Consider the following 57334-nt stretch of genomic DNA (forward strand, 5'->3'; position numbering starts at 1 on the left):
CGTCACACCGGCGTCACGCTGACACAGCACGGCGAGATAGCCATGTACCGACACGAGCTATCACGTTCCGTCACCACCGAAAGTGGGCCAGAGCCCAGTCAGTGGTGTATCTCGATCTTGTTTGATCAGCGGGTGGTCAGGGTCAGACGGCCTTCGAAGGTGATGGTCGGTGCGGGGGAGCGTCGCGGCGGGCCGCCTCCGAGAGGGTCGCCGAAATTACGTTCAGCGGCCTGACCTGCAAGTCTTCTCTACGGGCGGCTGCTCAGGGATGTTCGGTTCGCGTACGTCGCCTGGCAGGTGCGCCGAAAGGCACTGGCCCCGGACGGCCAGGTCAATAGTTGAACGGGAACAATCTGATTCGCCACGCGGCGAACAGCGCCATGATCAAAGCTACGGTGAATAGTCCGGCCGGCATATACCGTCCGGCAAATATGGAAATGCAGAGCCCAGTCAGGGGTGTGCCAATTCCCACCATGTACATGGCGGTCCCGAAGGCTATGACGAGTGGCATATTGCCTAGATCTGTGTCGCCGAGACCCAAGCCGAAGGTGACGGTGAATATGAATAAGAATGGCGTGCCCAACACCCACAAGGTGGCAAGCCCCCGCAACATTCCTTCTATTGATCGTCGATCGTTACCGGACATGAGCGGGAACATCCTTTCTGATGCTGACGCAGAGAATGAAGCGTGGCTGCCGCCTGTGGAGCTCATGGAAGCCGTCCTCACCCCCGTCCTGGGAGTGCGCGTCCCCGGACGAGTTGTATGTCAAGCGGTAACCTTCGGGAAGAACTACAGCAGGTAAGGCCCGACAGGCTCAGGGTGAGAACGGCAACCCTGCCTCACCCTGAGCATTGTGGGATGTCGGTACGCGAGGATTGGTCGGCGTGGCCCCCCCTTTGGAGCGGGCCACCGCGTACCTCATCCCCGGGGCGCGGGCTTGTCGTCGGTCCAGCCGATGGCCTCGTATGAGGTGGAGTGGCGGAGCTGCACCGTGCGGCCGTCCGCGAGCGTGCCCGGAGACGTCGTCTCCAGCGCCAGCGGCAGCCCGGTACGGGGATCGACCACGAACCGGACCTCCGTCGTCTGGCCGGGACTCGCCTCCACCTCGTAGCTGAGCGCTTGCCCGCGACGGCCCAGCGGGTCGGCCACCTCGCCGTCGGCCCGCATGCCCGGCAGGGTCGCGAGCAGCCGGTACGCCCCCGCCCGCACGTCGGGGGAGACGGCCAGGCCGCGCAGGATCTGCATGCAGGCTTCGCGCAGCCGCGGTTCGAGGTCGGCCGATCCGGACTCCGCCTCGATGCGCTTTTCCAGATAGGCGCGCAGTTCCTCGGGCTCGCTGGGGATCTTGCCGAGTTCCGCCCAGGTCATCGGCTTGAACATCAGTGTGCCCCCCGAGCCCTGCCACGTGCCCGTCAGCCGGGCGGCCTGCGGCTCGGCCGGGGCGGTCGTCACCTTCTCGTTCGAGGTGGCGTTCAGGCCGGCGGTGTCTGCCGAGTACTGCCAGCTCGACGGCGAGCCCGCCGTCCGCCAGGCGGCCTCGTCCTCCGGGGTCGCGGGGGTGGTGCCGAGGTCGCGGGTGATCCGCCAGCCCTGGTCGTCCGTTCGCCGTGCCAGCCACCGCTCCTCCGACTGTCTGCGCTGGAGCACGTAGGCGCGTCCGGGTTCGATCATCATCGACGTGGTGAGCTGTCTGATCCGCCAGTAGTCGCCCTCTGCGGGCGCGGTGGCGATCGCGTCGGCGGCGGCGAGCAGGATCTGGCGGGCGGCGGGGCGCGGGATCGCGCTCTGAGAGGTTCCGGGGCGCGGCGCGTCTGGAAGGACGGCCACGGCGGTCGCTACGAACACGGCCCCCACGGCCAGTGCCCCTCCTGCCAGAGCGACCGCCAGCCGGCCACGCCGGGGCCGCCGGCGGGCGGAGCGACGCCCGGAAACGGGCGTGGTCACATGCCGCGCGTCGTCGTGGCGAGAGGCCGCCTGGGCAGGCTCGGCGTGCCGTCTGTCAGTGTGATGAGGCTCGACAAGTGGCGCGGCCTTGAGGTGAGGCTGCGTGGGCTGTCTACCGTTGTGGCGGCCCGCTGCTCGGTGCGGATCACTGTGTCGTGTTCCGGTTTGAGGCGTGGCGGAGTACAGCTCGTCGAGCAGCATGGCACGGCCCGTGGCGACTATGTCCGGCGTCGGGTCGGGGCCGCTGAGCAGGTCGCGCACGACGTCGTCCACGTCCCACTGCTCGGGAGAACGGTCGTTCAGCTCATTCATCGGCCTGTCCTTCGAACGTGGGATTGACCTCGCCCAGGGCTGCACGCAGCTTCTTGCGCGCCCGGCTGAGCCGGGAGCCGACGGTACCGAAGGGGATGCCCAAGGACTGGGCGATCTCCTCGTGGCTGAGACCGGCCAGTGCGACCAGGAGCAGGACATCGCGGTCGCCGTCCGAGAGCCGCCCCAGCTCAGCGGCGAGCAGCCCCCGCAGGCCCGCCGCTGTGACCCAGGCCGTCACCCGGTCCTCGTGTCCTGGGTCGGCCGTCGTCTCCGACGTCGCGGAGGCCCGCTGAAGCATTTCCAACCTTCGGATCTCGCCTCTGCGGTGGTGCCCGATGAGGTTGGTGACGATCCCGAAGAGCCAGGACCGCACCGTGCCCCGGCCGGGATCGAAGGTCTCTCGCTTGCGGAACGCCACGAGAAACGTCTCAGCCGCCACGTCGTCGGCGACCTGCGTGCCGATGCGTCCGGCCACGTAGCGGTAGATGTCGCCGAAATGGCGGTCGTACAGCTCGGCGAACGAGTCGGGGTACTGCCACGACCGTTCGATGAGTTCGGCGTCATCGAACAACGCCGGCATGTCGGGAGGAGCGGCCATCCGCGTGATGTCCCTTCTTTCGGTACACCAATACTCCGTAAAAGTGCCGATTCGCTTTCACGATGAGAGGGGGCGCGAGTCGATCACCCAGCTGCGCCTCGGTGGCCACCTGACCGAGGACCTGCGCCGTCCCTGGCAGCATCGGCAACGGCTCCCGGCTCGCATCCGCCCAGTAGCGGCGTGTCTGCCGCACATCGGTGTACTGGGGCGAGCGGCCCGCGATGGAGAGGCTCCGTGGGCAAGGCGTGAAAGGAATTCCCGGAGCGGGAGATATGTGGTGATCCACTTTTTGTCGATCTGGAGTATCCATGCCCATGAGAACGAGAGCCGGAGCGGCTGGGGCGTTACTGCTCGCCACCGCTCTGCTCACCCCCCAACCGGCCGTCGCCGCGTCTCCATCTGCCGGAACACAGTCGCTTGCCGCAGTCTCGCGGACCGTCACGCTGATCAGCGGTGACCGTGTCACAGTCACCGGGGAGCCCGGCGCGGTGATCGAGGCCGGTGATGGGAGGAAGGGGGTCACCTTCATCACCGACGAGAGCGGCGGGCGGTTGCGCGTCGTCCCGAGCGATGCGGTGCCGCTGCTGAAGGCCGGGCGGCTGGACTCGCGGCTGTTCGATGTGACCACCTTGCTGGAGTACGGCTACGACGATCGGCGCAAGGACCTGCCACTCGTCGTCACCGGGGCCGCTCAGCCCCGGACGCTGAGTGGAGCCTCGGACGGCACGGCGCTCGCCGCGGTCGGCGGGTTCGCGGTGCGGGAGGAGCGGGCGAACGCCTCCCGTTTCTGGAAGGACCTCACCGGAGGGCCGGGGAAGGCCGCGGCCGGGGGAGCGGGGCTCCTGTGGGGCGCCGGTGGGAAGGCCAAGGTGTGGCTGGACGGGCTACGAAAGGTGTCGCTTGACACCAGCGTCCCGCAGATCGGCGCGCCCGCGGCCTGGGCCAGGGGCTTCACCGGGGAAGGGGTCAAGGTCGCGGTACTGGACACCGGGATCGACGCTGCCCATCCCGACCTGGCGGGCAAGGTGAGCGGCAGGAAGGACTTCACAGATGTGCCCGACGAGCGGGACCTTGCCGGGCACGGCACCCACGTTGCCTCCATCATCGCCGGGAGCGGCGCGGCATCCGGCGGGCGCTATCGCGGCGTGGCCGCGGGCGTCACGTTGCTGGACGGCAGGGTGTGCGACGAGGCAGGCTTCTGCAACGACTCGGCGATCCTGGCCGGCATGCAGTGGGCGGCGGAGCAGGGTGCCCGGGTCGTGAACATGAGTTTCGGCGATACGGACACGCCGGAGGAGGACCCGCTGGAGCAGGCGGTCGAGGCCCTCAGCGACCAGTACGGCACCCTCTTCGTGGTAGCCGCGGGCAACGAGGGGATGGAGCGCGGGGTCAGCAGCCCGGGCACGGCGAACGCCGCCCTGGCCGTGGGCGCAGTCGACAAGTCGGATGAGCTGGCCGCTTTCTCCAACATGGGGCCCGTACCGGGCGACGGTGGGCTCAAACCGGATATCACCGCTCCCGGCGTGGACATCACGGCCGCGCGGGGGAAGGACATCCCCGGGACCGGCTCCTACATCGCCTTATCCGGCACCTCGATGGCGACGCCGCACGTGACGGGAACCGCGGCGCTGCTGGCGGGGCAGCACCCAGAGTGGAAGGGCGACCTGCTGAAGGCCGCGCTGATGGCCTCGGCCGAGCCGCACCCGAAGGTCGGCGTCTTCGCCCAGGGAGCGGGCCGGGTGAACGCGGACCGCGCGACGGCGCAGGCGGTGACAGCGCAGCCGCCCGGGCTGGGGTTCGCCAGGCAGGCGTGGCCGCACGACGACGACCAGCCGGCCGCCAAGAAGCTGGTCTACCGTAACTCTCTCCCGACGCCGATCACGCTCACCTTGCAGGCCAGGGCGAGTGCGGCTTTCACGGTGAGCCCGAGCACGCTCACCGTGCCTGCCGGCGGGCAGGCCGAGGCGACGGTCATCGCCGACACCCGTGCTGCCGATGTGCCCGACGGGCTGCTGGGTGGCTACGTCGTGGCGACGGGGCCCGGCGGTGTGAGCGTGAGCACGCCGGTCGGTGTAGAGAAGGAAGCCGAGAGTTACGACCTGACCGTGCGCCACACCAACCGGGCCGGCACTGCCACCGGCGACTTCACGATGTCGATCAGGCGGTTGGACGCCAAGGAGTCGCCGATCGTGGTGTTCGGCGGGCAGAGCAGCTTGGTCATGCGGCTGCCCAAGGGCAAGTATCAGGTCGACACAGTCGTCCTGGATGACGCGGGCGTCACCCTGCTCGTCCAGCCCGAGCTGGTGCTGGACCGGGCGCAGCAGGTCGACGCCGACGCCCGGCTCGGCAGACCGCTTGAGGTGGAGCCACCGAGCGCCGACGCGATGCCGACGTACGCCCAGGTCGTCTACCAATGGCAGGAAGCCGGTGGCCGGGCGGCCAGAGGGTGGGTCGGCAAGGGGTTTGACCGGCATTTCACCGCCCAGCTCGGGCCCGCCCGCCACTACGACGGGCTGCTGACCGAGGTGGCGGGAGAATGGATGGCTGGTACGGACGTCTATCGGGCGGCCTGGTTCCAGCCAGGGCGAGTGGTGACCGGCTTCAAACGGTCGGTGGACCCCAAGAACCTGGCGACCATACGCATGGATTACGCCGCTCACCTGCCCGACGCGGAGCTCAGGGCGTACGGCCGGGCCTGGCCGCGCGACGACAGGATCCCCTCCTACCTTTCTGGGGCCGAGTTCACTGCCCCCTCGGTGCGGAGGGTACACGTCAACACTGAGGGAGGCATCCGCTGGCAGCACCGGCTGCGGGAGATCGGCACCGACGGGCGGGTCAACGAGTTCCAATCCGGGTTCACGCGCTACCGAGCGGGCCAGGTCACCACCGAGTTGTGGAACCGGGGCGTGTTCGGTCCTTCCCTGCCGTCCGGGGACCAGCTCGGCGACAGCGTCAGTCGCACCGGCGACGTCATCTCGACTGACCTGGGGATGTTCGGCGATGGGCGGGGCTCGCTCGGCTACTCCTCGCGGGCCACCGGACACACCACCCTCTACCGCGACGGCGTGCTCGTCGGCGAGGCGCCGTCCCTGACCGCGCACTTCTCCGTGCCCGCAGGGCGGGCGGCGTACCGGCTCGTCGCCGAGGCGGAGCGGGGAGCTCCGGCAACGCTGTCCACGCGCGTGTCCGTGGCCTGGACGTTCCACTCCGACACCACAGACGTCCTCGCCCGGCTGCCGGTGTCCGTAGTGAGCTTCACTCCTGAGCTCGACGCGCGGAACACCGCACCGGCCGGCCGGATCTTCACCGTGCCGGTCAGCGTGCGTTCGCTGCCTGGCAGCGCGGCGGGCCGCGCGCGGGACCTGACCGTGGAGGCCTCCTACGATGACGGGGCCACCTGGGCGAAGGCGGAGGTCCGGAACTCGAGGATCGTTCTGCGCCATCCGAACCGTGACGGGTTCGTGTCGCTGCGGGCGACGTCGATCGACACTTCCGGCAACGCCGTCGAGCAGACCGTGATCCGCGCGTACCGGATGGTCTCCGCGACAAGCTGACAGTTCGCCTGGCACTTATGGGGAGCTTGCCGGCGTCCTCGGGGTCGGCGCGGATGGCTTTCAACGTCGACCTTGTCTCGTAGCCGGGTGATGAGACTGGTGAGGTCGCTCATTCAACTGTCGTCAGTTCGGCCGGTCGGCCGGTTGGCGATGACCGTGCGTGGTCGCCGGGAGCGTAGCGGCCAGCTCGCGACAGTTGAACCTCACCAGCACCAAAGCCCGGATCGGCGCCGCCAGCCCCGCCCAGATCCAGGCCGGGCCGCTGTCGGGCTCCGTTCTGCTACTCCTGGATCTGTCCGGTCCTGATCCACCTGCATGGCGGCGGCCACACCGGAGCCGAAAGAACAGCCAAGCGCTGCCGCTGCTGTACCGCCTGCCGGCCAGGGCTGGGATCGACGCCTTCGCCGCCCAGATCTTCAACGCGGGCGCCATGAGGCACCCACGTTGACAGCGCGCTGCAGCCTTCGACCCTCTCCGCTCTCTGTTCCGTCGCTGTTCCGTCAAAGGGTGAAAAGAGCCGCACACGGCTGAGTGAAGATGCCGGCAGAAAGCCCAGGTCAAGAGCTTGATTGCGAGGTTTCGGCAGGTGACGCATCTGGTACGCGAAGAACACCCAGATCTACGAGGGCACCAACCAGATCCAGCGCCTGCGTCGAGGGGACCGAAACTCGCCTGCGCACGGCAAGTGCGCCGTGGCAAGATCCGTTCGCATGTACGGCTCCTACTACTGGACGCACCCGCGCTTCTCCGACGAGCGGCTGATGTCCGCCTGCGAGGCCCTTCAAGCGGACGTCGCGGAAACCTGGTCGGGGCCGATCAGCCCGTTCCTCACTCTCCTGCGGAGCGGCGACCAGGTCGCGGTCGGGATCGCGCTGGACGTGTACCAGCGATCCAGCGCGCTCAGCCGATTCGGGGGAGCCCCGTTGTACGGGGCGCATCAAGCCGAGGTGCTGAAGGCTGCCCGTGAACTCCTTCGGCAGCCACCCTCGTCCGCCGACATGAGCCCCGAGACCGGCGCGGGCGCGAACCACGCCAGCGCCCTCAACGCGATGATGAACGTCGCCGAGCAACAGGACTGCGACCTGATCGCGGACGCTCTGGAGCAGACGACGAACCCCGCGGTCGTCGAGGCGGCGGCCGACGCCGCGGGCGCCGCCTTCTTCCACACCGAAGGCCCTCCTCACGTGCGCCTTCTTGCGTTGGTCGCCGCTTACATCGACGACGCCGACCGTCCGCTCCAGCTGCGCGTCCGGATGCTCTCGGCTCTCGAGGGCTGCCAGGCCCCTGAGGCCACGGCACACCTTCTGCGGGCTCTCCACCGGCCCGAGGTGGAGATCCAGGTACAGGCCGCCGTCGGTCTGGCCGACGGCGGCCGTCTGGACGCCCACCGCGAACTCCTGGAACGCGTTGCGGCTTCCTGGCCGGACGACGCCCCCTACCTGGCCGAGGAGGTACGGCGGATCCTGGCGGGTGAGGACGACTGACCTGGGCAAGGCTCCTCAAAGCCTGTGGTCTCCGAGCGTCTGACCGGGGTGAGGTGAGTCAGAGTCGGGCTGCGGTCCAGCAGTCCGGCGCGCCGGGCTTCCCACATCCCACCATGGCGTCGAGGACCTTGCCGAGGTCGGACGTCCTGGCGTTGCCGGGGTCGTTGGACTCCTGGTTCGGATCCGCCACCGTGTCGTAGTACTCGGGCTCCGCCTCGCCCTCGTACTCCACGTACAGCTCTCCGGCAGTGCGCACCGCCGCGTAGCTGGGCGGCTGTGAGTTCCCCGCCTCGAGCGGCTCGGCATCGGGGTCCGGCTCGCCCGGTGCGGCCGGGTTGGGCTTGACGTGCTCGATCAGCGCCGTCTTCCGCCAGTCCTTCACCTTGTGGCCCTGGATGAGCGGCAGCAGGCTGCGCCCGTCGCGGCCGTCACGGGTGGCCGCGCCGACCCCGGCCATGTCGAGGAAGGTCGCGAACAGGTCGACGTTCTGGGCGATGGCGCCGGTCACCAGGTCGCCGTGCCGACCCGCCGCAGGCCGTTTGACCAGCAGTGGCACCCGGACGTCGTGGTCGTAGGCGGTGGACTTGCCGCGTACGAGGCGGTGCTGGCCGAGATGGAAGCCGTTGTCGCTGGTGAACACCACGTACGTGTTGCGCTTCTCGGCGTCCGTCAGCGTGGAAAGGACACGCGCCACCATGTCGTCCACCGACTGCACCATGCGGATCCGGTCGCGGAAATCCTTGCGCAGCTCCTTGACCAGCGCGGGGGCGAGCGGAGCGCGGCGTACCCACGAGGGCTTGTCGGCGGTGTCCTCGTTGAACGCCGGCAACGTGCTCACGTCGATGTCGTTGCAATCGGGCCCGCCGCAGTCGCCGTGCGGGAACTCCCCGGCCGGGAACTGGGTCTTGGGCCGGTCGCGGCGCGCGGGTGGGAAGCGCGGCTCCTTGTCGCCCGGCTTGGCGCCGATCCTGGAGTGCGGCGCGAACGGCGAGACCTGGAGGAAGAACGGTCGGTCCGGGGCGCGCTCGCGTGAGCGCTCGATGAAGTCCGTGGCCCGCTTGGCGAGCTCGTCCACCAGGTAAGTGCCGTCGGAGGTGTCCAGGCCGGGAGTCTCCCCCTTGACGTAGCGGGTGAGCTGGTACTTGAACTCGCTGTAACCGCCGCCGGCCGCCACATGCCACTCGTCCCAGCCGGGCGGGACGTGGTAATCGGCGTCCACCGGATACTCGTTGATGTACTTGCCGAGGTAGCCGGTGCGGTATCCGGCCTGTTCCAGCGAGACGGCGTAGGTCCTGGACTCGTGCGGTGCGAACGCCTTGTAGCCACCGCGATCGGAGTTCTTGTTCGTGGCCACGCCGGTATTGTGCGGGAACTGGCCGGTGAACATCGAGGCGCGTGACGGGCAGCACAGCGAGTTGGACACGTAGTAGTTGCTGAACGTCGTGCCGTCGTCGGCCAGGCCGCGCACGGTGTCCATGTACGCGAGCAGGTCGGCGGACATGTCATCGACGAGGAAGAAGATGATGTTCGGCCGCTGGGGCTTGGCGACCGTGACCGTCCCCGCGCTTGCTTGCGAAACCAGGCTCAGGCTGAGGACCAGCGCGGTGGCCACCGCTAAGGTTCTGCGGATATGTCGGGCTATCGCCATGACCGCCTTCTTTACAATTGTCCGACGATGAGGGTGGGATGCAGGCTAATAGCGCTCAATACGCCGATCAACCGATTGATCCTTAAGGCTTCCTGGCAAAGCGCGCCGAATGCGCGTCACGGTCAGCCTCGCTGTCGTCGGACCGGTGTGACCGGGGTCAGGTCGGCGCGGGTACGGCCCGGGCCTCCGCCCGCGCGATGCGAGCCTTGACGTCGCGGAAGTGCAGCCGCATCGCCTCCCGTGCCGCCTCGGCGTCCCGAGCGCGAAGCGCCGCCACGATCCGGCGGTGGTTGACCGCGATCTCGGCGCTCCGCTCCTCCGGCGGGCCGAGCGTCGGCTCGACCTCGTGGTAGACGTCCCAGAACAGGCCGATCAGCTGCAGCACCAGCTCGTTGCCGCACGAGTCGTACAGCAGCGCGTGGAACGCCCGATCGGCTTCCCGGTCCCGATCCATGCCATTGGCCAGGGCCTCCAACGCGGCGAGCCGGGGGGCGCTGGTGCTCTGAGCCACCTGGCCGATCAGCCCGGTCTCGAGCAGCTCGCGGACCTCGACCAGATCGTGCAGCGCGCGGATCCCACCCGGCCCCGAACGCACCCGGAAGGCGAACGACGGAGTCAGCGCGTCGAGCGACGCGTGCCCGACGAACGTCCCATGTCCGTGCCGGATCTCGACGATGCCCAACGCCTGCAGGGCCCGCACAGCCTCGCGGACGCTGTTGCGGCTCGCCCCGAGCAACTCCATCAACTGCACTTCGGTCGGCATCGGTGACCCGGGGGCCAGTCCGCGCTCGTGAATCAGGGCGACGATACGCTCCTGAAGTGACGCATCGTCACGTGTACGCATGCCACCCCCAGGCTCGTCGAAGGCCTTGCGTCAAACATCCCGCCTCTTGGTCCCGGAAGGCCAGCCCGGTAGAGGAAAGTTTACGCCGACGACACAGATGACCCCCCGGGCGGACATGGCCTGTTCGCGCGCTCATCCCGGGACATAGGATGTTCTACGTGTACCGAACGGATGGCGGGGCGCCGTGGAGACGTTGACGCCGGGGTCGCTCGGCGGCACCTGGGGCACGGTCCTGCTGCCCATCCGGGACGACGAGTCGATCGACTGGACACGCCTTGAGGCGGCGCTGGACGTGCTCGTCGCCGCGGGGCTTGACGGCCTGTACGCGCACGGCACCGCGGGCGAGTTCCACGCGCTCGGTGAGGATGAGTACGACCGCGTCAACGCGCTGATGGCCGAGCGGTGCGAACGGCACGGGCTCCCGTTCCAGATCGGCGCCGGCCACATGAGCGCGCAGACCTGCCTGGCCAGGGTGGCCCGCGCGCGGGTGCTCCGGCCCGGCGCGATCCAGGTGACGCTGCCGGACTGGTTGCCGCTGTCGCGCGCCGAGGTGGTGCGCTTCCTGGCCCGCGTCGCGGCCGCCGCCGACCCGGTGCCGCTCGTGCTGTACAACCCGCCGCACGCCAAGACGCAGGTGCCGGCCGACCTGTATCCGGTGATCCGCCGCGAGGTTCCCGCGGTCATCGGGATCAAGGTGGCCGGCGGCGACGCGGGGTGGTACGCGGAGATGCGGCGCCACGCGGCCGGCCTCGCCGTCTTCGTCGCCGGCCACGACCTGGCGACCGGACGGCGGCACGGCGCCGCCGGTTCCTACTCGAACATCGCCGCCCTCAGCCCGGCCGGCGCCATGGCATGGCAGCGGATGATGGTCGCGCAGCCCGATGCCGCGCTCGACGTGGAACGACGGATCCACGAGTTCTTCGCCGCGCATGTCCAGCCGCTCCAGCACAGCGGGTACGCCAACCCCGCGCTGGACAAGTTCCTGGCCCACCTCGGTGGCTGGGCCGACATCGGCACTCGAGTCCGGTGGCCGTACGAGTCGGTCGACGCCTCGCTCGCCGTACGGCTCCGGCCACTGGCCCGGGCACAACTGCCCGAGCTCTTCCCCGGCGATCAGCACAGGACGTAGGACGTCCTTCGGTGTCAGGGTTCGGCGATGGCGCCCGCCGGGGCCGGCGAGCGCCATCGCCGAACGGCTTCAGCTGACCTGATCGAACGGCAGCCGCAGCCCGAGCTGGCCGCCGATCGGGAGGTTCCGCTGCCGGATCAGGTCCAGCTCGGCGTCGGTGACGGCACGCCGGTAGACGCGTACCTCGTCCAGCGACCCACGGAAGCGGTCCACACCGTCCAACCGCTGCCCGATGTGGATTCCCTCGAGCCCGAACTCCTTGCCGAGGGTCAGCGAGCCGGGCGGCGCCGCCGCCGCCGAGACCTGTACGCCGTCCACCAGGAGCCGGAGCTCGCCACGTACCCGCTGGAGCGCCACGAAGTGCCACTGCCCGTCGTTGTACGCGCTCGGCGACTGCACGGTCACGTTGAACCGGTCGACGGAGAGGACCGCCCGGATGCGGTTGCTGGCCGGTTCGGCCCGCAGCCACAGCGCCGGCGGGTTGGTGCCCCTGTTCACCCGGTGGAACCAGAGGATCGCGTGCGAGCCGGTCTGTTCCGAGTAGCGGATCCAGGAGGTCAGCGTGAAGTCCTTCGCGCCGAGGTCGATGGAGTCGTTGAACGGCACCTCCACCCGGTCGTCCACCCGGTCCAGAGCCAGCCCGTTGCCGAACCGCCCGTCGGTGGTCTGAGCGCCACCGCGGACATACGCCTGGTTGCGGTACGGCGACTTGTCCGGCGTCGTCGGGCCGGGCGCCGGAGGGCCGGGGATGCCGGGCGGGGTGCCGTTCGGCGTCTCCAGGTACGCCTCGTTGAACCGTGCGAAGCGGATCTGCTCGTACGGCGTGATGGTGCCGGCCTCGTACATCAGGGCCGCTTCGTCGCCGTCCAGACGCACCATGTCCGAGTACGCCGTCGGCCCCCAGTAGAAGACCTTGCCCTCGTCCCAGGTCTCGAAGCGGCGCCCTTCGTCGTAGGACGACCGGATCCCCATCGCTTCCCGGGCGCCCGGGTGCATCGGCGAGGAGAAGAGGATGCGCCCGTCGCTGAACCGCAGCAGCGACGCCTGGACGTCGGTCGTCGCAAGTGCCGGCATGGTGCGGAACGGGGCGTCCCACGTCTGGCCGCTGTCGCTGCTGGTCGCGTACGCCCGGCTGCCCTCGTCGGTGCCGCGCTCACGGGCCGAGGCGTAGATCCGCCCGTCGGTCAGCTCGACGACGGTCACCTCCTGGGCGATGACCGTGCCGTCATCGCGGGACGTCTCGGCGCCGATGTTCCACGTCGCCCCGCTGTCGTCGCTGTAGAGCAGGTGTGTGCCGTAGACGTGCTTGCCGACCCGGTCCCAGCTCTCGAAACTCGCCCCGACGACCAGCCGCCCGGCGTGCGGGCCCCGCTTGAGCTGGATGCCGTGCATCGGGCCGGTGGCGTACCAGAAGTTCCACTCCGGACGCTTGCCCTCGGTCATCTCCCTGGCGGCCGACCAGGTCGCCCCGTGGTCGTCACTGAACTGCACCCAGGGGTCGCGGTCACAGCCGTTCGGGCACGGGTCCGGACCGTTGTGGGTGCTCACCAGCACGATCCGCCCGGTGCGCTCGTCGACGATCGGCACCGGGTTGCCGTGGGTCGTGCCGTTGCCCTCCGAGATCACCTGCAGCGGGCCCCAGGTCCGGCCGCTGTCGGCGGAACGGCGCACCACGAGGTCGATGTCCTCGTCGTCACCGCAGTCCTTCACCCGTCCCTCGGCGAACGCCAGGAGCATGCCGTTCGTGGCCCGCACCACGGCGGGGATCCGGAAGCAGCCGTATCCGAAGTCGCCCTGTTTGTAGAGCACCTGCTCGTCCACGAACGGTGCGGCGTCGGCGGTCGCGCCGGCCTCGGACGTTTCCGCCGGTGCCGGTGCCGGTGCCGGTGCCGCGTTCGCAGGCCCGGCGAACGCGCTGACGAGTAAGCCGGCGAGCACCACTACGGCGCCCGCCCGGCGGCGCCGGGATCGACGTCCGGCACGGCCCTCCGGGGGATGGCCATCGTGCATGTCCACGCCCTTCCTGACAGGAGAAGGTTACGAGGGGACATCCTACGTCCAACGTCCCATGTTAAATAGACGGTGAACGTAGAATGTTCTCCAAGGGCGCTGAGCCGATGGCGGACGCGTTCTTCGGCGACGCGGGCACCAGGACCACTCCTGAGAGTGAAGGACGCTGTCCGTCGTGAGAGGGATGCGCCGGGCGGCCTGAATCCTGATACTGAGCGAGATGCCCGGACTCACTGAGCGGCTGCGCGCCCGGCTCCAGAACGTACCCCCACGCGTGGTCGACATCGCGATCACTGTCGTCGTGTCGGCCGCCACCGTCGGTCCCGCGCTGGTCCCCTTCCGGCAGCCGTGGTGGGTGGTCGCGCTGGCCGGGCTGGCTTCGGTGCCGGTGCTGTGGCGGCGGACGGCGCCACTCGTGGTGACCGGGGTGGTCGGGCTGGCGATGACGGCGCTGGTGATGTGGGAGAAGCCGATGCTGCCGTACGGGCCGCTGGTCGGCACCTACACCATCGCCGCGCTGAGCCCGCCGTTGCTGCGGCTGGTGGCCGTCCCGGTCATCGGCGCCGGGGTGTACGTCTCGCTCGTCCTGCCGCAGGAAGATCTGGATTCTTATCGGGTGGTGGGTACGGCGTTCGTCGCGGCGTACGCGCTGGGCACCAGCACCCGCGCCCGCCGCGCCCGAGCCGCCGAGCTGGCCGAACGCGCCCTGCGGATGGAGCGGGAGCGCGCCATCGCCGCAGCTCACGAGCGGGCTCGCATCGCCCGGGACATGCATGACATCCTCACCCACTCGGTCGGTCTCATCGTCGTCCAGGCTGAGGCCGGGCCGCTGATGCTCCGGGCCGATCCCGAACGTGCGGAGGCCGCCTTCGACGCGATCGCCGACACCGGCAGGGGCGCGATCGCCCAGCTGCGGGCCCTGCTCGGCGCGATGCGCTCGGGCCAGGACGGTCACCGGGAGCCGCAACCCGGGCTCGCGGCCCTGCCGGACCTGGTCGAGCGGACCGGCCGTACCGGGCTGCGGGTGACCTTGACCAGCGACGGCCTGTCGCGGCCGATCCCCGCGGAGGTAGACGTGGCGGCGTACCGGATCGTGCAGGAGGCGCTGACGAACGTGCTGCGCCACGCGCACGCGCGCACCGCGCGGGTACGACTGTCCTGGATACCGAGCGCGCTGCGGGTCGAGGTGGCCGATGACGGCAGCGGCGGGGACGGCGCCGCCGGAGGGCACGGCCTGATCGGGATGCGCGAACGGGCCACCGCTTGCGGGGGGACGCTGCACGCCGGTCCGGGGGACAAAGGCTTCGTGGTGGTGGCCACGCTTCCGGTTGGATAGACGTATGCTCCGCGTGCTCGTGGCCGACGATCAGGATCTGTTCCGGGGCGGCTTCGCCATGATCCTGAACGCTCAGGCCGACATCACCGTCGTCGGCGAGGCGGCCGACGGCGCCGAGGCCGTTCAGGCAGCCACCGAGCTGCGCCCGGACGTCGTGCTGATGGACATCAGGATGCCCGGCATGGGCGGGATCGAGGCGACTGAGCGGATCTGCTCGGCGACGTCCGCCAAGGTGCTGGTGTTGACCATGTTCGATCTGGACGAGTACGTCTACGACGCGCTGCGCGCGGGGGCCAGCGGATTCCTGCTGAAGGACATCCGTCGCGACGAACTGGTCGCGGCGGTGCGCGTGGTGGCGGCGGGAGAGTCGCTGCTGGCGCCCACGGTGACCAGACGTCTCATCGAGGACTTGGTCCTGCGGCCGAATCATGGGGTGGCGCCCCGGCTGGCCGCCCGCCTCACCGAGCTGACCAGCCGTGAGGCCGAGACGTTGCGGTTGGTGGCCCGGGGGCTGTCCAACGCGGAGATCGCCGGCGAACTGGTCGTGAGCGAGTACACGGTCAAGAGCCATGTCAGCCGAATCCTGACGAAGCTGGGACTGCGCGATCGGGTACAGGCGGTCGTGTTCGCCTACGAGTCGGGACTCATCGTCGCCGGAGGCGCCTGAGCGGTCCGTGAGGGGGAGTGCGGAGATCACTCTTCCCGCCGATGTGGCGGCAGGGCTCCAGTGCGGAGTATCGAGGCAGTTCCCAGGTGGAGGAGTCTGCTCGATGAGATCACAACGATGGTGGCTGATCGCCGCGGCGGTGCTGTCGGCCACGCTGTTCTGGTTCGGAACCGGCTTGCGGCCGGTGCCCTGGTGTACGTGGATCGCGCCGATCCCGGTCCTCGTCCTGGTACCGCGCTGCTCGGCGCGTGCGGCGTTCGCCACTGCGTCCATCGCCTGGCTCGCAGGCCAGACCCCCATGTGGGGATATTTCCTGAACACGGTGCAGATACCGCCGGTGATGGTCGTCCTCCTGCTCATCGGTTCGGCGCTGCTGTTCGGCCTGGTGGTGATCGCCTACCGGGGCCTGACGTTGCGCGGACGCCCGCTGATGGCCGTCGGCGTCGTACCGGCGGCGTGGGCCGTCATCGAGTACGCGCTGTCGCTGATCACACCGAACGGCGCCTGGTGGAGCCTGGCCTACACCCAGGCCGACGTCCTTCCCGTCATCCAGATCGCCTCGGCCACCGGGCCATGGGGAGTGACGTTCCTGCTGATGGGAGCTCCGGCCGCGGCCGCCGCCCTGCTGACGCACGCTACGGTCGGCCGGGTACGGGTGGCCGTGGCCGCCGCGCTGGTCGCGGCGGTGGCGGCGGGATACGGATTCTGGCAGCTACGGCCGGCCGAAGCGGGAACGGCGGTCAAGGTGGCGCTGCTGGCCACCGACCGGTCGATCGACCCGGTGGCGGTGACCGGTCCCGAAGGGCGAACCCTGCTGGCCGGCTACATGAGCCGCATCCCGGCCCTGGCCGAGCGTGGCGCCGACGTCGTCGTACTTCCCGAGAAGGCGTTCCGGGTGGATGAGGCGGACCTGCCGTCGCTCGCCGGACCGTTGTCCCGGCTCGCCTCCGACCATCGCCTCGACATCATCGTCGGGCTGATCCTCACCAGGGACGGCCGCGAGTACAACGCGGCCATCGACTTCCCCTCCCACGGCGGCGGGCCCGTCGAGTACGTCAAGCGCCACCTCGTCCCGGGCCTGGAGAGCGAGTTCCAGGCAGGAACGGCGCAGGCGTTCGTACCCGGGTCCGGCGGACGATGGGCGATCGCGATCTGCTTCGATCTCGACTTCCCCGACCTGGTCCGCGACTACCGGCGCGACGGGGCGACCGCGCTGTTCGTGCCGGCCTGGGATTTCGGCGACGACGCCTGGCTGCACAGCCGGATGGCGATCACGCGCGGGATCGAGAACGGCCTGACGGTGGCACGAGCGTCCCGGCAGGGAGCCCTGACCGTGAGCGACCCCAACGGTCGTCTCCTGGCCGAGGCCCGTACCAAGGACGCCTCCTTCGTGTCGGTGACCGCGGACCTGCCGGACCGTGCGGTGCGGACCCTGTACACCAGGTTCGGCGACTGGTTCGCGTGGGCCTGCATTCTCCTGCTGGCCGCGATGTGCGCGGGCGTGGCCTTCCTGCGGCCACGGGCTTTGACACCACCAGCAAGAAGCAAGCGGCATGAAATGAACGGGAGCCGGACGTAGCTCGGTGGGAGCCCGTGACCAGGTGGATTCCAGGCGGCGGAATGCTTTGTCGCGGCCGGCCAGGTGCGGGCGAGCATCCCCGCGGCGGCCTGTTGCCCGGGCCGGCGAGCGGGGGATCCTGGATGCGTGCAGACACGACGATCCGCCTCCGAACCGCCGACCTCGCCGCTGCTGGAGCGCATCCGCGCCGCCGTCATCGGCGACGACGAGGTGCTGCAGGGCCCGTACGGACCGCGCCGCATCATCTACGCCGACTACACCGCCTCGGGCCGGTCGCTCGGCTTCATCGAGGACTTCGTCCGCGACCACGTCCTGCCGCGCTACGCCAACACCCACACCGAGAGCTCCGGAACCGGGCTGCAGACCAGTCGATTACGCGAGGAGGCCCGCGGCGCCGTCCACGACGCCGTCGGCGGTGGCCCGGACGACGTGGTGATCTTCTGCGGTTCGGGCGCGACCGCGGCGATCAACAAGCTCGTCGGCATCCTGGAGCTGCGGGTCCCCGGCCGGTACGCGCCGATGGTCCCGGAGGAGGACCGGCCGGTGGTGTTCGTCGGTCCGTACGAGCACCACTCCAACGAGTTGCCCTGGCGCGAGTCCATCGCCGACACCGTCGCCATCGGCGAGGACCGCGACGGCCACATCGACTGCGACGACCTGCGTGTCCAGCTGGCGCGCCACGCCGGACGGCCGCTGCTGATCGGCAGCTTCTCGGCCGCCTCGAACGTGACCGGCATCCTGTCCGACACCGAGCGCATCGCGGCGCTGCTCCACGAGCACGGGGCGCTGTCGTTCTGGGACTACGCGGCGGCCGGGCCGTACGTGCCGATCCGGATGGCCGCCAGCGCGCCCGGGGCGAACGACCACAAGGATGCGATCTTCCTGTCGCCGCACAAGTTCATCGGCGGGCCGCAGACGCCCGGTGTCCTGGTGGTGAGGCGCGAACTGGTCCGCAATCAGGTGCCCACCGCGCCGGGCGGCGGCACCGTGCTGTTCGTGGACCCCACCGGGCACCGCTATCTCGACGACGCGGTCGCCCGCGAGGAGGGCGGCACACCGGCCATCGTCGAGTCGATCCGCGCCGGGCTGGTCTTCCGGCTCAAGCAGGCCATCGGCACCGACCTCATCCAGGCTCGTGAGGAACGCTTCTGGCAACGGGCCCTGCGTCGATGGGAGAGCAGCCCGAACATCGAGATCCTCGGCGACCGGCACTCTCGGCGGCTGTCCATCGTGTCGGTCCGCATCCGGTCCGGGGAGCTGTTCCTGCACCACAACTACGTGGTGGCGGTGCTGAACGATCTGCTCGGCATCCAGGCGCGCGGCGGCTGCTCCTGCGCCGGTCCCTACGGCCACCGCCTGCTGGCCATCGACGCCGCGCGCTCGCGGGCCTTCGAGGAGGAGATCGGGCATGGCTGCCAGGGCATCAAACCGGGCTGGGTACGCATCAACTTCAACTACTTCGTCTCGGACGCGGTCTGCGACTACCTCATCGAGGCCGTCGAACTGGTCGCCCGGTACGGCCACCGGTTGTTGCCCGATTACCGCTTCGAGCCTCGTACCGGGCTGTGGCGGCACCACCGCGACTCCGCCGAGCCGCCACTGCACCTTTCCGACTTGCGCTTTGACGACCCCGGCGCGCCGCCCGCCCCACATGTCCGGGCCGGCGAGGACGCCCTGCCCGGCTACCTGGAGGAGGCGCGGGCCATCCTGGCGGCCCGCTCCGACGAGATCGACCTGCGCCCGCCCGGCCTGCCGGACGACTTCGAGCGGCTGCGCTGGTTCCCGTTGCCGGCCGCCTGCCTGGCCACTGCGGCGAGGAGGCCATCTCTTCGGTGATCGACGGGCCGGCGTCTCAGACGTTCTCGGCGAGAACGGCCGGACAAACCGACATTCTCCGGGAACCAACAGTCGAAAGATCGCGGTCGTGCATGTACGGACGATGATCGGGTACGCATGTCGTCATGCCCGTTACAGGCTATGAAGGATGGTTATTGGGGGCTCGGTACAGGTTGCTGGCCGAGCTGGGCCGAGGGGCCATGGGCAGGGTCTGGCGCGCTCATGACGAGCTGCTGGATCGGCAGGTGGCGGTCAAGGAGATCCATATCCCGCACCGGCCGGGGCCGGAGCGAGAGGCGCTGCTCAGGCGAACCCTGCGCGAGGCTCGCCTGACCGCGCGGTTGAGCCACCCGCGCATAGCAGCCGTGTACGACGTCGTGGTCGCCGACGAACGGCCGTGGATCGTACTGCAGCTCGTCCCCGCCCCCAGCCTCGCCCAGGTGATCATCGAACGGGGACCGCTGCCCTCGTCCGCGGTCGCTCGAATCGGGCTCGAAGTGCTGGACGCCCTGCGCGCCGCCCACGCCGGCGGCATCGTGCACCGCGACATCAAGCCCGCCAACATCCTCATCACCGACGACGGGCACGCCATCCTCACCGACTTCGGGCTGGCCAGCACCCTGGATGACCAGGCGCGCCGCACCCGGGAGAGCGTTGTCGTCGGCACCCCCGCCTACATCGCCCCCGAACGCGCCCGCGGTGGCCCCGCCACGCCGCAGGCCGACCTGTGGTCGCTGGGCGCCACCTTGTACACCGCGGTCGAGGGCCGTGCCCCGTTCGGGTTCAGTACTGAGCTGGCCACCCTGTCCGCGGTGATGGCCTCGGACCCCTTGCCGTTGGAGCACGCAGGGCCGCTCGCCTCGATCATCGCCGGGCTGCTGGACAAGGATCCGGCCCGGCGTACGGACGCGGCTCGCCTTCACGAGCAACTGTCCACCTTGTGTGAGCAACCGGTCATTCCGATCTCTTCGGACCCTCCGACCGTTGACGGTGACAGCGGGCAGATCAGCGGCTCGCCCGTCGGCCGCCCGCTTGGGGAACGGGCGCCGTACCGGCAGTGGGCTGTCGAGCACTGGCGGCAGGCGGCCGTCATCGCGGCCCTGATCGTCAGCGTGATGGCGACCACCTCGTGGTGGCGCGTCGAGCCGAGCACGCACCCTTCGCCACCCATGACGGAGGCCACTCCGCCGCCCACCGCGATCGAGCCGGACACGGCGCTGCCGGCCCACCTCATCTCGGGCCAGCGCCGGGTCGCGAGGAGCGAACCGGAGCATGCTCGTACGGAACCACCCCTCTCCACCGACGTGGCCGGCATCCCGCATGGACAGGCTAAGAAGATCAAGACGAAGAAGATCAAGACAAAGGGTCACGGCCCGAAATGACGGTCGCGGCCGCTGGCGTTCGCGGCCATGGCGCACGGTGGCCGCGCCCGTCGTCAGCAGGCCGAGTCGGGACACTGGTGTGACGGGTCGTCGCCCCGCGCCGCGCCGGCGGGGGACGCGCGCACGCCACCAGTTCGACGGCGGCCAGGCATATCAGCGTCTTGTTGCGGGAGCGCAGCTGGAACGACCCGGCCGGATACTCGCGAAACCCGCACCGCTGGGCCACGTGTGAGAACCTGGGCTGTTCTGCCCGTCACGCCGACGCGCGTACGACCACGAGAACCACCACCAACGCCAGCACCAGGACATCGACGGATATCGTCGCCGCCGAGTCGGACACCCGGATCCGGCTGATGACTGCACCGGCCATCAACATGACCAGTCCGATCGACGCGGCCACGCCGAGCAACGGCACCGCGAGCCCGGCGAGCAGCCCCAGACCCCCGGCTGACTCGCACACGCCGATCAATTGCCACAACCTCGGCCGGAGTCCGAGATGATCGCGGATCGCCAGCGACTGCGGCAGGCTCAGCACCTTGACCCCGCCGGTCCCGAGGAACAGCAGACCGAGCAGGATCGACAACACGACAACGACGGTGCTCATCAGTGGCGCTCCAAAGATCCACACAGCACAAATGACCTGCGCTATCGCGGCAACCAGATCATGATGAGTATGCCAGCCGTGCTCCACGTCCCCGTCTGCAGGAGATCCTCGACAACCTGATCGGGTTCGCCGTGGCCGAACGCGAAGTCCGGCTCGGCGAGATCGAAGGCCTTCGTGTCAGCCTCACCGGTGCCGAAGACAGGTTCGGTGAAAGAGCCCGCCGGGGAACTACCATCAACTTCGGCATGCCCGCCTTCCCGGATACCACCGCCTCTTCCTGACAGCCGTGGAACCAGGCCTGCCGTTCGACTCGTTGCGACCGTAGTGGACAAGATGATCCTCATGGTGGGGAACACCTCCCGCTTGGAGACGCCGATGCAAAACAGCACCGGAAATCGCGAACGTCTGCTTGACGTGGTCGGCGGCTTCGCACGCTTCTGCGGCGGCTCTTGGACTGACGCCAGTTCTCACCTCAAACGAGGCGTCATGCTGATGTGGGCAGCAGGGATTGCCCTCGTCGTCCTGGGCGTCTTCGGAGATGTGACGAAGATGTGGGCGAGCTTCCCCTTCCTCACCAACCTCATCACCAGTATCACTGCCTTCTTCTTCGCGGTTCCGATAGCCCTGCTGTTTCTGCAGAACGTCACCCGCCGCCAGGCTGAGCGCCTGGAACGTGCCACGGCCAGCAGAATGCTCAACGACTCGATGTCCCGACTGGCCCTGCAGAGGGTACGTAATACGGCGGCCAAGCGTCTCCAGGTCGCGCAGGGTGCCCTGGAGAAGCTGTTGCCAGGTGGCGACTGCACAGCAGAACCTCGTAATAAGGCTGGTGGTCGGGGCGATTTACTGGTACAAGGATCTGGGTGTAAGGGGAAACGCCAGCCTCCTTTTCCGCAACGCCAGGCTTCGCGACGAGGCCAGGCGGAGCCTCAAAGAATGGGAGAGAGCGCTTGAGGAGTTCAATGTTGCATTGGGCGGGTTCTTGCTGCGAGGACGCAGATTGACCGAGAGTCTGATTCGCGACACCGGTTCGGCATCGACTTCTGATTAGTTCAGAGAAATCGCGTGGCCCAGTGGCACCCGCTTATCGATCGGCCGCACCCTCGGACGAGGTGGCGTCGCGCCCGCGCGAGCGGTACTTGGCGATCTTGGCAAGGTTGCCGCAGCGGTCCATCGAACACCAGCGACGGCGGCGCGCCTGGGAGTCGTCGAGGAACACCAGCGTGCAGTCAGGGTTCTCGCACTCTTTCACCCTCGCGGCAAGAGGCCCGCTGAGCAGGTCGATCCCGTCCCGTGCGAGGGTGGACAGCGCCGCGTCGACCGGCGTGGGGGTCGGCCATCGCGCGGTGAGAGGGCTCGTCCCTGAAGCGGTGGCGACCTCCAGCCGCGGCGCAAGATCGGCGACGGCTGCCATCCGGTTGATCACCGCCAGCGCGTGCCGGTCCGGTCGCGTCCCGTCGAGCACGCAGCGCACCAGCCGGTAGACGGCCTCGCGCAGTTCGCGGGCCTGGTCCAGCTGGTCCTCGGAGACCGGTGGTGGGTTGTTGGCGAGACCGACCTCGCGCAGCCACCTGCCGAGGCGCTCGGGTGTGGGCAGGCGCTCGATGTCGAGTGTGCCGCGCTTGCCGAGCGTGTCCACCAGGTCCAGGCACGGTCGGCCGCCGACGAAGACGAAGGCGGGGAGCGGCTCGGCCTCGGACGTTCGCGGGTTCATGGCAGCACCCTACCAGTTGACACCAGTTGAACCAGTGTTGCAGGCTGACACCTGTTCAAACGGTGTCACGAAGGAGAGTCATGCGCGCTCTGGTGGTGCAGGCATTCGGAGGTCCGGAAGTCCTCAACGTCGTCGAGGTGCCCGATCCGTCACCCGGCCCCGGCCAGGTGCTGGTCCAGATCGAAGCCGTGGGGGTGAATCGGGCCGACGCGCTCCTCCGATCGGGCCGTTACCACCGGGCCGACCCGCCGCCTGTGATCCTCGGCCTGGAGGCGGCCGGGACGATCAGCGCCTTGGGCGAAGCCACGCACGGCTTCCGCGTCGGGCAGAAGGTCCTGATGAGGGGGGAGCCCAACGCACCTGGTTTCTACGCCGAGCAGGCTGTGGTCTCGACCGAGCGGGTGCTGGCGCTGCCGGACGGCGTAGATCCGTTCCACGCCGCGGCGCTGCCGGTCGCATGGCTGACAGCCTGGTACTGCCTCACCACCCTCGGCCAGATCCAACCCGGTCAGACGGTGCTGATCCACGCGGCGGCCAGTGGCGTGGGGAGTGCGGCGGTGCAGATCGCCGTGGCGGCCGGGGCGCGGGTGATCGCGGCGGCCGGTGCCAAGGAGAAGACCACGTGGGTGGCCGAACTCGGCGCGCACGAGGTGCTCGACTCCCGGCAGTTGTCCGGCGACGACCTCCTCGGCCACGTCAAAGCCTTGACACGCGGACGCGGGGCCGAGGTGGTGCTCGACACGGTCGGCGGAGACGTCTTCCCGCTGAGCCTCAAGGCTGCCGCGCCGGGCGGGCGGGTCGTGGCCTTGGCCAACGTCGCCCTGGCGCCGAGCGTGATCGACACACGCGACTTCTATCCGAAGAACGTGAGCATCCACGGCTACCAGTCCGCCAACCTCGTCGAGCTCGGATACGACCCGCGTGCCGACCTCGAGCAGTTGATCGCGAAGGTGGCCGACGGCGAGCTGCGCGTGCCGGTGGATTCCGTCTTCGCCCTGCAGGACGCAGCGGAAGCACACCGGCGCTTGGAGTCCCGCGCCAACCGCGGGAAGGTCATGCTCGGCACCGGCGATGGCCACGGGCTGCCTGGCTGACAAGCCGCTGCTCCACCGATGAGGACGGGCCCGCGCCGTACGGCCCAAGCTGGGCAGACGCTTTCAGCGGCCGGCCGTTGCACCTGGACTTGAGTGTGCGCTGTCGCAAGCTGGGCGACCTCGACCGCGCCCGTGAGCATGCTTGGTCCATGCGGGGCGTGAGGAAACCGCGACCTGGGCTGAGGCCTGGCGACAGGTCTCCCTGTCGCCAGGCCTCAGCCGATCAGCGCACGGCGTACGCGCGGGTGATGGTCTGGGTCACCGCGCTGCCCGACATGTCGGTTGCGACTGCTCGGAGGGAGACGAACCCGGCGGTACGGGGGTTCGGCACCGCCGCCGTCCAGCCGGACCCCTTCCGGACCACCGGAACCGCCCGCCAGTGAGCCCCATCATCGGCGGACATCTCCAGCCGGAGCGACCGTACGTCCGCCGGCCCCGAGCCGGGGTCGCGCTCGATCCACAGCGGCAGCCGGGTCACGCTCCCGCCGGCGGCGCGGTTGGCGTCGTCCAGGCCCTCGGGCCGGAAACGGACCGCCATCAGCGGCAGCGCCTGCTCCTTCGCGGTGGTCCCGGAGCGGAACGTCCACACCGACTCCACCGCCGTGGACAGCGCCGACGACGACCGCCGCATCGACGCGGTGAGCGTGTACGCGCCCGTCCCGGGGGCCAAGGCGGCCCGCAGCTCACACCGTCCCGGATCGAAGGCGTCACAGGTGGACAACTCCGCCCGCGCCACCTCCGCCCCGTCCCTGGTCAGCGTGGCGGTGCCGGTGGCGGCGGTGTCCGAGCCCGTCCTGCGCTCGAACCCGTCCGCGAACATCCCCGTCCCGGCGAAGGCCAGCTCGTCCCCGGTACGCGTACCGGCCGGCAGCAGGAACGACGGCCCGACGACCGCGGCGTTCCAGACCTCGCTGCGGCTCTCACCGCGCTTCGCCAGTCTGCTTCCGCCGAACATCAGCGCGTCGCCGACCTGGAGCCCGCTCTCGTACGCCAGCCCGGGCGTCAGATACTGGACCAGCGTCCCCGGCAGCGGGATCTCGCCGACCGGCCCGCTGAGGGTCGAGCCGGGCGAGTAACGGGAGCTCAACCCGAGCATAGGCCTGCCCGACTCCCCCGAACCCCGGTAGGTCGCGGTCACCTTGGCCAGGTCCCGCTGTCTGAAGGCGCGCGAAGGATCCTCGGGAAGGCCGCCGGTACGCCGGTCGACGAGATCGTAGACGTACGGACTGGGCGTCCGGTCCTTGCTGAGCCAGGTGGTCCTCAGCGAGTACGTCAGCCCGGCCTGGGAACTCGGGACGACGAAGAGCTGGCTGTTGGCGTCTATCCGGCTCTGGCTTCCGCCGTTGCTCCAGGCCCCGTGCACCACTTCCTCGTCGAACCCCGGCTGGAGCTCCGCGCTCGGATCGTCCACTGTGATCTTGACCGGGCGGCCCTGACGCGCGTCCACCGTGAACCGCTGGTCGCCGTCCACCCTCAGCGGGCTGTCGGACAGCGTCACGACGGTCTTGCCGTCGATCTTCTCGTACATGTAGGCGTAGACGTTCCAGTCGCCCTTGGGCAGCCGGGCCTTGGCCGCGCCGTTCTGGAAGAACAGGGCGTGGACGGTCCCGGTCCTCGCGTCGTAGATCTCGCAGATCGAGGGGTCGACCGGGGCGCCCTGCCTGCCGACGACGTTGACGGTGACGTCGTACGACTCCGGCTCGACGTACGCGCCGGCCAGCGTGCGGATCACGGTCTCGCCCGACCTGGCGGTCACCGTGCCCGGATAGTCGCCGGGGGCCTTCCCCGCGGCGTCGATCGTGAGCGTGAGCGACGCCTCGCCCCCGGCCGGGACCGTGATCTGGCCGGCCGGCAGCTTCAGCGTCTCACCGTCCGCCTCCAGGGCCAGGGTGACGGGGGTCTCGCCGGCGTTGGCGTACGTGATCGTCCTGGTCGCCGTACGCTCGTCCGAGCCGTTGTACGGGAACGCCGCCCACACGTTGGCCTGCTGGGCCACGACGTCCTGGCGCAGCACGCGTACCAGGTCGATCAGCCCGGCGCCCTGCCGGTAGAGCGTCACCCCCTGGACCGGCGCGGCGCTGCCGATCAGCGCGGCCTTGAGACGCGCGCCCGTCCAGTCGGGATGGCGCTGGGCCAGGATCGCCGCCGCCCCCGCCACGTGGGGGGCGGCCATCGAGGTGCCGTCCTTCGATTCGTGACCGCCCCCGGGAACGGCGGCCACGATGCCCACGCCAGGCGCGGTGACGTCGGGTTTGATCGCGTGGTCGCCCGCTCGCGGGCCCGAACCGGAGAAGTCGGCCAGCCGGCCCTGCTTGTCCACCGCACCCACAGTGAGCGCCGCGTCGGCGCTGCCGGGAGTGAGGACCATGGGCCGGTCGTTGCCCGCCGCCACGACGAACAGCGTGCCCGTACGCTCCGACAGCGTGTTCACCGCCTGTTCCACCGGGTCCAGGTCGGGGCCGTCGGGGGCGCCGAGGCTCATGTTCACCACCTTGGCCTTGACCTCGGTGGCGGCCCATTCCATGCCGGCCAGGATGGTCGAGTCCGTCATGCCGCTCCGGCCCCCCACCTTCCCGATGGCCAGGTTCGCCTCCGGCGCCACCCCGCGGTACTTCTCATCGCGGCTCGCCACGATCGAGGCGACATGGGTGCCGTGGCCGTTCTCGTCGCGGATGTCGGGGTCGGTGGTGAAGTTCCGTTCCTGGGCGACCGCGCCCTTCAGGTCCGGATGGTCGGGGTCATACCCCGAGTCCAGGACCGCGACCGTGACGCCCTTGCCCGTGAACCCCTGCTCCCACGCCCGCGGAGCGCCGATCTGCTTGACGCTCTCGTCCAGCGTGAACTCCTTGCGGCCGTCCAGCCAGAGTTTGGTACGGCCGGCCGCCAGGGTGCGGGCTCGGGTGAGGTCGTGCCAGGTCCGGGCGGCGTTCGCCTTGGGCAGGCGGGCCGCGCTCATGCCGAGGGCCGACAGCCGCCGTACCTGGCCCTGGGAGCTGGTGAACCCCTGTGAAATGACGGGGATGTCGGAGGTGTCGGCGTCGCCGTAGCGCCACTGGAGGAGCTGGGTGACGTCGAACAGGCGCCGGTCCAGTACGTCCTGGGCGAGCAGTGGCAGGGCGTCGGACGGGATCACGTACAGATGGCCTTCCCGGACCTGCCGCGTGAAGGAGACCTCACGGCCGGGACCGGGCTGCACGCGATACCTCTGGCCGGTGACCGTGACGCGGTCACCGGTGATCAGGGTCACGCTGTCCGGCTGCTGGGTGGGCTGCTGGGTGGCTTGCTGGGTGGGGGCCGGCGTCGCGGCCGTGGTCGCCGCCGTCACCAGGACGGCGGCGAGTAATGCCTCGCCTCTGGTCACGGGCGGCCCTTCGGCGTCTCGGGGAGCTCGTCCGTCCAATCGGTGGTCACGGCGATGTACCCGTCGGTCATCGCCACGCCTCCGTCACCGGCGAGGAGGAGGTTGGCACGGACGACCCGGGCGCTCTCGGGATCGACGACCAGCTCGATCGGCTTCTCTTTGCCGTCGGGGTCGGGCATCCGCAGGGCCTGGCCGCCTTCGACCGCGCCCGTGTTCTCGACTCCCGGCGTCGCGGCGAGCGCCCGGAACGCCGCGGAACGGACCTCCGCGGGCACGGGTAGCTCCGTGATCAGCGCGAGCAGGGTGAGGGTGGGGTCGCCCTGGATCTCGGACGCGGACATGTCGTTCGGGTTGCCCTTGCGCTGGACGATCCACGCCTTCAGCGCCTCCGGATCCGTCGGCAGCTTCTCGAGGTCGGCGAAGCTCACGTCGGCGCCCTTGAGCGCGAGCGAGACCGGGGTCGGTACGACGTCGCCCGGAGGGTCGCCCGGCCCGTTCATCGTCCAGCGCTTGCCGTCGCGCGAGGTCCAGCTCTCCATGGGGGGAATGTCGCTCTGTGACCACGTGGCGGTGACGTGCCAGTAGGTCCCGGAGCTTTGCGGCATACGTTCCGCGCTGACGGCAGCCATGAGCAGGACCTCCTTGCCCGAGACCGGCGCCGCGGCGATCACCTGCGCCGGTGCGCCGCCGTTCGTGACCGCCCCCGTAGCGATCACGACCGCGGCGGCCGCCCCGGCGGCGACCAGCGCCACGCCCGGTACGAACCACCTGACGCGCCCCAGGCCCAGCGTCCTGTGGCCCCGCGTCCTGTGCTGGAGCCTGCTTCGGCTGCGCGCGGCCACCTCCTCGGACGGCTCCGGCTTGGCCAGCAGGCTGGCCACTTCCTCGAGGTCATTCATGGGGTCTCCTTGCCTTTGAGTGCGCTGTCGATAAGGGCGCCGTCGATCCGGGCGTGGATCTTGGCGCGGGCCCGGCTGAGCCGCGAACCCACCGTGCCGATGGAGATGCCGAGCGACTGGGCGATCTCGTCGTAGCTCAGCCCTCCCAGCGCCAGGAGCAGCAGCACGTCACGCTCGCCACCGTTCAGCGAGGCGAGCGCCATGGCCAACTGTGGCTGCATGCGCTGGGCGGATACCGAAGCGACGACCCGGTTCTCGTGCCCTTCCACGACCGGTGCGGGGTCCAGCCGGGCCAGCGCCTTGTAGTGGCGGGCCTCCTTACGGCGATGCCTGGCCACCAGGTTCGTGGCGAACCCGAACAGCCAAGGCCGTAATCCCCCCTGCTCCGGGTCGAACCGATCCCGCCGATCGAACGCCAGCAGGAACGTCTCCGCCGCTATGTCCTCGGCCACCTGCGTGTCCAGGCGGCCCGCCACGTACAGGTAGATGTCGCGGAAATAGCGGTCATGCACGGCGGTGAACAGCTCGGGGTTCCGCCGATAACCGGCGACGAGGTCGGCGTCGGTCACCTGCTCGCCCACGTCGGCGGTCACGTGCCCGTCTCCGTCATGAGTGTGCCTTCCGGACGGTGATCATTGCTTTCACTCATCCTTCGTCGCAGGCCCACTTCTTCTTCCCACCACCCCCAACCGCCCTCCCAGCACCCACCGCCCCACCGCACATCAGCGGCGTACCGGGTGGCGGTCCAGATCAGGTACTGGCATGGGGGACGATAGGCGGCCTCCGGCCGGGCGGCGGCCTCGCGGCGGCCACCCGCTCGGCAGCGTCGGCGCGCGGCGACCAGGCCGGATCGCCCTCGGTGACGCCCGGCCCGACCTCTCAAGGAGCCGACGACGTGTGTCCTCGATTCGGGGGCGAAGTCCTGCACGTCCTGTACGGTCGCGTCACCGGCGATCCATCCCGTTCCGTGGGAGGCGATGCGGAGCAGGGTCGCCTTCGCGTTGCCGCCGAACAGCAGGGCGGGCCCGCCGGGTGTGGCCGGACGCGGGCCCACGGGCCGTTGGACGCCGTGACTGCGGTGAGCCGATCCAGCGTGACCGGATCGTCCGTCAGCGTGGCCGGTCAGGCTTGATCGGGACGCCGTGTGAGCCGGTCGGGTCGTACCGCAGGAGCGCTTGGAGATCGGCGACGGGCAGGACTCCGGAGACCGGCGGGCGGCCGTCGATCACGAGGCTGGGCACGCCGGTGACGCCGTGCTCGGTCGCGCGGCGCCGGTCGGCGCGTACCTCGTCGGCGTAGTCGTCGCCGTCCAGGACGGCGCGCACCTCTCCGGCGTTCAGCCCGGCCTCGCCGCCCAGGCGCCGCAGGACCTGCAGGTCGGCCACGTTGAGCCCTTCGGTGTGGTACGCGTGCAGCAGCAGCTCCAGCGTCTGGTCGGCCCGGCCGCGGTCGGCGGCGAGCTTGACCAGCCGGTGCGCGTCGAAGGTGTTCACCGGGCGGGCCAGATGCAGGTTCAGCTCCAGGCCTTCGGCCGCGCCCAGCGACCGGATCCGGGCGATGCGGGCGGGCGCCTGCTCGCCCCACCAGCCGGCCATGGCCTCTGCGGCGGTCGGGCCGGGGGTCCGGCCTTCGTCCGGTGCGAGTTCGTAGCCGCGCCAGATGATCTCGATGCTGCGGCGGCCGGTGTGCTGGGCCAAGGCGGCCGTCAGGCGTCTTTTGCCGATGTAGCACCAGGGGCACAGCACGTCGGCGTATATCTCAAGCTTCATGAACGTCCCGCACGGTGATCGTGGTTGATGGAGCGAGTTCGGCCTACCTGGCAGCGTGGTGCCGCCCGCCAGGAGGGATCGGGCGATCAGGCATCGAGGCGCTGCGGCCCGGGTCCGATCTCGCGGGCGACGGTGTAGGTGGGCACTCCGGTCATGCGTGGTTCGGCCTTGCCTGACAGGCCCTCCAGGGCCTTGCCGATGGCGGCCATCCGGCCTTCGGTGTCGGAGGTCTCCACGAAGTGGCGGTAGTCCGCCTCACTCGCCCAGCGCACGATGTTGTATACGCGGGTGCCGTCGGTGCTCACATGGAAACGGGCCGAGCGGTAGCCGGGATAGAAACGCACCCACCGCTCCTGGATCTCCGCGAACGCCTCCACCAGCTCACGCTGCGTGTCAAAGCCATCAACGGTGTGGTCGATGATGGAATAGAAACCGGAATCCGTGCTCACGGACATACTCCTCACGGTCGGATGTGGGGCAACGCCCCGGCCGTCATCGTGCAATCTCAACCGCAGTTGAGGTCAACCGCCCGTGCGGAGGCGTAACCGACCCTGCTCTACTTCCGGTCGGAAGCAGACTCCGGGAGTGAGGGGGGCTTCGACGATGTCCAGGCGGCTGCCTCGGGGCAGTTGGGGGATCAGGGCTTGGGTGACTGAGCCGGTGCCGGCGTCCGCTTCCAGGACCGCCAGCGGCCGGGGAGCCAGGACCCGCACGGTCAGTCGGCGAAGAGGTCGAACTCGTTGCCTTCCGGGTCGGTCAGCGTGACCCATCGGTGCCGGCCCTCGCTGACCTCTCTTTCCTTGCGTGCGCCGAGTGACACCAGCCGCTCCACCTCGGCGTCGAGGTCAGGTGCGGTCAGATCGAGATGCACGCGGTTCTTGGTGGTCTTGCCCTCCGGAACCTCGATGAACAGCAGACTCGGCCCGTCCGCGGACAGGCTGAGCGAGGCGAAGCCGGCGGATGGTCCGAGCGCAATCGGCGCGTCGAGGGCCCGTGACCAGAACTCGGCCAGTTCTGCGGCGTCGCCGCAGTCGAAGGTGATGGCGCGGACGATCGCGGTCATGAAGCGCTCACCAAGCGACGGGTAGCTCGTGAATGCCGTAGACGGCCATGTCGTGCCGGAACTTCAGCTCCTCGACCGGCGCCGCCAGCCGTAGCGTCGGCAGTCTGCACAGCAGGGTAGGCAGCGCCACCTGCAGTTCGACGCGGGCCAGGGTCTGGCCGAGGCATTGGTGGCCGCCGTGGCCGAAGGCGAGATGGCCGCGGGTGTGGCGGTCGATGTCGAAGATGCCGGGACTGTCGGTGAAGGCGGTGTCCCAGCTGCCGGCGGGCAGGTTCGTCGTCACCGGCCTTGATGGGCTGCCCGCCGAGGGTGAGGTCCTCTGTGGCGACGCGGTAGATGTTGGTGTGGGCGATGGTCGGGAGGAGGGCGCCGTTGACCGCGGCCTCCTCCCGCCCGTAGACCGCCGGTGCGGACCTGCTCGCGCACCTGACGGCTGAGCAGGTCGTCGCCCGGTTCGCGTTCCTTGCTGCGGCCATGGTGCTCCTTGGGTTCAGCGGCTTGATCGTGGGACATCTCGAACACCGCGGATCACCACTGAACGGGGACCTTGTCCACGCCGCCGGTGAGCTGATTCGTGAGGATCTTGATGTCGTCGAGGCCGACGGCCAGGCGCAGATGGGGGAAACGGCGGAACAGCGCGGGGAACACGATCCGCAGCTCGGTGCGGGCGAGGTTGGCGCCGATGCAGACGTGCGTGCCGTGGCCGAAGGAGAGGTGGAGGTTGGGCTTGCGCTCAGGGTCGAACGCGTCGGGGTCGGCGAACTTCGTCCCGTCCCGGTTGGCCGCGTCGTTCGAGATGAGGACAGCGTCACCGCGCGCGATGGCAACCCCGCCGATCGCCACGTCCTCGTGCGCGTAGCGCAGCAGGCCGAGCCCGGCCGGCGCGGACGTACGCAGGATCTCCTCCACCGTCGTCTGCACCCGGCCGTCGGGGTCGGCGACGAACCGGTCCCGCCGCCGCAGGTCGGACAGCAGCCAGAGCACGCCGAAGTCGATGCGGGCGGCGGTCGTCTCGTGCCCGGCGAACAGCAGCGCGGCGGCGAGACGCGCCACATCGTTGTCGGTGAACGTGGGATCGTCGGCCTGCGCGGCGACCAGGTCGGAGATGACGTCAGGGCCTGGGTTGTCGCGTTTGGCCGCGGCCAGCCGGTGGGTGTACTCGACGAACTCCGCCATGGCCGCCTGGGCATCGGCCCCGTTGTCCAGCACGCCGATCCGCGCCGACAACCGGCCGAAGAGAGCACGGTCGGCGTGCGGCACGCCGAGCAGTTCGCTGATCACCAGCGCCGGCAGCGGGAACGCCAGCATTTCGTGCAGATCGACCGGTTCGCCGGGCCGGGCGTCGTACGCGGCCTGCATGTCGTCCAGGCAACGGTCGGTCAGCTCCTGGATCCGCTCGGCCAGGCGGCGCATCCGCGGTGCGGAGAACGCGGGCGTCAGCAGCCTGCGCATCCGGGTGTGCTCATGTTTCTCGGTGTCGTAGCTGACCTCGGCGCCGCCGGCCAACGCCGACTGCGAGATGCGGGCGGCCCGCTCCGGTGCGGGATGCGATCGGCCGAATCGGGCGTCGCCGAAGATCTGACGCGCCTCCTCGTACCCGATCACCAGCCATGCGGGGTCGCCGGCCGGGGTGGTCACCTTCACCAGCGGCGCCTCGCGCCGCAGCACCTGGTAGAGCGGTGCGATCTCCAGCGGGTTGGGCCGGTCGAAAGGCAGCTGCGGAGCGGTGTTCACGGTACTGGTCATCGACTTCCCTTTCGCATCGTGTGGGCCGACGCTCGCTTCCCGTATGCGAGGGTTCGAAGCGCACGTCGGCTTGCAGGCGCGCCGAAATCGAGCGGCCTGTCCCATGGCTTGTGCCTGAGCTCAGCGAGCAGGTGGTACGGCGGTGCTGCCCAGCGGGATGCCGGTGCGCAACTGCGCGATGCTCTCCCGGACGACGTCAGGCAGGCTGGTCGAGCCGTCACCGGCCGCCCACGCCTCGATCGAGGTTTGCACCGCGACCCCGGCGGCGGCGGCGAGCAGGCGGGAGGCCAGGTCGCGCTCGGGGTCCGCGCCGGTGCGCTCGGCGACCACCTGCGCCAGCAGCCGCTTGACGCGTTCGAACGAGGCCAGGTGCGCGGCCAGAATGCCCGGGTTCTCCCGGGCCGCCCGTAGCAGCACGACGACGTCCTCGCGGCTGCTGACCATGGCCGCGATCCCATCGGGCAGCACGTGGGTGAGGGTGTCCCATACGGGCTCGCCGGCCGGGCGGGCGCGCAGCGCGTCGGCGATCGACTCGACGTGGCGTACGGTCGCCTCGACGATCGCCTCCTCGGGGGAGAAGAAGTAGTTGCGGAAGGTGCGGCCGGACACCCCGGCCACCTCGGCCACGCTCTCGGGGCTTACCGCGTCCAGCCCCTTTTCCAGCATCAGCGTCCAGGCGGCGTGGCTGAGCGCGGCGCGGGTGGCCTGTTTCTTGCGCTCCCGCAACCCCGGCTGCGGCTGTGGCGTCATGCCTCCACCTTGGAGGAAAAGTTCAATATTTGCAAGTTTTCCAGATTGGAAGCTTTTGCTACGGTCGCCGGGTCGATGGCACGGCGGGCTGGCGCCTGCTCGCGACGGTCACATGTGATCAAGACGGGAGAACGGCCATGTCCGAAACGGTGATGAGGGCGGTCCAGCTCGGCCGGGCCATGGGCGCCGCCGTCACCGCCGTCGCCGGCGCGCGCAACGCCGACCTCGTCCTCGACTACGCCTCCATCGACTCGTACGCCCCGGAACGGGACTTCGACACCCTCATCGACTGCCCACGGAGGCTCCATGTCCCGATATCGCCTGATGCTTCGCCGTAGCGGCACAGGCCACGCCCACGGCAAACGCGTCATCCACCTGGGGGCCTCGCCGCCGTCCCGGGGATGACGCTCAGAGCAGCCAGTCGCCCGGCCGCGGCTCCTTGAGCAGGGCGGCGGCCGGGGGCAGGGGATGCGCCGCGGCGGGTGACAGGCCGTCGAGGACGAGCGCGAGGTAGCGCCGCCAGCCGTCGCCGTCCGGGTCCATGCTCCACAGCGTGCTCGTCAGCATGGCCATGATCCTGGGCAGGTCGTCGGGGACGAGGTCGACGCGCAGGAGACCCGCTTCCTGCGCGCGTCGGGCCAACTCGGTCAGCGACTCGTAGAACGGCGTGTAGACCTCCGCGGTGAGGGTTCCGGCGTTCCGCGCGGCGGCCAGGGTGCTCAGGTCACGCGCCGCCAGGCGCAACGCGGCTTCCATCAGGCTGATCAGGCCACGCAGCGGATCGTCGTCGTCGAGCGCCTGCTCGACCGCCGGCGTGAGGTCTTCGGCGATGCTCTGGCCCAGAGCGGCGCGGACCAGGTCCGCCTTGGTGGGGAAGTGGCGGTAGAGCGTCCTGGCGCCCACGCCGGCGCGGCGGGCGATCTCCTCGAGCTGCGCGTCCGGGCCGACGTCGGCGAAAACCGCACGGGCAGTACGCAGGATGCGCTCGGCATTGCGCGCGGCGTCGGCGCGCAAGGGCCGCTCAGTTTCGGTTACCACCACGACAGCATAGCAACCGACAGTCGGCTGCCATTTGTGCTAGCGTCACCGCCAGGAGGAACCGACAGTCAACTGTCGGTTCAGAGGGGAGGCCCGATGAACGTGAGCGTGGAAGCCGACAAGTGCGTTGCCGCAGGGCAGTGCGTGCTGCTCGCGCCGGAGGTCTTCGACCAGCGCGAGGAGGACGGCGTCGTGATTCTGCTGGACGAGACCCCCGCGGCCGAGCACCACGACGCCGTACGAGAGGCGGCCATGGTCTGCCCGGCCGCGGCGATTCACCTGACCGAGTCGTGAACCGGATCCTGATCGTCGGCGCGTCGGCCGCGTAACTCCCCAGGAGGACTCCATGAGCACTGAAACCAACACCGACCTGCCGGTTTTCCCCGGCGACCGCGACCCGCGCCGCCCCTTCGACCCGGCCCCCGAGTACGCGCAGTGGCGCGCGACGGACGGGCTGCGGCGGGTGAACTGGCACGGCCAGGAGGTATGGGCCGTGAGCCGGTACGAGGACATCAAGGTCGCGATGACCGACCCGCGGGTCAGCGCGGACGTCCCCTCCCAGCAGGCCGGCGGAGGCGCGAACGCGCCGCAGGTCTTCCCCCGGATGGACGATCCCGAGCACGCCCGGCTGCGCCGCATGCTGACCAAGGACTTCACGGTCAGGCGCGTCCAGGCGATGCGCCCCGAGATCGAGCGGATGGCGAACGACTTCATCGACGAGATGATCTCCGAAGGCAGCCCCGCCGACCTGGTGCAGGCGTACGCGTTGCCCATCCCGTCCCTGGTGATCTCGCTGCTGCTCGGGGTGCCGTACACGGACCACCGGTTCTTCCAGGACGTCACCTCCGTCCTGATGAGCCGCACCTCCACGGAGGAGGAGAGGCTGAAGGCCAACCTGGCGATCTTCGGGTATCTGACCGACCTCGTCGCCGAGAAGGAACGCGAGCCGGACGATGCCCTGATCAGCCGCCTCGTCCGCGAGCACCTCGCGACCGGCGAGCTCACCCGCGAGACCATCGCGATGAACGGCTTCATCCTGCTCAACGCCGGGCACGAGACCACCGCCAACATGATCGCCCTCGGCACCCTGGCCCTGCTGGAGAACCCGGACGAGCTGACCCGCCTCCGCGACACCGACGACCCCAAGGTGGTCGCGAACGCGGTCGAGGAGCTGCTCCGTTACCTCACGATCGTGCACAGCCTGGTCGCCCGCGTGGCCAAGGAGGACGTCGAGATCGGCGGGCAACTCGTCCGCGCCGGCGAAGGGCTGATCATGAACCTGCCCGCCGCCAACCGCGACCCGGCCTTCGTCGGCGACCCCGACGGCCTCGACCTCGACCGCAACACCCGCGGGCACATGGCCTTCGGCCACGGCGTCCACCAGTGCCTCGGCCAGGTCCTGGCACGCGCGGAACTCGAGATCGCACTGCCCACGCTGCTGCGCCGGCTGCCCGATCTGCGGCCGGCGGTGCCGATCGAGCAGATCAGGTTCCGCAACGACATGAGCATCTACGGCGTCCACGAGCTGCCCGTCGCCTGGTGACGCCGGCGCCGAGATCATGACGCGACCCAGGAGCCAGGGCAGGTGCCGCCGTCGGTGCGCGGGGGCGACCGACTGGCTGCGAGGGAAACGCGCCGAGACGGCGGGCGGCGTTCAAGAGGGAGGCCGCCCGCCGGCTGGGGTCACGTGTCCTTGCAGTCCTTGCCCTTGCCCGGCTTCGGGCATCCCGGGCCCGGTGTGGACTTGACCAGCATGAACCTGGCCGTGCCGACAGCCGAGGTGTTGCCGGCCTTGTCGGTGGCCCGGTAGGTCACGGTGTGGGCGCCCGGCTGGGTGACGGCGAGCGGCTTCGCGTACACCGCATACGGCTGGCCGTCGAGGGAGTACTCCACCGTGTCGACCCCGGACCCGGCGTCGGTCGCGGTGAGCGTCACCGTGGCGGAGCCCACGTAGTTCCAGGCCCAGTCCATGCTGCCGGTGATCTGCGCCGTCACCTGCGGCGCAGTGGTGTCCTCTCCCGGAGGAGCCGCCACGGTGAACGTCACCGAGCCCACCGGCGAGGTGTTGCCGGCCTTGTCGGTGGCCCGGTAGCGCACGGTGTGCGCGCCCGCCCGGTTGACCGACACCGGAGCCGAGTACGCCGTGAAGGCGCCGTTGTCCAGGGAGTGCTCCACGGTGTCGACCCCGGACTGGGTGTCGGTCGCGGTGAGGGTGACGGTCGCGGAGCCGACGTAGTCGCCGTCGTCGTTCCGGTCACCTGTCACCTGGGCGGTCACCTGCGGGGGAGTGGTGTCCTTCTCCTGCTCCGCCACCACCGTGAACGTCGTCGTGCCCGGGTCGGAGGTGTTGCCGGCCTTGTCGGTGGCCCGGTAGGCCACGGTGTGGGCGCCCGGCTGGGTGACGGCGAGGGGCTGCGCGTACACCGCGTACGGCTGGCCGTCGAGGGAGTACTCCACCGTGTCGACCCCGGACCCGGCGTCGGTCGCGGTGAGGGTGACGGTCGCGGAGCCGACGTAGTTGCCGTCATCGTTACGATCGCCCGCCACCTGGGCGGTCACCTGCGGGGGAGTGGTGTCCTGGCCTGGAGGGGCCACCACGGTGAACGTCGTCGTGCCCGGCTCGGAGGTGTTGCCGGCCTTGTCGGTGGCGCGGTAACGCACAGTGTGCGCACTCACCTCGTTGACCGTCACCGGAGCCGAGTACGCCGTGAACGCCCCGCCGTCGAGCGCGTACTCCACCGTTTCCACCCCCGACTCGGTGTCGGTCGCCGTGAGGGTGACAGTCGCGGAGCCGACGTAGTTGCCGTCGTCGTTCCGATCGCCCGTCACCTGCGCCGACACCTGCGGCGCGGTGGTGTCCGTGCCGCCGCCGTCGGTGACCACCAGTTCGCCGACCATCTGGCCGTGACCGGGAATCGCGCAGAAGAAGCGGTACTTGCCCGGAGTGAGGTTCACCTGCGCCTGGTGCCGGCCGCCGTTCGCATCGAAGGGGCTGGCGATGATGTTGAGGCTGACGTCGTGGTTGTAGCCGGGGGTGGAGACGTCGAAGGTCAGGGTGTGCGTCATGCCGGTGGTGTTGCCGGTCGCCGCACTGTTCTCGAAGACGATGGTGGTGGGCCCCGCGGTGGCGGTGTCCGGCGTCGACTTGTACGCGGTCATGCTGTTGTCGGCGTTCCAGGTGAGCACCTGGTCCGCCTGGGCCGTCAGCCGCATGGGGGGCTGCGCGCCGGCCTGGACCGATGACAGGAAGAGCGCGGGAAGCCCCACGGCCAGCAGCACCACGGCCAGGCCCGGCGCCGTGGCAGCGGCTTTGAACGTCCTGCGTAAGGCATGGATCAATCGGACATGCATGGGATCGATGCACCTCTCAAAGTCTGCGCGGCTGGGGTGGGGTGCCGGGCGGGGCAGGCGCCCCGGCCCGGCACCCGGCCGATGGACCGGCCTAGAGTTCGCGCACCCGGATGTTGCGGAATTCGATCGCGTCGTTGTTGCCGTGGTTCTGCAACCCGACGAACCCGCTGATGAACTGGCGCAGGTCCGTGGGCGGGTCGCCGGCGCGGGACGACGTCTTGCCCGGCGTGTTGTCGAACTCGTTGATCACCTTGCCGTTGCGGGTGATCGTGTAGTGCTGCCCGACCACCCGGACCTCGTAGTCGTTCCACGTGCCCTTCGGGGTGGCCCCGGCCTTGTCCAGGCCCGTGGCGGCGAAGTTGTAGACGGAGCCGGTCTTTTGCGGCTCGCCCGTGTCGCCGTCGTAGATCTGGATCTCGTGACCGCAGAAGATCGCGACCCAGGCGGGCGACGTACGGGCCGAGCCGGTCGTTCCGCAGCTTCCCGCCGGACGTTGCTCCAGCGGCGTTCTCGGGTCGGGGAACCGGACGAAGACGCCGCTGTTGGCGCGGAGCGCGTCGGGCGCGACGTCACGGAACTGCAGCCTCAGCGAGAAGTCGGCGTACGCCTTCTTGGAGTACCACAGCATTCCGAGACCGCCGGAAGCGCGGATCGTGCCGTCCGGCTGCAGGTTGAACTGTCCCGACGGGGCCTGCGTCCACCCCTGGAGCGACTGCGCCGTCCCGTCGAAGAGGGTCTCGTATCCGTTCGTCTTGCCGATCTGGGACTCGGCGGCCGCCTTCTTGAGCGCGGACGCCTCGCGGTCGTCGATGACGCCGTCCTTGCGGGCCTTGTTCACCACGTCGTTGAGGTGACTCATGAACTCGCCGTGGTTCTTCCAGTCGCGCTCGTCGTCGATCAGGTCGTTCAGCGTGCAGCCGCCGCCGGCCACGCGGTTGGCCACGCCGGTGTCGGTGTCGAGCAGCCGGACCGTCGGCCGGGCGTCGGGGGCGGTGCATTCGACCTTGACGTCGATCGTGCCGGTGGCCGTCGTGCCGTCGGCGTAGGTGACCTTCAACGTCGCCTTGTAGGTGCCGAAGTCCTTGTAGGAGTGCGTGGGGTTCGCCTCCTTCGACGGCCTGCCGCCGTCGCCGAAGTTCCACTCCCACGACACGCCGCCGGCCTTCGTGCTGGAGAACGCCATCGTCCTGGGGTCGCTCTGCCGGACGGGACGCGCCACGGCCAAGCTCGGGTTCGGCGTCGCCGGACCACCCTTGTAGGTGACGCGGATCAGCTTCTGGTTGGGGTGGAGGCTGAAGAACCCGCCGGCGTAGTCGAGCATGTAGAGCGCGCCGTCCGGCCCGAACTTGGCGTCCATCCACGACTGCATCTGGGTGTTGCCGCCGCCGCCCGGGATGATCTGGCGCAGGTCCTCGCCGAACACGGGCCGGCCCGCCTCGGGCACGGTCTTCGGGTCGACGGTCACGGCGACGCGGTTGTTGCCGTTGGACTCGTCACCGATGAACCACTTGTTCTCCCAGTACGCCGGCCACGCCACACCGCTGTCGGTGTCGACCTGGGAGCGATGGTAGGTCGGCCCCGACATGACCGCCTGACCGCCGCCCTTGAGGTAGGGAATGGTCAGGGTCTCCTCGCCCGCCTTGTACGTGGGCAGGCCGCTGCCGTCGTTCCGCTTCGGGTAGACGGGGCCGCCGCCCTGCGGCGAGTACCAGATCATGTTGGAGCGCGCCGGCGGGATGTCGACGAGGCCGGTGTTGCGCGGTGAGGTGTTCTTCAGGTGGTCGCAGTCGTACCAGTCGGCGGGCTGGGTGGCGTCGACGTTGCTGCGGTCACGGTAGGGCTGCTTGTCGCCCATGCAGTACGGCCAGCCCTGGTTGCCGGCGGACCTGAGGATCGTCGCGGTCTCGTACTTGGCGGGACCCCAGATCTCGCTGGGGCCGCCGGCGTCGGGACCGACCCATCCGGCGGTCAGCCAGTTGTTCACGTTGTCCCAGGCGATGCGCGCGATGTTGCGGACGCCCATCACCCAGATCTCCGGGCGGGTCTTGCCGCCGCCCTCCTCCTTGCCGGTGAACAGGTTGCCCTTGGGGATGGTGTAGGTGCCGTCGGGCTCCGGGTGGATACGGAGGATCTTGCCGTTGAGATCGTTGGTGTTGCCCGCGGTACGGCGGGCGTCCTGGAACGAGACACCCTTGTAGTCCGCGGTCCAGTTGTTGCCGGAGTAGCCGCCCGAGCCGCCGGAGGAGTTGCTGTCACCGCTGCCGACGTAGAGGTTGCCGTCCTTGTCGAAGGCCATGCCGCCACCCGCGTGGCAGCAGCTGTGGATCTGGGTGTCCCACTGCAGCAGGTCCTTGCGGGTGGCCTGGTCCATGGTCTGGTTGGCGGCGTCGTAGGTGAGCCGGGAGACCGTCCGCTTGCCGATCCGCTTGTCCCTGTCGATCGACTCGTGCGGCATCCAGTAGACGTAGACCCAGCCGTTCTGCTCGAACTTGGGGTCGAGCGTGATGCCGATCAGGCCTTCCTCGTTCTTGACCAGTTCGTCGCCGCTGCCGCGGTTGCCCATGACGGCGAGCGTGGTCAGGAGCTTGACCTGCTTGGCCTTCGGGTCCCACTGGTGGATGGTGCCGCAGCCGAGGCCGACCTTGGGGTCGTTCCAGTCGGCGATCGGGCCGGTCGTGCAGGCCGCCTTGCCGATGTAGAAGACCTTGCCGTCCGGGGCGACGGTCAGACCGTGGGGCTCGCCGATCTGGTCGAGCTGGCCCTGCTTGTTCTGCGCGGTCAGCCGCTCGACGGTGTAGTTCGAGGCGATCGTCGCCTGGCAGTCACCGCGCACCAGGCCGGCCGCCCACCGGATGGCGCCGCCGAGGTGGCTCTGGAACTGCTCGTCGCCGGTGTAGCCGGCCTTGGTGCCGCCCATGCCGGTGTAGAACGACCGGCCACCGTCGTAGTCGCGGCACCACGAGATCGGATGGAACGCGCCGTTGCCGTTCAGGCCCTGGTCGTACGTGTGCTCGCCGACCTGCGCGACCGTGTGGACCTTGCCCAGCGGGTTGGGGCTCCAGTTCATCCACGTGTCGGTGCGCTTCACGGTGAAGGGCAGCCCCTTGTTCGCCGGGTGCTGGCGGTCGACGAGGTCGACGACGGCCTCCTGCGGCTTGCTCTCCGGGGGCTCTCCGGCGGTGGGGCCGAACAGCCGCAGCTCGGCGAGCTGGATCAGGGGCTCGCCGCCGTTCGCGGTGATGTTGAGCCGGTAGTACTGGTACGCCGTGCTGTTGGCGAACGTGTATTCCTTGGTCTGGAACCGCTGGGGGAAGCTCTCCCCGCTCCGCTTGTCGAGGTCGGTCCAGTCCGTCCCGTTCTGGGAGCCTTGTAGGGCCCAGTCCTTCGGGTCACGCCCGGGGAAGTCGTTGGCGGACGTCAACGCGTAGTGCGCGATCGCGACCGGCTTCTCGAGCTTCCCCTGGACCCATCCGGTCGGCGTCCGGGCCAGCCACTTGGTGTCGTTGCTCCCGTCGAACAGCTTGTCCTTCGTCTCGTTCGGCGGGTTCTCAGCGCTGGCGGCGCTCTCCACCACCTTCTCCGGAGGGGGCAGGGCGCCGGCGGGGCGGGTGCCGATCAGTTCGGTGAACCAGGCCGAGTCCGCCTGGGCGCGCGCGGCGTCGTGGACTCCGACGAACCCGCCGCCGTTCCTGATGTACGCCTGGAAGGCGGCCAGCTGGCCGTCGTTCAGCTCCGCGCCCTTGGCGGACAGGAACACCACGCCGCGGTAGCGCGCCAGGTTGTCGGTGGTGAAGACCGCCGGATCCTGCGAGGCGTCGACGGAGAAGCCGTTCTTCCCGCCCAGTTCCTTGATCGCCGCCGTGGCCTGCTTGACCGGGTCGTCCTGCTTGTCGGCGGGGCCGTGGAAGACCAGCACGCTGACGGGGCCCTTTCCGGGGCCGTGTTCCGGCGGCTTCGGGGCGGCGGCCTGTGCCTGGGCGGGTACGGCGGCGGGGGTCGCCAGCCCGAGGATCAGGACGGCGCTCGACATCGTGATCAGTAAGCGGCGCCAAGCGGTTGGTCGGGGCGGTAAGAGGGCTTTTCGGCCCATCGTTCGCTCCTTCGGGTTGAGGGTGATTCGGGACCTGCTGGGGAAGAGCTGAGGGTTCTGCCGCGGCCGGGTCCTGGGCCGCGTCAGTGATGCGCGCCCGTCGTGGGGCTCGTCGTGGGGCTCGTCGTGGGGCCCGCGTGGCCGTCACCCGAGTGATCGGGGACGTTCCCGTCCGCGTCGGTGACCGTGAAGATCCCGGCCATCCCCATGTCGGAGTGGCTCTGGACGTGGCAGTGGTACATCCACGCTCCCGGGCCGACGCGTTCCCCGGCGATCACCTGGAAGCCGAACGACTCGGCCGGTCCGGTGATCTTGGTGTCGATGATCCGGCTCTGGTCCTGCGGGTGTTCCAGCAGGCCGGTGCGGTTGTCGGCCCAGCGGTGCCCGTGGATGTGGAACGTGTGGTAGAACTCGCCGTGCGTGATCACGATCCACTCCACCCGCTCGCCGAGCTTCGCGACGAACTCGGGTGCCTGGTGGGCCGGCTGGTTGTTGATCGACATGTCGTTGAAGACGACGGTGAACTGCTTGTCCGGCCTGATGTCGCCCCTACGACGGACCACCAGCGGCCCGTAGAGCCCCTGCCGGATCCCCCCTGTGCCATGATCGGTTCCCACGACGTGGTCGTGGTAATGCCAGTAGCCGGCGCTGCCGGGCTCGATGCTGCCGCCCGGGCGCCGGCCGGGGGCGTGGGTGCGCCAGGTGTAGGTACGCCGGCCGCCCGGTTCCACCACGCTGTCGTTCAGTCGGGTGCCGTCGCTGGCCGCGTCGTAGTCGACCCCGTGCACGTGCAGGCTGGCCGGCACGTCCAGGTTGTTGACCATCTCGATCTCGAGGGTGTCGCCCTCGACCATTTCGAGGAGAGGGCCGGGGATCGTGGGCTTGCCGGGCTCCAGGCCGTAGCCCAGCCGGCCGTCCGGCAGTCGCTCGGCGTAGAGGGTCATGCGGCGGACGTTGCCCTTGCCGGGCTTGTCCGCGGGCTTGTCGATCGTTGCTTCGGCCTGGCTGGATGCCACTAACGGTGCGACCGCGGCGAACGCCGCGGAGGCGGTGAAGGCACGCCGGGAGAACAGGCTTTTCGCCATGCCTCTGCCTACCTCGGTCATGGTTCCCCAATCGGTGACGGCGCCCCACTCGCGTGAGGGCTGGGTGCGGCTGCTCGTGTGGTTCGGGAGCGAGCGTGTAAGAGTGGGAATCACAGAGAGTCGAGGGTGGTAGTTAGGGTGACCGCCGATGGAAGTACGCGCCTTTTTTGACCAAATGTCAAGACTTTCGCCAAAATCTGGCCAAAGGTCTGCGTGATCCCCTAGCTGACGGCCCGCTGGGTGCGTCTGTCGCATCCGATCGACGTGGCGATAGGACGTGCGCCGGTCATCTTCTGCTTGACCGTCGGTAAAAGTCGCTCTTAGCATCGCGGCTAGTGACATATCGGACGTATCTCTCGTCCGGCATGGAGCCCGACACGTAGGAGCTTGCATGGACAAGGTCGGGGTGTGGCTCATTGGGGCACGGGGATCCGCGGCGACCACCGCGACCGCCGGCGCCGCGGCGATCAGGGCGGGACTCGCGCCCCCGCAGGGATGCGTGACCGAGTCCCCGGGCTTTCCCGCGAGGCTCGTCCCGTTCGCCGGCCTGGTCTTCGGCGGCCACGACATCAGCGAGGTCTCCTTACGCAAACGCGCCGAACAGCTGAGCAGGGCGGGGGTGATCCCGCCGGACCTGCCCCGGCTGATCGCCGCGGACCTGGACGCCGCCGACGCCGAGATCCGGCGCGGCCACGTCCGCGGCGACGGCGGGCAGGCCGCGGCCGCGGCCCGTCTGAGCGGGGACATCGCCGACTTCCGCGCCCGGCACGGGCTGGCCAGAGTGGTCGTCGTCAACGTGTCGTCGACCGAGCCTCCCGTCGGCCCGCGTCCTGAGTTCGAGAGGCTGGCCGATCTGGAGGAGCGGCTTGCGACGGGGGACGACGTCCTGCCGCCGAGTTCGCTGTACGCCTATGCGGCGTTCCAGGCCGGGTGCGGCTATGTGGAGTTCACCCCTTCCACCGGGCCGACCCTGCCTGCGCTGGCGGAACTCGCCGCCCGGCGGGGCGTGCCGTACGCGGGACGCGATGGGAAGACCGGCGAGACCCTGGTCAAGAGCGCGCTCGCGCCCATGTTCGCCGACCGGGCGTTACGGGTGCGCTCCTGGTCAGGGCTCAATCTGCTCGGTGGAGGGGATGGGGCGACGCTCGCCGATCCGGCCGCCAGGTCGAGCAAGGAGCTCTCCAAGGACCAGGTCGTCGCCGGGGTCGTGGGAGAGCCGGTCGAGGGGCGGACGCATATCGACTACGTCGCTGACCTGGGAGAATGGAAGACCGCCTGGGACCATGTGACCTTCGAGGGCTTCCTCGGCGTGCGGATGGCGCTGCAGTTCACCTGGCAGGGCTGCGATTCGGCGCTGGCGGCCCCCCTCGTCCTGGACCTGGCCCGGCTGGTCGCGCGGGCGCATGAGAAGGGACGCAGCGGGGTGCTCCCCGAGCTCGGCTACTTCTTCAAGAACCCCTTGGGCACCGGCGAACACGCCCTGGCCGCCCAGTACGCCCGCCTGCTCGCCTTCGCCGGGGAGCTGTCGTGAGGGCGCTGCTGGAGCTGGTACGCGCGCCGGCCGCGCTGTCGGTGCCCGGCGACACCATGGCGGGTGCGGTCGCCGCTGGACGGAGCCCGAACCCGGGGCTGGCCGTGGCCTCGGTGCTCATGTACTGGTCGGGCATGGCGCTCAACGATTGGGCCGACCGCGAGGCCGACGCCGTCGAGCGGCCCGAGCGCCCGATCCCGTCCGGCAGGGTCCGCCCGGGCGCCGCGCTCGGGGTCGCCGCCGCCCTCACCGGTGCCGGCCTGGCCGCCGCCGCCATCGCCGGTGGACGCCGCGGCCTCACCGTCGCCGGTCTGCTGGCCGGCGCGGTGTGGGCCTACGACCTGGGCCTCAAACGGACGGCGGCGGGCCCCGCCTCGATGGCGGCCTGCCGCGCCCTGGACGTGCTCCTGGGTGCCGGCTCGGACGGGAGAGCCGCCGTGCCGATGGCGCTGGCGGTCGGCGCGCACACGTACGGGATCAGCATCCTCGGCCGGGCCGAGGTGGCGGGGGCGGCGCCCGGGACGGCCGAGCGTGCCCTCGCCGCCACCACCGCGGCGGCCGCTCTGGCGGCCGCGGCCAGCCTGCGCAGGGGAGCCGCCGCCCGGACGGGCGCCGGTGTCCTCATCGCCGGCTATCTCGCCTCGACCCTCCCGGTCCAGGCCGGGTTACGGACCCACCCCGATCCCGAGAACGTGCGGCACGCCGTCCGCCTCAGCATCCTCGCCCTGATCCCGCTCCAGGCGGCGGCGCTCGCCGGGAACGGGCGGTTCGGGGCGGCGGGCGCGCTGCTGTGCTCGCTGCCCCTGGGCAGATGGCTCTCGTCCCGGATGGCCACGTCATGAACTGGGCCTACTGCACCAACGGTTTCGGCGACCACCGGCTCGCCGAGGCGCTCGCGATCCTGCATGACCTGGGCTACTCCGGCGCGGCGATCACGCTCGACCGCGGCCATCTCGACCCCTATGCCCCCGGCCTGGCCGCGGAGGTGTCGAGGATCGCCGGGCTCCTCGAACGCCTCGGCCTCGCGGCCGTCGTCGAGACGGGCGGACGCTACACCCTGGACCCGTGGCGCAAGCATCATCCGACCCTCATCAGCGACGACGCGGGCCGGAGAGCGGAGTTCCTGACGACGGCCATGCGGATCGCCGCCGATCTGGGCGCCCCGGTGGTCCATCTGTGGAGCGGGGTCAAACCTGACGGCATGACGGAGGAGGAGGCGTACGCACGGCTGGCCGACCAGTGCGAACGGCTCCTCGACGAGGCGGACAGGACCGGCGTCACCCTGGGGTTCGAGCCGGAACCAGGGATGCTCGTCCGGGACCTGGACGGTTACGAACGGCTGCGCCGGATGCTCGGCGACCATCCCCGGTTCGGCCTCACCCTCGACATCGGGCACTGCCACTGCGTGGAGCGGGACGATCTGCCCGCCTGCGTCCGGCGGGCGCTGCCGTACACCGTGCACGTCCAGATCGAGGACATGCGCCGCGAGGTCCACGAGCACCTGGAGTTCGGCGAAGGCGAGATCGACTTCGTCCCGGTGCTCGCCGAGCTGCGCGGTTACTCCGGTCTCGTGGCCGTGGAGCTGGCCCGGCACGGCCACGCGGCCCCGCAGGTCGCCCGCCGATCGATCGAGTTCCTGAGGAGGGCACATGAGGAACGAGTGGCAGACAGAGGCCGTACGGCGGGTCGAGTCTGACCCGGACGCGATCCACCTGCTCTTCCCGCAGGCCGAACGGCGGGGCGGCCCCACCGCCCGGAGCGCGCTGCTCAAAGCGCTGGGCGGCGACCACGCGGTGATCCGCGAACTGTACGAGCGCGGCGACACCGGCGAGCGGCTGGCCATCCTGTCCGCGCTGCCCGAGCTCGATCTCGGCCCGGCGGCGGTCGACCTGGTGGAGGACGCGCTGCGCGCCAACGACGCCCGGCTGGTCGCCGCGGCCCTGGGCCCGTACGGGTCGGCGTGGCTGGACGACCACGCCTTCCGCCAGGGAGTGCTCAAGTGCGTCTTCATGTCGATCCCGCTGGCCTCGGTGACCGGCCTGGAGCGCCGGTTCGACGCCGAGCTGGCCCGGATGCTGTCGGACTACGCGGCGGAGCGGCGGGCGGCCGGCCGGCCCGTTCCGCGCGATGTCATGGAGAGGATCTGAATGCGTATCTTCGACCCGCACATCCACATGAGCTCCCGGACCACCGACGACTACCAGCGCATGCACGCCGCGGGCGTCCGGGCCGTGGTGGAGCCCGCCTTCTGGCTGGGCCAGCCCCGTACCAACGTGGGCAGCTTCCTCGACTACTTCGACGCGCTGCTCGGCTGGGAGCCGTACCGCGCCGCGCAGTACGGCATCCGCCACCACTGCGCGCTCGCGCTCAACCCGAAGGAGGCGAACGATCCGCGGTGCGCGGGCGTGTTGGACGAACTGCCGCGATACCTGCTGAAGGACTCCGTCGTCGCCGTCGGCGAGGTCGGCTACGACTCCATGACGGCCAGGGAGGAACAGCTCTTCGAGGCACAACTCGCCCTGGCGCGGGAGAACGATCTCCCCGTCCTCGTGCACACGCCGCACCGGGACAAGGTCGCCGGCACCCGCCGCACGCTGGACGTGGTGCGGGCCGCGGGCCTCGCCCCCGGGCAGGTGCTCGTCGACCACCTCAACGAGCTGACCGTCGGCATGGTCGCGGACTCGGGCTGCTGGATGGGGTTCTCCATCTACCCCGACACCAAGATGGACCCGGACCGGATGGTGGCCGTCCTCCAGGAGTACGGCACGTCCAGGATGCTCGTGAACTCGGCCGCGGACTGGGGACGCAGTGATCCGCTGAAGACGCGCGAGGTCGCCGACGCCATGTTCGCGGCCGGCTTCGGCGAGGACGACGTGGACCAGGTGCTCTGGCGCAATCCGGTGATCTTCTACGGGCAGAGCGGCCGGCTCAGCCTGGAGGCGGGCACCGAGGCGGCCCCCGACTACGCCGGCAACACGATCAAGCGAGGCTGACTCATGAGGCTGCGCCACCCGGACGGCTCGACGATCCACCTCGCCTACTGCACCAACGTGCACCCGGCCGAGGATCTCCCCGGCATCCACCGCCAACTCTCCGGTATCGCCGCGCGGGTCAGAACACTGCTCGGCGCCGAACGGCTCGGCGTCGGCCTCTGGCTGCCCCGGCAGGCCGCCGGTGAGCTGCTCGCCCGGGGCGACGAACTCGCCGCGCTGCGCGAGCGGCTGGCCGCGTTCGGGCTGGAGGTCGTGACCCTCAACGGGTTCCCCTACCGCGGCTTCCACGACGAGATCGTGAAATACCGCGTGTACCACCCCGACTGGGCCGACGCGGAGCGGCTGCGCTACACGCTCGGGCTCGCCGAGATCCTCGCCGCATTGCTGCCGGACGACGTCACCGAGGGGACGATCTCGACCCTCCCCCTCGCCTGGCGCACCGCATGGACACGGGACAAGGCGACGGCGGTCATGGCGAACCTCGACGCGCTCGCCCAGGGGCTGCGGGCCCTGACCCACCGGACCGGCAAGGTGATCCGGGTGGGCTTCGAGCCGGAGCCCGGCTGCGTCATCGAGGTCACGCCCCAGGCGACCGCCCTGCTGAGCGAGGTGGACCACGACTACCTCGGCCTGTGCCTGGACGCCTGCCACATGGCCGTGGGCTTCGAGGAACCCGGCGCGGGCGCCGGCACCGGGCTCCCGATCGTGAAGCTCCAGGCGTCGTGCGCGCTGGAGGCCCCGCCTGGAGCGCAGCGGGCGCTGGCGGCGTTCGACGAGGCCAGGTTCCTCCACCAGACGCGCTCCGCCACCGGATACGTCGACGACCTGGGCGAGGCCCTGGCCGGCGGCCTGCCCGCGGACGAGGGCTGGCGGGTGCACTTCCACGTACCGCTGCACGCGGACCCGCCCCCTCCGCTCGTCACCAGCGCCCCCTACCTGCGTGACCTGCTGGACACGCTCCTCGGCGGCCCCAGCCCGCTGACCCGGCACGTCGAGGTGGAGACCTACACCTGGAACGTGCTCCCCGGCGCGTCCCCGGATCTCGCCGCCGGCATCGCCGCCGAGCTCGACTGGATGCGGGGGCAGCTCGCCGCCCTCGGGCTGAAGGAGACGTGATGGCACCGCTGATCGTGATCAACGTGGTGGGCCTGACCCCCCGCCTGCTCGCCCACATGCCGAATGTGGCCAAGGTGGGCACGGCGGCCACGCTGCGGCCCGTGCTCCCGGCCGTCACCTGCTCGATGCAGGCCACCCTCCTGACCGGCGCGATGCCCCGCGACCACGGCATCGTCGGCAACGGATGGTACTTCCGAGACCTCGGCGAGGTCCTCCTGTGGCGCCAGCACAACGCACTCATCCAGGGCGAGCAACTGTGGACCTCCGTCCCCGGCCTGCGCACCGCCAACGTCTGCTGGTGGTACGCGATGGGCGCGCCCACCGACCTGCTCGTCACCCCACGCCCCATCTACCACGCCGACGGCCGCAAGGATCCCGACTGCTACACCCGCCCACCCTCACTCCACGACGACCTCGAGGCCGCACTCGGGCCGTTCCCCCTGTTCAGCTACTGGGGCCCGACCGCGGGAATCACCTCCTCCGAATGGATCATCGCCGCGGCCCGCCGCATCCTGGCCCGCGAACGCCCCGACCTGCTGCTGGTCTACGTCCCGCACCTCGACTACGACCTGCAGCGGTACGGCCCCGCCGGGCCCGAGGCGATCGCCGCGGCCCGCGCCGTCGACGCCGCGCTGGCCCCGCTGCTCGCCGAGGAGGCCGAGGTGGTCGTGCTGTCGGAGTACGGCATCACCCCGGCGTCCCGGCCGATCGACGTCAACCGGGCGTTGCGCGCCGCCGGGCTCCTGGAGGTCTACACCCAGGCCGGGATGGAATACCTCGACCCGTGGGCGTCCAGGGCCTTCGCCGTCGCCGACCACCAGGTGGCCCACGTGTACGTACGCGACCCCGCCGACCTCGACCGCACCCGCGCCGTCGTCGCCGAGCTGACCGGCGTGGACGAGGTACTCGACCACGCAGGAAAGACCACGTACGGGCTCGACCATGAGCGCGCCGGCGAACTCGTCGCCGTCGCGGAACCCGACGCCTGGTTCACCTACTACTACTGGCTCTCCGACGACCGGGCACCCGATTTCGCCAGGCTCGTGGACATCCACCGCAAACCCGGCTACGACCCCGCCGAGCTGTTCATGAACCCGCGTGACCCGTTCGTCAAGCTCCGCGCCGCCACCGCACTGGCCAAGAAGAAGCTGGGCTTCCGCTACACGATGCCGGTGGTGCCACTCGACCCGGCACCGGTGCGGGGCAGCCACGGCCGCCTGCCCGACAGCCCCGACGACGGCCCGCTGCTCATCGGCCCCTTCGACCGCGACCGCTACGACGCGACCGAGGTCAAGGACCTGCTGGCCGGTCTGGTGAGGAGGCGGAGCCTGGACTTCACCCTATGATCCGGCCGCGGCGGGGGACGTCGCGTGACGTGCGGCGTACCAACAGGGCCGTGCTGCTGCGCACGCTCTTCTTTGACGGCCCGCGCGCGCAGGCGGGGGTGGACCCCGGCCGCGTCCTCGGCGTCGGCGTCCCCGGCATGGTGCGGGGCTCGGTCGTCGACTCGCCGACGTTCGGCTGGAGCGGGGTACGGCTGGCCGACATGCTCCCCGGCCTGCCCGTGTTCGTCGACAACGGCGCCATGACGCTGGGCCTGGCCGAGCACTGGTTCGGCGCGGGACGGGGCAGCGACTACATGATCATGGTGTTGATCGGCAGCGGGGTCGGCGCCTGCATCATCACCGACGGCATCACCGTCCGAGGCGTGTCCGGTGGGGCGGGGGAGTGGGGCCACACCACGGTGATCGCCGACGGCCGCCCCTGCCGCTGCGGTGCGCGCGGCTGTCTGGAGGCCTACGTCGGCGCCGAGTCGGTCCTCGCCAGGGCGGGGATCGACCTGGCGGGCGTCGAGGAGGAGAGCGCCTTCGCGGCGCTGCTGGCCGACCCGGGCGCGCGTCCCCTGTTCGACGAGGCCGTCGGCCACCTGGGCGCGGGGCTGGCGAGCCTGATCAACCTGCTCAATCCCGAGCGCATCGTGCTTTCCGTCAACCCTTAAATTAAGTGTTGACGCTCTTGTAAGGTCACCGTAAGGTCACCATGAGATCACGACCGTGGATTTCTCTTAGCCATGGTGCTCACCCACGCCGGCGGCCGGCCGCCGGCGTACACCCCCCACAGAAGGTGACACCCCCCATGAAAAGACGAGGAATCATCCTCGCGTCCGTGACGGCGTTAGCCGTGGCGGGCCTCGCCTCCCCGGCCTCGGCCGCCACCGGCCAGATCACCGGCTACGGCGGCAAGTGCGTCGACGTCGCCGGCGCCAACAGCGCCAACGGCACCCAGGTCCAGCTCTGGACCTGCAACGGCACCACCGCCCAGTCGTGGACCACGCAGTCCGACGGCACGATCCGCGCACTCGGCAAGTGCCTGGACGTGGCGGGCGCGAGCAGCGCCGACGGCGCCAAGGTGCAGATCTACGACTGCAACGGCACCGCCGCGCAGCAGTGGACGGCCGCCTCCGACGGCACCCTGCGAGCGCTCGGCAAGTGCCTGGACGCCACCAACGTCAGCTCGGCCGACGGCACGCCCCTGCAGATCTGGAGCTGCGGCACCGGCGCCAACCAGAAGTGGACGCTGCCCTCCGGCGGCGGCACCCCCAGCCCCGGCAAGCTGCCCGGCGCCCCGTACCTCTACATGGGGTGGGGGAGCCCGCCCAACCCGGGCACGGTCATGGACGCGACCGGCGTGAAGTCCTTCACGATGGCCTTCATCCTGTCCGGCGGCGGCTGCACGCCACGCTGGGACGGCTCGCGTGCGCTGACGGGCGGCGCCGACCAGCAGGCGATCAACACGATCAAGTCCAAGGGCGGCAGCGTCCAGATCTCCTTCGGCGGCTGGTCGGGCAACAAGCTCGGCCCCAACTGCGCCACGCCTGAGGCGTACGCGGGCGCCGTGCAGCAGGTCATCAACGCCCTGGGACCCGCGGCAGTCGACTTCGACATCGAGAACACCGACGAGTACGAGAACTACACCGTCCAGGACCGCATACTCAACGGCCTCAAGATCGTCAAGGCGAACAACCCGAACGTCAAGGTGGTCGTCACCTTCGGCACCTCCACCAGCGGCCCGGCCGGTGCGGGCACCCGGCTGATCAACCGGTCGAAGGAGCTCGGCGTCCCGATCGACAACTACACGATCATGCCGTTCGACTTCGGCGGCGGGTCCAACATGTACCAGAGCACGGTCAACGCGGCCGAGGGGCTGAAGAACGCCCTGAAGTCGGCGTTCGGCTGGTCGGACGCCACGGCGTACGCGCACATGGGCATCTCCGGCATGAACGGCCTGTCCGACCAGTCGGAGGTCACCTCGGTCGCCACCTGGACCCAGATCCGCGACTACGCCAACTCCCATGGCCTGACCAGGCTCGCCTTCTGGTCGGTCAACCGCGACCGCCCCTGCTCCGGAGGCCTGTCCGAAACCTGCAGCGGCGTCTCCCAGAACGCCTGGGACTTCACCCGGCTGACGGCGGGGTTCTGATGCGTGCCCTCGTCGTCCTCGTGCTGGTCGCGGCCGGGTTCGTCCTCATGCCGGTCGCGCAGGCAGCCGTCCCCACCGGCCTGACCACCGTGGTCGCCAAGCACAGCGGCAAGTGCGTCGACGCCCGCGGCGCCGCCACCGCCAACGGCACCGCCGTCCAGCAGTACGCGTGCAACGGCAGCGGCGCGCAGCTCTGGCAGTTCCAGGCCACCAGCGACGGCTACTACCGGGTCAACAGCTCGCTCAACGCCGCGCAGGCCTGGGACGTGACCGGTGTCTCGACCGCCGACAGCGCGCCGGTCCAGCTCTGGGCCTACGGCGGCGGCAACAACCAGCAGTGGCTGCCGGTGGAGGAGTCCGGCGGCACGTACCACCTGGTCAACAGGAACAGCGGCAAGTGCCTCGACGTGTCGGGCGCCTCCACGGCCGACAGCGTGCAACTGCAGCAGTACACCTGCAACAGCACGGCGGCGCAGTCGTTCACCCTGTCGGGCGGCGGCGGTGGCGGCCCCGATCCCGACCTGGGGCCGAACGTGCGCGTCTTCGACCCGTCGATGCCCGCGTCCACCATCCAGTCGCAGCTCAACTCGGTGTTCGGCCAGCAGCAGTCCAACCAGTTCGGGTCCAACCGGTACGCGCTGCTGTTCAAGCCGGGCACCTACAACGTGGACGTCAACGTCGGTTTCTACACCCAGGTCCTCGGCCTGGGACAGACGCCGGACGCGGTGACGATCAACGGGGCCGTGCACGCCGAGGCCGACTGGTTCGGCGGCAACGCCACGCAGAACTTCTGGCGCTCCGCCGAGAACCTCTCGGTCACCCCGGCGGGCGGCACGGACCGGTGGGCGGTCTCGCAGGCGGCGCCGTACCGGCGCATGCATGTGCGCGGAAACCTGCAGCTGGACGACGGCGGCTGGTCGAGCGGCGGGTGGATCTCCGACTCGCGGATCGACGGTCAGGTCAGGTCCGGGTCGCAACAGCAGTGGATCTCCCGCAACTCGGCCTTCGGGTCCTGGAGCGGGTCCAACTGGAACATGACCTTCGTCGGGGTGTCCGGCGCGCCGGGCAACACCTTCCCCAGCCCGCCGTACACGACGGTGGGGCAGGCGCCGGTGGTACGGGAGAAGCCGTTCCTCTACATCGACGCGGCGGGGGCCTACCAGGTGTTCGTGCCCGCGCTGAAGTCGAACTCCGCCGGGGTGTCGTGGCCGGGTGCGGGCACGTCGCTGCCGATCAGCCAGTTCTTCGTCGTCAAGCCGGGCAACACCGCCGGCGACATCAACGCGGCACTGGCCGCGGGCAAGAACCTGCTGGTCACGCCGGGCGTCTACCATCTGAACGACACGATCAGGGTCACCAGGGCCGACACCGTGGTGCTCGGTCTCGGGCTGGCGACGTTCGTACCCGACAACGGCATCACGGCGATGACCGTCGCAGACGTGGACGGCGTCAAGGTCGCCGGGCTGCTGATCGACGCCGGGACCGTGAACTCGGCGACGCTCATGCAGGTCGGCCCGGCGGGCTCGGCGGCCTCACACGCGGCCAACCCCACCTCGCTGCACGACGTCTTCTTCCGCGTCGGCGGCGCCGGGGTGGGCAAGGCGTCACAGAGCCTGGTGATCAACAGCGACGACGTGATCGGTGATCACACCTGGATCTGGCGGGCTGACCACGGCAGCGGCGTCGGGTGGAACACCAACACGACCGTCAACGGGCTCGTCGTCAACGGCGACAACGTGACGTTCTACGGGCTGTTCGTCGAGCACTACCACCAGTACCAGGTCATCTGGAACGGCAACGGCGGGCGGACCTACTTCTTCCAGAACGAGATGCCCTACGACCCGCCCAACCAGGCGTCCTGGATGAACGGCTCCACCCGTGGCTGGGCCGCCTACAAGGTCGCCGCTTCGGTCACCTCGCATGAGGCCTGGGGGCTGGGCAGCTACTGCTACTTCAGCGCCAACCCCGGGGTGGTGGCCGACCGGGCCTTCGAAGTGCCGAACACGCCGGGGGTCCGCTTCCACCACATGGTGACGGTCTCCCTGGGCGGCACCGGAACCATCGCCCACGTCATCAATTCCACGGGCGGCCCGAGCAACTCCTCCACAAACGTCGCAAACCTCACCGAATACCCATAACCCACCGACGCGTCCTCCCCCTTTGCCGAAAGGGGGAGGACGCGCCCGCGCGTTACTGGGCCTGCTGGTCGTACAGGCCGTCCATCATCCGCAGGAGCGGCGCGGGGTACGAGCCCTCACCCTCGTCGCTGAACTCTCCCCCGTACGACGCCTGCCAGTCGCCGGTCGAGGTGTTCCGGATGGAGGTGTGGCTCAACGTGCCGCCGTCGGCGTTCGAGCCGTAGAGCGCCCAATGGTGGGCAGTGCGCTTGTTGGTCGCCGAGTCGGAGCTGACCGTGTCATCGTGCTTCGAGGCGAGGAAGGTGTAGTCCGTGCCCATCTGGGAGAGCGGCTGTTTTCCCAGCCAGCTGATGAAGCCGCTGCCCGGACGCATGTCGCTGCACTGCTCGTGGGTGATGGCGCACGCGGTCACCACCGCGCTGCCGATGCCCTGGTGTGGCGTGGCGAACGTGACCATGTCCTCGATGTACAGGAATGGGGGCCAGGCTCTGGGCCACACGGTGGCGCCGAGGTTGTTCGGATCGACCGTCAGCCCGCTCAGGTCGGGCGGCGGCTTGCCCACGCCGTACCGGTTGACGCCTTCGATGGCCGCCTTCGCGACCAGACCGCCCATGGAGTGCGTGACGACGTCGATCGCCACGTCCTTGCTGGAGTACAGGTAGTAGACGGTCCACGCGAACTGGCGGCCGACCTCCTGGATGCGCGTGTCGGTGGTCCCCTGGAGCCTGAGGTCGCAGTTGGTGGCCTTGTTGTAGTAGCCGAAGGTGACGACGTCGCCCCAACCGTTGGCGTTCAGCACCTGCTTGGCGCTGTTCCATGCGCCGGAGCAGCTGATGTCGGCCTCACGGTCGAACCCGTGGACCATGACGGTGACGCGGTGTCCGTTGCCGCGCGCGGGCGCGGCTGACGCGGCGGGTGCGGTGGCGATCAGGGTGGTGGCGACTATGGCCCCGACCAAGGGCAGGGCAAAACGGGATCTGGCTAATCTGTGCATCCACGGTCTCCGTTTCCGTTGGGCCGGAGGCAGAGTAGCGCGCAGACGATCATTCTGTGAATGAGTCGGGGACGAGCGAGACCACCTGTTCCGCCTCGCCGGGCACAACCCGCCGACGAGGGGAGCGTTCGGCGACCACATCAGCCCCGGCCTGCTGCGGGTTCTTGATCGGCTGAACGACACGCCTTGCTGGGGTGCGGGCCGGCTCGCGCAGGGGCGGACCGGCAAGCACCGTCAGGCGACGGAGGGTCTGGTCTGGTCGATGACCTTGGCGAGGTCCTCGACCACGCTGTTCTCGAAGACCACCTCAGGTGGGAGGTCGGTCTTGAGGTCGCGGCGGATGCGCATCCGGCCGCGGGCGGCGAGGAGGGAGTGGCCGCCGAGGCCGAAGAAGTCGTCGTGGACGCTGATCGACTCCACGCGGAGCAGTTCCTCCCAGAGCTGGACGAGGTAGCGCTCGGTGGCGGTGCGCGGAGGTTCGTAGGTGCGCCGCCGCCGGGAGCGGTCCTCGGCGGCCTCGCGCAGCCGCGCCCAGTCCCGTTTGCCGTGCGCGTCCAGCGGCATGGAGTCCAGGACGACGAACTCGGCGGGGACGTAGGCGGCGGGCAGACGCTCGGTGAGGAAGGCGCGCACGTCGACGGGTGAGAACTCCTCGGCCACGGGGATGACGAAGGCGACCAGGCGCAGGTCGCCAGGCTCTCCTACCGCCGTCACCGCGACCTCGCCCACGTGCGGGTGCTGGTAGAAGGTGCGTTCGATCTCGGCGGGCTCGACCCGGTGGCCGGAGATCTTGACCTGGCTGTCGACGCGGCCGAGGTATTCGAGGGCCCCGTCGGCACCGGTACGCACCAGGTCCCCGGTGGCGTACATGCGGGTGCCGTTCGCGGCGAACGGGTCGGCGACGAAGCGTTGCGCGGTGTGCCCGGGCTGGTCCAGGTAGCCGCGTCCTACGGCGGCGCCGCCGACGTACAGCTCACCGGTGGAGGCGGGGGCGAGCTGATCGTCCAGGACGTACAGACGCGCTGACGCGGTCGAACGGCCGATGGGGACCCGGGTGCAGTCGTCGGGGAGCTCCTGGACACGCTGGGCGGTGCAGGCCACGGTGGCCTCGGTCGGGCCGTACAGGTTGAGCAGGTCCCCGGAGAAGCCTCCGGCCCGCAGCTCGCGGCAGGTGTCGGCGAGCAGCACGTCGCCGCCCGAGCACAGGACCCGCAGGGAGGCGAACGCCTCGCGGTCGTGGCGGGCGACCTGGTTGAGCGCGATGGCGGGAGCCAGCATCGCGGTGACGCGGTGCCGCCGGAGTTGCCGCCGCAGGTCGGCGCCGATGAGGTCGGCGAAGGCGGGCATCACGACCAGATCCGCGGCGCCGGCCATGCTACGCAGCAGTTCGAAGGTGAAGGTGTCGAAGGACAGGTTCGACGCCTGCGCCATCCGGTCGCCGGGGCCGACCGTGGGGAGGGCGGTGTCCGTGGCGAAGGCGACCATGTGGCGGTGTTCCAGCACGACGCCTTTGGGCTGACCGGTGGATCCGGAGGTGAACAGGACACAGGCCGCGCTCTGCGGGGCGACGTGTGCCGCCGGACCCGAAGCGGGAGGCAGGACGCGCCAGTCCAGCTCGGCCACCTCCACGGGCAGGCCGGACAGCCGCCTGGTCGTGCCGGGATCGGTGAGCAGCAGGCGCAGGCGGCCGGCCTTCACCATCTGCTCGCGCCGCAACCTGGGATAGCTGACGTCGATCGGCACGTACGCCGCTCCCGCGCGCAGCACGCCGAGCACCGTCACCACGGCGCCGACGCCACGCGGCAGGTGGACGCCGATCCGGTCCTCCTCCCGCACGCCGAGCCTGACCAGTTCGTGCGCGATGGCGTCCGCCCGCTCGGCCAGTTCCGCGTAGCTGAGGCTGGTCTCTTCGTCGCTGACGGCGGGCAGGTCCGGATGGGTTCCGACGGTTCTGGCGAGAAGCTCGGGAATCGTCGCGGGTGCAGACACGGCGCTCATCCTCTTCGCATCAGTAGTCGAGATCTTCCTCGATGACCTTCCTGAGCCCGGTGGCACCTGCCAGGAAGTTCAGCGGATCCCCGGGAAGCAGGTGGACGCGTGTCTCGCCGTACTCCTGCCACTCGGCCAGGTCGTCCGGTCCCACGTCGAGGTCGTCCGCCCAGCCGATGGCGCTGATCGGCACGCCGATCGCCTT

General features: G+C 69.9%; 49 protein-coding genes (1 of these 49 cut by a window edge). 24 read left to right on the forward strand and 25 right to left on the reverse strand.

Features of this window, described 5'->3' with window-relative positions; all coding sequences use genetic code 11:
• Positions 1 to 331 precede the first annotated feature (331 nt).
• From ACWDRB_RS43485 to ACWDRB_RS43495, 3 genes are all read right to left on the reverse strand, one after another.
• Positions 332 to 646 carry a hypothetical protein gene (locus tag ACWDRB_RS43485; RefSeq protein ID WP_449904203.1) on the reverse strand — a complete coding sequence of 105 codons (315 nt, stop codon included), beginning with the start codon at positions 644 to 646 and terminating at the stop codon, positions 332 to 334.
• A 273-nt stretch (positions 647 to 919) separates the two neighbouring features.
• Positions 920 to 2257: a CU044_5270 family protein gene (locus ACWDRB_RS43490; protein ID WP_449904205.1), complete on the reverse strand. Its 1338-nt coding sequence runs from the start codon at positions 2255 to 2257 to the stop codon at positions 920 to 922.
• On the reverse strand, positions 2250 to 2855 hold the full coding sequence (locus ACWDRB_RS43495; protein WP_449904208.1) for an RNA polymerase sigma factor: 606 nt from the start codon (positions 2853 to 2855) through the stop codon (positions 2250 to 2252). The genes ACWDRB_RS43490 and ACWDRB_RS43495 overlap by 8 nt, the downstream gene beginning before the upstream one ends.
• Positions 2856 to 3169: 314 nt before the next feature.
• Here ACWDRB_RS43495 and ACWDRB_RS43500 point away from each other — a divergent pair, with 314 nt between their 5' ends.
• From ACWDRB_RS43500 to ACWDRB_RS43510, 3 genes are all read left to right on the forward strand, one after another.
• On the forward strand, positions 3170 to 6409 hold the full coding sequence (locus tag ACWDRB_RS43500; RefSeq protein ID WP_449904210.1) for a S8 family serine peptidase: 3240 nt from the start codon (positions 3170 to 3172) through the stop codon (positions 6407 to 6409).
• A gap of 196 nt (positions 6410 to 6605) precedes the next feature.
• Entirely contained in the window at positions 6606 to 6857 is a 252-nt protein-coding gene (locus ACWDRB_RS43505) for a hypothetical protein (protein WP_449904212.1), read from the forward strand.
• A 244-nt stretch (positions 6858 to 7101) separates the two neighbouring features.
• Positions 7102 to 7893 carry a hypothetical protein gene (locus ACWDRB_RS43510; RefSeq protein WP_449904215.1) on the forward strand — a complete coding sequence of 264 codons (792 nt, stop codon included), beginning with the start codon at positions 7102 to 7104 and terminating at the stop codon, positions 7891 to 7893.
• 58 nt (positions 7894 to 7951) lie between these two features.
• Here ACWDRB_RS43510 and ACWDRB_RS43515 read toward each other — a convergent pair whose 3' ends face one another.
• Positions 7952 to 9505, reverse strand: a complete 1554-nt coding sequence (locus ACWDRB_RS43515; RefSeq protein ID WP_449904219.1) for a sulfatase family protein — start codon at positions 9503 to 9505, stop codon at positions 7952 to 7954.
• Positions 9506 to 9698: 193 nt separating this feature from the next.
• A complete protein-coding gene (locus ACWDRB_RS43520; protein WP_449904222.1) occupies positions 9699 to 10385 on the reverse strand; it encodes a FadR/GntR family transcriptional regulator in 687 nt (228 codons plus the stop codon).
• 184 nt (positions 10386 to 10569) lie between these two features.
• Between ACWDRB_RS43520 and ACWDRB_RS43525 the strand changes: the two genes are divergently transcribed.
• The gene (locus ACWDRB_RS43525) at positions 10570 to 11514 is read left to right on the forward strand and encodes a dihydrodipicolinate synthase family protein (RefSeq protein ID WP_449904225.1); all 945 of its coding nucleotides are present in this window, start codon (positions 10570 to 10572) and stop codon (positions 11512 to 11514) included.
• Positions 11515 to 11583: 69 nt separating this feature from the next.
• Here ACWDRB_RS43525 and ACWDRB_RS43530 read toward each other — a convergent pair whose 3' ends face one another.
• Positions 11584 to 13524: an exo-alpha-sialidase gene (locus ACWDRB_RS43530; protein ID WP_449904570.1), complete on the reverse strand. Its 1941-nt coding sequence runs from the start codon at positions 13522 to 13524 to the stop codon at positions 11584 to 11586.
• 220 nt (positions 13525 to 13744) lie between these two features.
• Between ACWDRB_RS43530 and ACWDRB_RS43535 the strand changes: the two genes are divergently transcribed.
• The 5 genes from ACWDRB_RS43535 to ACWDRB_RS43555 all read left to right on the forward strand — a co-directional run bounded on the left by ACWDRB_RS43535 (position 13745) and on the right by ACWDRB_RS43555 (position 20324).
• Positions 13745 to 14860, forward strand: a complete 1116-nt coding sequence (locus tag ACWDRB_RS43535; protein ID WP_449904228.1) for a sensor histidine kinase — start codon at positions 13745 to 13747, stop codon at positions 14858 to 14860.
• Positions 14861 to 14864: 4 nt separating this feature from the next.
• Entirely contained in the window at positions 14865 to 15527 is a 663-nt protein-coding gene (locus ACWDRB_RS43540; protein ID WP_449904230.1) for a response regulator, read from the forward strand.
• A 103-nt stretch (positions 15528 to 15630) separates the two neighbouring features.
• Positions 15631 to 17106: a nitrilase-related carbon-nitrogen hydrolase gene (locus ACWDRB_RS43545; protein ID WP_449904232.1), complete on the forward strand. Its 1476-nt coding sequence runs from the start codon at positions 15631 to 15633 to the stop codon at positions 17104 to 17106.
• 126 nt (positions 17107 to 17232) lie between these two features.
• Entirely contained in the window at positions 17233 to 18942 is a 1710-nt protein-coding gene (locus ACWDRB_RS43550) for an aminotransferase class V-fold PLP-dependent enzyme (RefSeq protein ID WP_449904235.1), read from the forward strand.
• A gap of 155 nt (positions 18943 to 19097) precedes the next feature.
• A complete protein-coding gene (locus ACWDRB_RS43555; protein WP_449904238.1) occupies positions 19098 to 20324 on the forward strand; it encodes a protein kinase domain-containing protein in 1227 nt (408 codons plus the stop codon).
• A 253-nt stretch (positions 20325 to 20577) separates the two neighbouring features.
• Here the strand turns inward: ACWDRB_RS43555 and ACWDRB_RS43560 are convergent, their stop codons facing one another.
• Together ACWDRB_RS43560 and ACWDRB_RS43565 are read right to left on the reverse strand one after the other, a co-directional pair.
• A complete protein-coding gene (locus tag ACWDRB_RS43560; RefSeq protein WP_449904240.1) occupies positions 20578 to 20928 on the reverse strand; it encodes a DoxX family protein in 351 nt (116 codons plus the stop codon).
• A gap of 41 nt (positions 20929 to 20969) precedes the next feature.
• Positions 20970 to 21272 (reverse strand): hypothetical protein, encoded by a 303-nt coding sequence (locus ACWDRB_RS43565; RefSeq protein ID WP_449904242.1) that lies wholly within the window; start codon positions 21270 to 21272, stop codon positions 20970 to 20972.
• Between ACWDRB_RS43565 and ACWDRB_RS43570 the strand changes: the two genes are divergently transcribed.
• Positions 21262 to 21882: a hypothetical protein gene (locus ACWDRB_RS43570; RefSeq protein WP_449904244.1), complete on the forward strand. Its 621-nt coding sequence runs from the start codon at positions 21262 to 21264 to the stop codon at positions 21880 to 21882. The two genes, ACWDRB_RS43565 and ACWDRB_RS43570, sit on opposite strands and share 11 nt — an antisense overlap.
• Positions 21883 to 22012: 130 nt before the next feature.
• Here ACWDRB_RS43570 and ACWDRB_RS43575 read toward each other — a convergent pair whose 3' ends face one another.
• Complete coding sequence (locus ACWDRB_RS43575) at positions 22013 to 22642, reverse strand: CGNR zinc finger domain-containing protein (protein WP_449904247.1); 630 nt, start codon at positions 22640 to 22642, stop codon at positions 22013 to 22015.
• An 80-nt stretch (positions 22643 to 22722) separates the two neighbouring features.
• Between ACWDRB_RS43575 and ACWDRB_RS43580 the strand changes: the two genes are divergently transcribed.
• Positions 22723 to 23736: a quinone oxidoreductase family protein gene (locus ACWDRB_RS43580; protein ID WP_449904250.1), complete on the forward strand. Its 1014-nt coding sequence runs from the start codon at positions 22723 to 22725 to the stop codon at positions 23734 to 23736.
• A 223-nt stretch (positions 23737 to 23959) separates the two neighbouring features.
• Here ACWDRB_RS43580 and ACWDRB_RS43585 read toward each other — a convergent pair whose 3' ends face one another.
• The 9 genes from ACWDRB_RS43585 to ACWDRB_RS43625 all read right to left on the reverse strand — a co-directional run bounded on the left by ACWDRB_RS43585 (position 23960) and on the right by ACWDRB_RS43625 (position 33324).
• Entirely contained in the window at positions 23960 to 27097 is a 3138-nt protein-coding gene (locus ACWDRB_RS43585; RefSeq protein ID WP_449904253.1) for a S8 family serine peptidase, read from the reverse strand.
• A complete protein-coding gene (locus ACWDRB_RS43590) occupies positions 27094 to 27996 on the reverse strand; it encodes a CU044_5270 family protein (RefSeq protein WP_449904256.1) in 903 nt (300 codons plus the stop codon). The genes ACWDRB_RS43585 and ACWDRB_RS43590 overlap by 4 nt, the downstream gene beginning before the upstream one ends.
• Positions 27993 to 28589 carry an RNA polymerase sigma factor gene (locus ACWDRB_RS43595; RefSeq protein ID WP_449904258.1) on the reverse strand — a complete coding sequence of 199 codons (597 nt, stop codon included), beginning with the start codon at positions 28587 to 28589 and terminating at the stop codon, positions 27993 to 27995. Before ACWDRB_RS43595 ends, ACWDRB_RS43590 begins: the two co-directional genes overlap by 4 nt.
• Positions 28590 to 29105: 516 nt before the next feature.
• A complete protein-coding gene (locus ACWDRB_RS43600; protein WP_449904260.1) occupies positions 29106 to 29765 on the reverse strand; it encodes a DsbA family oxidoreductase in 660 nt (219 codons plus the stop codon).
• An 86-nt stretch (positions 29766 to 29851) separates the two neighbouring features.
• Positions 29852 to 30214: an antibiotic biosynthesis monooxygenase gene (locus ACWDRB_RS43605; protein ID WP_449904262.1), complete on the reverse strand. Its 363-nt coding sequence runs from the start codon at positions 30212 to 30214 to the stop codon at positions 29852 to 29854.
• Positions 30215 to 30480: 266 nt separating this feature from the next.
• Positions 30481 to 30828: a VOC family protein gene (locus ACWDRB_RS43610; protein WP_449904264.1), complete on the reverse strand. Its 348-nt coding sequence runs from the start codon at positions 30826 to 30828 to the stop codon at positions 30481 to 30483.
• 7 nt (positions 30829 to 30835) lie between these two features.
• Positions 30836 to 31111, reverse strand: coding sequence for a cytochrome P450 (locus ACWDRB_RS43615; RefSeq protein ID WP_449904266.1), 276 nt, complete (start codon positions 31109 to 31111; stop codon positions 30836 to 30838).
• Between the two features lie 245 nt (positions 31112 to 31356).
• Complete coding sequence (locus ACWDRB_RS43620) at positions 31357 to 32574, reverse strand: cytochrome P450 (protein ID WP_449904268.1); 1218 nt, start codon at positions 32572 to 32574, stop codon at positions 31357 to 31359.
• Between the two features lie 120 nt (positions 32575 to 32694).
• Entirely contained in the window at positions 32695 to 33324 is a 630-nt protein-coding gene (locus ACWDRB_RS43625; protein ID WP_449904271.1) for a TetR/AcrR family transcriptional regulator, read from the reverse strand.
• 137 nt (positions 33325 to 33461) lie between these two features.
• Here ACWDRB_RS43625 and ACWDRB_RS43630 point away from each other — a divergent pair, with 137 nt between their 5' ends.
• Complete coding sequence (locus ACWDRB_RS43630; protein ID WP_449904273.1) at positions 33462 to 33662, forward strand: hypothetical protein; 201 nt, start codon at positions 33462 to 33464, stop codon at positions 33660 to 33662.
• A gap of 70 nt (positions 33663 to 33732) precedes the next feature.
• Here ACWDRB_RS43630 and ACWDRB_RS43635 read toward each other — a convergent pair whose 3' ends face one another.
• Positions 33733 to 34362, reverse strand: coding sequence for a TetR/AcrR family transcriptional regulator (locus ACWDRB_RS43635; RefSeq protein WP_449904275.1), 630 nt, complete (start codon positions 34360 to 34362; stop codon positions 33733 to 33735).
• A 96-nt stretch (positions 34363 to 34458) separates the two neighbouring features.
• Here ACWDRB_RS43635 and ACWDRB_RS43640 point away from each other — a divergent pair, with 96 nt between their 5' ends.
• Positions 34459 to 34656, forward strand: coding sequence for a ferredoxin (locus tag ACWDRB_RS43640; protein ID WP_449904277.1), 198 nt, complete (start codon positions 34459 to 34461; stop codon positions 34654 to 34656).
• 52 nt (positions 34657 to 34708) lie between these two features.
• Positions 34709 to 35905: a cytochrome P450 gene (locus tag ACWDRB_RS43645; protein WP_449904279.1), complete on the forward strand. Its 1197-nt coding sequence runs from the start codon at positions 34709 to 34711 to the stop codon at positions 35903 to 35905.
• A gap of 140 nt (positions 35906 to 36045) precedes the next feature.
• Here ACWDRB_RS43645 and ACWDRB_RS43650 read toward each other — a convergent pair whose 3' ends face one another.
• The 3 genes from ACWDRB_RS43650 to ACWDRB_RS43660 form a co-directional block, all read right to left on the reverse strand.
• Positions 36046 to 37713: an OmpL47-type beta-barrel domain-containing protein gene (locus tag ACWDRB_RS43650; protein ID WP_449904281.1), complete on the reverse strand. Its 1668-nt coding sequence runs from the start codon at positions 37711 to 37713 to the stop codon at positions 36046 to 36048.
• A gap of 91 nt (positions 37714 to 37804) precedes the next feature.
• Positions 37805 to 41743 (reverse strand): ThuA domain-containing protein, encoded by a 3939-nt coding sequence (locus tag ACWDRB_RS43655; RefSeq protein ID WP_449904283.1) that lies wholly within the window; start codon positions 41741 to 41743, stop codon positions 37805 to 37807.
• Between the two features lie 143 nt (positions 41744 to 41886).
• Positions 41887 to 42888, reverse strand: a complete 1002-nt coding sequence (locus ACWDRB_RS43660) for a multicopper oxidase domain-containing protein (protein WP_449904286.1) — start codon at positions 42886 to 42888, stop codon at positions 41887 to 41889.
• A gap of 391 nt (positions 42889 to 43279) precedes the next feature.
• On the opposite strand from ACWDRB_RS43660, the gene ACWDRB_RS43665 reads away from it, so the two are divergent.
• The 10 genes from ACWDRB_RS43665 to ACWDRB_RS43710 all read left to right on the forward strand — a co-directional run bounded on the left by ACWDRB_RS43665 (position 43280) and on the right by ACWDRB_RS43710 (position 54146).
• Positions 43280 to 44419 (forward strand): inositol-3-phosphate synthase, encoded by a 1140-nt coding sequence (locus ACWDRB_RS43665; protein ID WP_449904288.1) that lies wholly within the window; start codon positions 43280 to 43282, stop codon positions 44417 to 44419.
• Positions 44416 to 45261 carry an SCO3242 family prenyltransferase gene (locus ACWDRB_RS43670; protein WP_449904290.1) on the forward strand — a complete coding sequence of 282 codons (846 nt, stop codon included), beginning with the start codon at positions 44416 to 44418 and terminating at the stop codon, positions 45259 to 45261. The genes ACWDRB_RS43665 and ACWDRB_RS43670 overlap by 4 nt, the downstream gene beginning before the upstream one ends.
• Positions 45258 to 46115: a sugar phosphate isomerase/epimerase family protein gene (locus tag ACWDRB_RS43675; protein ID WP_449904292.1), complete on the forward strand. Its 858-nt coding sequence runs from the start codon at positions 45258 to 45260 to the stop codon at positions 46113 to 46115. Before ACWDRB_RS43670 ends, ACWDRB_RS43675 begins: the two co-directional genes overlap by 4 nt.
• Positions 46069 to 46566: an EboA domain-containing protein gene (locus ACWDRB_RS43680; RefSeq protein ID WP_449904294.1), complete on the forward strand. Its 498-nt coding sequence runs from the start codon at positions 46069 to 46071 to the stop codon at positions 46564 to 46566. Before ACWDRB_RS43675 ends, ACWDRB_RS43680 begins: the two co-directional genes overlap by 47 nt.
• A complete protein-coding gene (locus ACWDRB_RS43685) occupies positions 46567 to 47412 on the forward strand; it encodes a TatD family hydrolase (RefSeq protein ID WP_449904297.1) in 846 nt (281 codons plus the stop codon).
• A 3-nt stretch (positions 47413 to 47415) separates the two neighbouring features.
• Positions 47416 to 48528: a metabolite traffic protein EboE gene (gene eboE, locus ACWDRB_RS43690; RefSeq protein WP_449904299.1), complete on the forward strand. Its 1113-nt coding sequence runs from the start codon at positions 47416 to 47418 to the stop codon at positions 48526 to 48528.
• Entirely contained in the window at positions 48528 to 49874 is a 1347-nt protein-coding gene (locus ACWDRB_RS43695; RefSeq protein ID WP_449904302.1) for an alkaline phosphatase family protein, read from the forward strand. The genes eboE and ACWDRB_RS43695 overlap by 1 nt, the downstream gene beginning before the upstream one ends.
• Positions 49871 to 50527, forward strand: a complete 657-nt coding sequence (locus ACWDRB_RS43700) for an ROK family protein (RefSeq protein ID WP_449904304.1) — start codon at positions 49871 to 49873, stop codon at positions 50525 to 50527. The genes ACWDRB_RS43695 and ACWDRB_RS43700 overlap by 4 nt, the downstream gene beginning before the upstream one ends.
• Before the next feature lie 137 nt (positions 50528 to 50664).
• Positions 50665 to 52008, forward strand: coding sequence for a ricin-type beta-trefoil lectin domain protein (locus tag ACWDRB_RS43705; RefSeq protein WP_355205758.1), 1344 nt, complete (start codon positions 50665 to 50667; stop codon positions 52006 to 52008).
• Positions 52008 to 54146 (forward strand): RICIN domain-containing protein, encoded by a 2139-nt coding sequence (locus ACWDRB_RS43710; protein ID WP_449904307.1) that lies wholly within the window; start codon positions 52008 to 52010, stop codon positions 54144 to 54146. Before ACWDRB_RS43705 ends, ACWDRB_RS43710 begins: the two co-directional genes overlap by 1 nt.
• 52 nt (positions 54147 to 54198) lie before the next feature.
• Here ACWDRB_RS43710 and ACWDRB_RS43715 read toward each other — a convergent pair whose 3' ends face one another.
• The 3 genes from ACWDRB_RS43715 to ACWDRB_RS43725 all read right to left on the reverse strand — a co-directional run.
• Positions 54199 to 55140, reverse strand: a complete 942-nt coding sequence (locus tag ACWDRB_RS43715) for an esterase/lipase family protein (protein ID WP_363983601.1) — start codon at positions 55138 to 55140, stop codon at positions 54199 to 54201.
• Between the two features lie 234 nt (positions 55141 to 55374).
• Complete coding sequence (locus ACWDRB_RS43720) at positions 55375 to 57129, reverse strand: non-ribosomal peptide synthetase (protein WP_449904310.1); 1755 nt, start codon at positions 57127 to 57129, stop codon at positions 55375 to 55377.
• 19 nt (positions 57130 to 57148) lie between these two features.
• Positions 57149 to 57334 carry the 3' portion of a thioesterase II family protein gene (locus ACWDRB_RS43725; RefSeq protein ID WP_350737293.1) on the reverse strand. It continues 546 nt past the right edge of the window, so 186 of the gene's 732 nt are visible here — the last part of the coding sequence; the start codon falls outside the window, past its right edge — the gene reads right to left on this strand; it ends in the stop codon at positions 57149 to 57151.

This window comes from Nonomuraea sp. NPDC003707 (genome assembly GCF_053587055.1).

What these genes read in the sequence shown, in the direction of transcription:
- ACWDRB_RS43665 (WP_449904288.1), top strand. Translation starts at nt 43,280, where the DNA reads ATGGACAAGGTCGGGGTGTGGCTCATTGGGGCACGGGGATCCGCGGCG.
- ACWDRB_RS43545 (WP_449904232.1), top strand. Translation starts at nt 15,631, where the DNA reads ATGAGATCACAACGATGGTGGCTGATCGCCGCGGCGGTGCTGTCGGCC.
- ACWDRB_RS43570 (WP_449904244.1), top strand. Translation starts at nt 21,262, where the DNA reads ATGATCCTCATGGTGGGGAACACCTCCCGCTTGGAGACGCCGATGCAA.
- ACWDRB_RS43590 (WP_449904256.1), bottom strand. Translation starts at nt 27,996, where the DNA reads ATGAATGACCTCGAGGAAGTGGCCAGCCTGCTGGCCAAGCCGGAGCCG.
- ACWDRB_RS43695 (WP_449904302.1), top strand. Translation starts at nt 48,528, where the DNA reads ATGGCACCGCTGATCGTGATCAACGTGGTGGGCCTGACCCCCCGCCTG.
- ACWDRB_RS43630 (WP_449904273.1), top strand. Translation starts at nt 33,462, where the DNA reads ATGTCCGAAACGGTGATGAGGGCGGTCCAGCTCGGCCGGGCCATGGGC.
- ACWDRB_RS43620 (WP_449904268.1), bottom strand. Translation starts at nt 32,574, where the DNA reads ATGACCAGTACCGTGAACACCGCTCCGCAGCTGCCTTTCGACCGGCCC.
- eboE (WP_449904299.1), top strand. Translation starts at nt 47,416, where the DNA reads ATGAGGCTGCGCCACCCGGACGGCTCGACGATCCACCTCGCCTACTGC.
- ACWDRB_RS43645 (WP_449904279.1), top strand. Translation starts at nt 34,709, where the DNA reads ATGAGCACTGAAACCAACACCGACCTGCCGGTTTTCCCCGGCGACCGC.
- ACWDRB_RS43535 (WP_449904228.1), top strand. Translation starts at nt 13,745, where the DNA reads ATGCCCGGACTCACTGAGCGGCTGCGCGCCCGGCTCCAGAACGTACCC.
- ACWDRB_RS43530 (WP_449904570.1), bottom strand. Translation starts at nt 13,524, where the DNA reads ATGCACGATGGCCATCCCCCGGAGGGCCGTGCCGGACGTCGATCCCGG.
- ACWDRB_RS43610 (WP_449904264.1), bottom strand. Translation starts at nt 30,828, where the DNA reads ATGACCGCGATCGTCCGCGCCATCACCTTCGACTGCGGCGACGCCGCA.
- ACWDRB_RS43710 (WP_449904307.1), top strand. Translation starts at nt 52,008, where the DNA reads ATGCGTGCCCTCGTCGTCCTCGTGCTGGTCGCGGCCGGGTTCGTCCTC.
- ACWDRB_RS43600 (WP_449904260.1), bottom strand. Translation starts at nt 29,765, where the DNA reads ATGAAGCTTGAGATATACGCCGACGTGCTGTGCCCCTGGTGCTACATC.
- ACWDRB_RS43650 (WP_449904281.1), bottom strand. Translation starts at nt 37,713, where the DNA reads ATGCATGTCCGATTGATCCATGCCTTACGCAGGACGTTCAAAGCCGCT.
- ACWDRB_RS43705 (WP_355205758.1), top strand. Translation starts at nt 50,665, where the DNA reads ATGAAAAGACGAGGAATCATCCTCGCGTCCGTGACGGCGTTAGCCGTG.
- ACWDRB_RS43580 (WP_449904250.1), top strand. Translation starts at nt 22,723, where the DNA reads ATGCGCGCTCTGGTGGTGCAGGCATTCGGAGGTCCGGAAGTCCTCAAC.
- ACWDRB_RS43495 (WP_449904208.1), bottom strand. Translation starts at nt 2,855, where the DNA reads ATGGCCGCTCCTCCCGACATGCCGGCGTTGTTCGATGACGCCGAACTC.
- ACWDRB_RS43575 (WP_449904247.1), bottom strand. Translation starts at nt 22,642, where the DNA reads ATGAACCCGCGAACGTCCGAGGCCGAGCCGCTCCCCGCCTTCGTCTTC.
- ACWDRB_RS43680 (WP_449904294.1), top strand. Translation starts at nt 46,069, where the DNA reads ATGAGGAACGAGTGGCAGACAGAGGCCGTACGGCGGGTCGAGTCTGAC.
- ACWDRB_RS43640 (WP_449904277.1), top strand. Translation starts at nt 34,459, where the DNA reads ATGAACGTGAGCGTGGAAGCCGACAAGTGCGTTGCCGCAGGGCAGTGC.
- ACWDRB_RS43520 (WP_449904222.1), bottom strand. Translation starts at nt 10,385, where the DNA reads ATGCGTACACGTGACGATGCGTCACTTCAGGAGCGTATCGTCGCCCTG.
- ACWDRB_RS43655 (WP_449904283.1), bottom strand. Translation starts at nt 41,743, where the DNA reads ATGTCGAGCGCCGTCCTGATCCTCGGGCTGGCGACCCCCGCCGCCGTA.
- ACWDRB_RS43685 (WP_449904297.1), top strand. Translation starts at nt 46,567, where the DNA reads ATGCGTATCTTCGACCCGCACATCCACATGAGCTCCCGGACCACCGAC.
- ACWDRB_RS43715 (WP_363983601.1), bottom strand. Translation starts at nt 55,140, where the DNA reads ATGCACAGATTAGCCAGATCCCGTTTTGCCCTGCCCTTGGTCGGGGCC.
- ACWDRB_RS43675 (WP_449904292.1), top strand. Translation starts at nt 45,258, where the DNA reads ATGAACTGGGCCTACTGCACCAACGGTTTCGGCGACCACCGGCTCGCC.
- ACWDRB_RS43540 (WP_449904230.1), top strand. Translation starts at nt 14,865, where the DNA reads ATGCTCCGCGTGCTCGTGGCCGACGATCAGGATCTGTTCCGGGGCGGC.
- ACWDRB_RS43700 (WP_449904304.1), top strand. Translation starts at nt 49,871, where the DNA reads ATGATCCGGCCGCGGCGGGGGACGTCGCGTGACGTGCGGCGTACCAAC.
- ACWDRB_RS43500 (WP_449904210.1), top strand. Translation starts at nt 3,170, where the DNA reads ATGAGAACGAGAGCCGGAGCGGCTGGGGCGTTACTGCTCGCCACCGCT.
- ACWDRB_RS43660 (WP_449904286.1), bottom strand. Translation starts at nt 42,888, where the DNA reads ATGGCGAAAAGCCTGTTCTCCCGGCGTGCCTTCACCGCCTCCGCGGCG.
- ACWDRB_RS43565 (WP_449904242.1), bottom strand. Translation starts at nt 21,272, where the DNA reads ATGAGGATCATCTTGTCCACTACGGTCGCAACGAGTCGAACGGCAGGC.
- ACWDRB_RS43485 (WP_449904203.1), bottom strand. Translation starts at nt 646, where the DNA reads ATGTCCGGTAACGATCGACGATCAATAGAAGGAATGTTGCGGGGGCTT.
- ACWDRB_RS43490 (WP_449904205.1), bottom strand. Translation starts at nt 2,257, where the DNA reads ATGAATGAGCTGAACGACCGTTCTCCCGAGCAGTGGGACGTGGACGAC.
- ACWDRB_RS43560 (WP_449904240.1), bottom strand. Translation starts at nt 20,928, where the DNA reads ATGAGCACCGTCGTTGTCGTGTTGTCGATCCTGCTCGGTCTGCTGTTC.
- ACWDRB_RS43625 (WP_449904271.1), bottom strand. Translation starts at nt 33,324, where the DNA reads ATGACGCCACAGCCGCAGCCGGGGTTGCGGGAGCGCAAGAAACAGGCC.